At 62.9% G+C, this 44,158-nt stretch carries 35 protein-coding genes and 1 pseudogene; 18 read left to right on the top strand and 18 right to left on the bottom strand.

Annotation, left to right across the window (positions count from 1 at the left end):
* Positions 1 to 26: 26 nt before the first annotated feature.
* The 5 genes from GV819_RS31235 to choX all read right to left on the bottom strand — a co-directional run bounded on the left by GV819_RS31235 (position 27) and on the right by choX (position 4,791).
* Entirely contained in the window at positions 27 to 1,187 is a 1,161-nt protein-coding gene (locus GV819_RS31235) for a gamma-butyrobetaine dioxygenase (RefSeq protein ID WP_161759882.1), read from the bottom strand.
* A 26-nt stretch (positions 1,188 to 1,213) separates the two neighbouring features.
* The gene (locus tag GV819_RS31240; RefSeq protein ID WP_161759883.1) at positions 1,214 to 1,690 is read right to left on the bottom strand and encodes a thioesterase family protein; all 477 of its coding nucleotides are present in this window, start codon (positions 1,688 to 1,690) and stop codon (positions 1,214 to 1,216) included.
* Positions 1,691 to 1,808: 118 nt separating this feature from the next.
* The gene (locus tag GV819_RS31245; RefSeq protein WP_161759884.1) at positions 1,809 to 2,774 is read right to left on the bottom strand and encodes an L-carnitine dehydrogenase; all 966 of its coding nucleotides are present in this window, start codon (positions 2,772 to 2,774) and stop codon (positions 1,809 to 1,811) included.
* A gap of 112 nt (positions 2,775 to 2,886) precedes the next feature.
* Positions 2,887 to 3,774 carry a 3-keto-5-aminohexanoate cleavage protein gene (locus GV819_RS31250; RefSeq protein WP_161759885.1) on the bottom strand — a complete coding sequence of 296 codons (888 nt, stop codon included), beginning with the start codon at positions 3,772 to 3,774 and terminating at the stop codon, positions 2,887 to 2,889.
* 72 nt (positions 3,775 to 3,846) lie between these two features.
* Entirely contained in the window at positions 3,847 to 4,791 is a 945-nt protein-coding gene (choX, locus tag GV819_RS31255) for a choline ABC transporter substrate-binding protein (protein WP_161759886.1), read from the bottom strand.
* Between the two features lie 193 nt (positions 4,792 to 4,984).
* Here choX and GV819_RS31260 point away from each other — a divergent pair, with 193 nt between their 5' ends.
* Complete coding sequence (locus GV819_RS31260; RefSeq protein WP_161759887.1) at positions 4,985 to 5,944, top strand: GlxA family transcriptional regulator; 960 nt, start codon at positions 4,985 to 4,987, stop codon at positions 5,942 to 5,944.
* A 68-nt stretch (positions 5,945 to 6,012) separates the two neighbouring features.
* Positions 6,013 to 7,194, top strand: a complete 1,182-nt coding sequence (locus GV819_RS31265; RefSeq protein WP_161759888.1) for an AAA family ATPase — start codon at positions 6,013 to 6,015, stop codon at positions 7,192 to 7,194.
* 184 nt (positions 7,195 to 7,378) lie between these two features.
* Here the strand turns inward: GV819_RS31265 and GV819_RS31270 are convergent, their stop codons facing one another.
* From GV819_RS31270 to GV819_RS31300, 7 genes and pseudogenes are all read right to left on the bottom strand, one after another.
* The gene (locus tag GV819_RS31270) at positions 7,379 to 9,814 is read right to left on the bottom strand and encodes a TonB-dependent siderophore receptor (RefSeq protein ID WP_161759889.1); all 2,436 of its coding nucleotides are present in this window, start codon (positions 9,812 to 9,814) and stop codon (positions 7,379 to 7,381) included.
* A 98-nt stretch (positions 9,815 to 9,912) separates the two neighbouring features.
* A complete protein-coding gene (locus tag GV819_RS31275; protein WP_161759890.1) occupies positions 9,913 to 10,854 on the bottom strand; it encodes a FecR domain-containing protein in 942 nt (313 codons plus the stop codon).
* Positions 10,851 to 11,393 (bottom strand): sigma-70 family RNA polymerase sigma factor, encoded by a 543-nt coding sequence (locus GV819_RS31280; RefSeq protein WP_161759891.1) that lies wholly within the window; start codon positions 11,391 to 11,393, stop codon positions 10,851 to 10,853. Before GV819_RS31280 ends, GV819_RS31275 begins: the two co-directional genes overlap by 4 nt.
* A 140-nt stretch (positions 11,394 to 11,533) precedes the next feature.
* On the bottom strand, positions 11,534 to 11,950 hold the full coding sequence (locus GV819_RS31285) for a DUF3010 family protein (RefSeq protein ID WP_161759892.1): 417 nt from the start codon (positions 11,948 to 11,950) through the stop codon (positions 11,534 to 11,536).
* A 35-nt stretch (positions 11,951 to 11,985) separates the two neighbouring features.
* The gene (locus GV819_RS31290; RefSeq protein ID WP_161759893.1) at positions 11,986 to 12,309 is read right to left on the bottom strand and encodes a helix-turn-helix domain-containing protein; all 324 of its coding nucleotides are present in this window, start codon (positions 12,307 to 12,309) and stop codon (positions 11,986 to 11,988) included.
* A pseudogene (locus tag GV819_RS31295) lies at positions 12,293 to 12,503 on the bottom strand (type II toxin-antitoxin system RelE family toxin). The gene GV819_RS31290 and the pseudogene GV819_RS31295 overlap by 17 nt, the downstream one beginning before the upstream one ends.
* Before the next feature lie 140 nt (positions 12,504 to 12,643).
* The gene (locus GV819_RS31300; RefSeq protein WP_161759894.1) at positions 12,644 to 13,558 is read right to left on the bottom strand and encodes a LysR family transcriptional regulator; all 915 of its coding nucleotides are present in this window, start codon (positions 13,556 to 13,558) and stop codon (positions 12,644 to 12,646) included.
* Positions 13,559 to 13,736: 178 nt separating this feature from the next.
* On the opposite strand from GV819_RS31300, the gene GV819_RS31305 reads away from it, so the two are divergent.
* From GV819_RS31305 to GV819_RS31315, 3 genes are all read left to right on the top strand, one after another.
* Positions 13,737 to 15,068, top strand: coding sequence for a nucleobase:cation symporter-2 family protein (locus GV819_RS31305; protein WP_161759895.1), 1,332 nt, complete (start codon positions 13,737 to 13,739; stop codon positions 15,066 to 15,068).
* 63 nt (positions 15,069 to 15,131) lie between these two features.
* Entirely contained in the window at positions 15,132 to 15,641 is a 510-nt protein-coding gene (locus GV819_RS31310) for a nucleoside deaminase (protein WP_161759896.1), read from the top strand.
* Complete coding sequence (locus tag GV819_RS31315; RefSeq protein WP_161759897.1) at positions 15,638 to 15,988, top strand: hydroxyisourate hydrolase; 351 nt, start codon at positions 15,638 to 15,640, stop codon at positions 15,986 to 15,988. Before GV819_RS31310 ends, GV819_RS31315 begins: the two co-directional genes overlap by 4 nt.
* Before the next feature lie 79 nt (positions 15,989 to 16,067).
* Here the strand turns inward: GV819_RS31315 and GV819_RS31320 are convergent, their stop codons facing one another.
* Complete coding sequence (locus GV819_RS31320) at positions 16,068 to 16,469, bottom strand: lysozyme inhibitor LprI family protein (protein WP_161759898.1); 402 nt, start codon at positions 16,467 to 16,469, stop codon at positions 16,068 to 16,070.
* A gap of 236 nt (positions 16,470 to 16,705) precedes the next feature.
* Between GV819_RS31320 and GV819_RS31325 the strand changes: the two genes are divergently transcribed.
* From GV819_RS31325 to GV819_RS31365, 9 genes are all read left to right on the top strand, one after another.
* Positions 16,706 to 17,683, top strand: a complete 978-nt coding sequence (locus GV819_RS31325) for a dipeptidase (protein ID WP_161759899.1) — start codon at positions 16,706 to 16,708, stop codon at positions 17,681 to 17,683.
* A 79-nt stretch (positions 17,684 to 17,762) separates the two neighbouring features.
* Positions 17,763 to 18,293 (top strand): 4-vinyl reductase, encoded by a 531-nt coding sequence (locus GV819_RS31330; protein WP_161759900.1) that lies wholly within the window; start codon positions 17,763 to 17,765, stop codon positions 18,291 to 18,293.
* 15 nt (positions 18,294 to 18,308) lie between these two features.
* The gene (dgcA, locus tag GV819_RS31335) at positions 18,309 to 20,369 is read left to right on the top strand and encodes a dimethylglycine demethylation protein DgcA (RefSeq protein WP_161759901.1); all 2,061 of its coding nucleotides are present in this window, start codon (positions 18,309 to 18,311) and stop codon (positions 20,367 to 20,369) included.
* A 114-nt stretch (positions 20,370 to 20,483) separates the two neighbouring features.
* Positions 20,484 to 22,448, top strand: coding sequence for a dimethylglycine demethylation protein DgcB (gene dgcB / locus GV819_RS31340; protein ID WP_161759902.1), 1,965 nt, complete (start codon positions 20,484 to 20,486; stop codon positions 22,446 to 22,448).
* On the top strand, positions 22,448 to 23,668 hold the full coding sequence (locus GV819_RS31345) for an electron transfer flavoprotein subunit alpha/FixB family protein (protein WP_161759903.1): 1,221 nt from the start codon (positions 22,448 to 22,450) through the stop codon (positions 23,666 to 23,668). The genes dgcB and GV819_RS31345 overlap by 1 nt, the downstream gene beginning before the upstream one ends.
* Positions 23,669 to 23,680: 12 nt before the next feature.
* On the top strand, positions 23,681 to 24,451 hold the full coding sequence (locus GV819_RS31350; protein WP_161759904.1) for an electron transfer flavoprotein subunit beta: 771 nt from the start codon (positions 23,681 to 23,683) through the stop codon (positions 24,449 to 24,451).
* A gap of 1,457 nt (positions 24,452 to 25,908) precedes the next feature.
* Positions 25,909 to 29,361, top strand: a complete 3,453-nt coding sequence (locus GV819_RS31355) for a GMC oxidoreductase (protein WP_161759905.1) — start codon at positions 25,909 to 25,911, stop codon at positions 29,359 to 29,361.
* 52 nt (positions 29,362 to 29,413) lie between these two features.
* Entirely contained in the window at positions 29,414 to 31,282 is a 1,869-nt protein-coding gene (locus tag GV819_RS31360; RefSeq protein WP_161759906.1) for a cytochrome c, read from the top strand.
* Between the two features lie 47 nt (positions 31,283 to 31,329).
* Positions 31,330 to 32,583, top strand: coding sequence for a metallophosphoesterase family protein (locus GV819_RS31365; protein WP_161759907.1), 1,254 nt, complete (start codon positions 31,330 to 31,332; stop codon positions 32,581 to 32,583).
* Between the two features lie 63 nt (positions 32,584 to 32,646).
* On the opposite strand, the gene GV819_RS31370 is transcribed toward GV819_RS31365, so the two are convergent.
* Entirely contained in the window at positions 32,647 to 33,549 is a 903-nt protein-coding gene (locus tag GV819_RS31370) for a LysR family transcriptional regulator (protein ID WP_161759908.1), read from the bottom strand.
* 342 nt (positions 33,550 to 33,891) lie between these two features.
* Here GV819_RS31370 and GV819_RS31375 point away from each other — a divergent pair, with 342 nt between their 5' ends.
* Positions 33,892 to 35,127 carry a molybdopterin-dependent oxidoreductase gene (locus GV819_RS31375; protein ID WP_161759909.1) on the top strand — a complete coding sequence of 412 codons (1,236 nt, stop codon included), beginning with the start codon at positions 33,892 to 33,894 and terminating at the stop codon, positions 35,125 to 35,127.
* A gap of 14 nt (positions 35,128 to 35,141) precedes the next feature.
* Entirely contained in the window at positions 35,142 to 35,792 is a 651-nt protein-coding gene (locus tag GV819_RS31380; RefSeq protein ID WP_178126146.1) for a c-type cytochrome, read from the top strand.
* A gap of 138 nt (positions 35,793 to 35,930) precedes the next feature.
* Here the strand turns inward: GV819_RS31380 and gbcA are convergent, their stop codons facing one another.
* Entirely contained in the window at positions 35,931 to 37,226 is a 1,296-nt protein-coding gene (gene gbcA, locus GV819_RS31385; protein ID WP_161759910.1) for a glycine-betaine demethylase subunit GbcA, read from the bottom strand.
* 290 nt (positions 37,227 to 37,516) lie between these two features.
* On the opposite strand from gbcA, the gene gbcB reads away from it, so the two are divergent.
* A complete protein-coding gene (gene gbcB / locus GV819_RS31390) occupies positions 37,517 to 38,617 on the top strand; it encodes a glycine-betaine demethylase subunit GbcB (protein ID WP_161759911.1) in 1,101 nt (366 codons plus the stop codon).
* Between the two features lie 66 nt (positions 38,618 to 38,683).
* On the opposite strand, the gene GV819_RS31395 is transcribed toward gbcB, so the two are convergent.
* From GV819_RS31395 to GV819_RS31405, 3 genes are all read right to left on the bottom strand, one after another.
* Positions 38,684 to 39,511, bottom strand: coding sequence for a nitrilase-related carbon-nitrogen hydrolase (locus tag GV819_RS31395; RefSeq protein WP_161759912.1), 828 nt, complete (start codon positions 39,509 to 39,511; stop codon positions 38,684 to 38,686).
* Positions 39,508 to 40,953 (bottom strand): purine-cytosine permease family protein, encoded by a 1,446-nt coding sequence (locus GV819_RS31400; RefSeq protein ID WP_161759913.1) that lies wholly within the window; start codon positions 40,951 to 40,953, stop codon positions 39,508 to 39,510. Before GV819_RS31400 ends, GV819_RS31395 begins: the two co-directional genes overlap by 4 nt.
* A gap of 1,108 nt (positions 40,954 to 42,061) precedes the next feature.
* Complete coding sequence (locus GV819_RS31405) at positions 42,062 to 43,102, bottom strand: low specificity L-threonine aldolase (protein WP_161759914.1); 1,041 nt, start codon at positions 43,100 to 43,102, stop codon at positions 42,062 to 42,064.
* A gap of 100 nt (positions 43,103 to 43,202) precedes the next feature.
* On the opposite strand from GV819_RS31405, the gene GV819_RS31410 reads away from it, so the two are divergent.
* Positions 43,203 to 43,943, top strand: a complete 741-nt coding sequence (locus GV819_RS31410) for a TraX family protein (protein WP_161759915.1) — start codon at positions 43,203 to 43,205, stop codon at positions 43,941 to 43,943.
* Positions 43,944 to 44,158: the final 215 nt, after the last annotated feature.

Genomic DNA, 44,158 nt, shown 5'->3' on the forward strand with positions numbered 1-44,158 from the left:
GTATAAGAGACAGGGTGGGGTGAGGATCAGCGTTCCAGCACGAGGATTCTGGAGAGCAGTTCGTCACGGTCGATGTAGCAACCCTGGAAATGCCGGGCGCCGCTGGCCGGATCGAAGGCGTTGCGCGCGTGCAGGGTGCGGCGGTTGTCGAAGCACCAGAGCTGGCCTGGATCCAGGCGGCGAATCACCTGGAACCTGGCCTCACGGGTCATGGCGATAAAGCGCCGGTAGGCGCGATACAGCACGGGCATCTGTTCCACCGAGGTGTCGAACGGGCCGCGCAGGAAGTTGGCCATGCGGATTTCTGCAACCTGGCCCTGGGCGTCCAGGGCGATGATCGGCGCCAGGCAGCGATAGTCGCTGTGGCGGTCCTTGTTGCGAAATTCCACGGGGATCTCGCACAACGCGCGAAACGCCTCTGGATTCTCCCGGCGCAGGGCATCGGCAATGGCAAAGCCGTCGACGAAAATGCTTTCGCCGCCCACCGCGTCATTCACCAGGCAGTGTAGAAACTGCAATCCCGGTTGCAGCTCGCGGGTGGGCAGGTCGCTATGCAAGGGCAGGTTGAAGGCGGTGTAGGCATTGCTGTCGGCATCGGCCTTGGATTGCACGTTGAACAGCACGCCGAAATTGCTTTCACGGATGAACGAGATGCGCCGGGCGATCAGGGCCAGGGAGCCGGGCTCGGTAGGCGCGCCGCGGACCTGGGTCAGTCCGGTGTCGCGCAGGGCTCGCAGCCACGCCAGGAGTACCGTGGGATCGTCCATCAGTGCCTGATAGTCGAATACCGGTAGTTGCAGGTTGCTGTCCCACAGCCGACTTTGCGCCTTGTTGGCGCGGCGCTCCTCGCGGGACTGCTGGTCATAGGCGTGGGCCCGCAGCCAGCCGGGATCGAAGCGGCTGCGGTGGCCGTCCGACCAGGTGAGGCTCAGGCAGCCGTGATCATCGATACGCGCCTCGTGGCAGTCGATGTCCTCGGCTACGTCGACGATTTCCAGCACTTGTTCACGGGTCACGCTGTAGACGCATTCCGCGCAGGGGCAGTTGTCCCGCAGCCACTGATGATGAAAGGGGCTGAGGCGAGCATCAGCCCAGTGCACCTGAACCCGGTCCGGCAGTACCTGGGCGGCGGTCAACGCGCTGATCAACGGGTAACGGCGATAGTCGGCAAAGGCGGCGGTGTTCACGGTGGTCTCCTTTTTCGGGCGGGTGGTTATTTTTCCGCTGGCAGGCCAATGACTCGGCCGAGGTACGTCGGACGTGGCAGGTCTGTCTGCGTGGCCGCGATGGCCTGCAGGCGTTGCAGCACCGGTTCGCTGAACGGCGCCGAGCGAGGGCCGGCCAGGTCGACGTGGAGCAGCATCTGTTCATTGCCGGCCAGCTCCTGCGGGTCGCCGATCTTGTGCAGGCGGTGATACAGGTGCAGCCGTTTGTGGTCATGGCCGATGATCTGGGTGTGCACTTCGACCTCGGTGTCGAGCTTCACCTCGTGCAGGTAATTGAGGTGCAACTCCAGGGTGAACAGCGAGTGACCGCTGGCCTCGCGGTTGTCGCTGTCCAGGCCCAGTCGGTCCATCAGTGCATCAGTGGCATAGCTGAAGATCAGCAGGTAGAAGGCATCGCGCAGATGGCCGTTGTAGTCGACCCAGTCGTTGATGATGCGGGTGCTGTAGGTGGTCAGGGCAGGCATAGGCTCACCAGATGTATGTAGGAGCCGGCTTGCCGGCGAAGGCGTCCTTCAGGGCGCGGCAGGGCTTGGCCGCCTGTTCGCCTGTTCGCTGGCAAGCCAGCTCCTACAGTGATTGGGGTTAGTCGTGAAAGTGCATGCCGTGCTTGGCCTTGGTGGTTTGCACCGCCTCTAGCACCGCCAGCAGGCAGTCATCACGATAGCGCTCCAGGGCCGCAATGCTGTGGCTGCCCAGTTGCTCGGCGGTGCCTTCGACTACATCATCGATCAGCTTGTCGGTCAGCTCCGGTGCTGGCAGGTAGGTCCAGGGCAGTTGCAGCGCCGGGCCGAACTGGGCCATGAAGTGGCGCATGCCGGCGTCGCCCCCCGCCAGCGTATAGGTGAGGAAGGTGCCCATGAACGACCAGCGCAAACCGGCGCCGAAGCGGATCGCATCGTCGATTTCCCCGGTGGTCGCCACGCCGTCATTCACCAGATGCAGGGCTTCGCGCCACAGGGCTTCGAGCAGTCGGTCGGCGATGAACCCCGGGACTTCCTTGCGCACGTGCAGTGGCCGCATGCCCAGGGATTCATAGACCTTGATCGCAGCCTGCACCGCTTGTGGCGCAGTGCGCTTGCCGCCCACCACTTCCACCAGGGGCAACAGGTACACCGGGTTGAACGGATGACCAACCACGCAGCGTTCCGGGTGAGTCGAGCCTTCGTAGAATTCGCTGGGCAGCAGGCCCGAAGTGCTGGAGCCGATCAGGGCATCGGGCTTGGCCGCGGCGCTGATCTTGCTGTGCAGTTCAAGCTTCAGTTCCAGGCGTTCCGGAGCGCTTTCCTGGATGAAGTCGGCATCCTTCACGCATTCTTCGATGGTGCTGACAAAGCGCAGGCGCTGTTGCGAGGCGCCGGGGGCCAGCCCTTGTTGCTCCAGGGCGCCCCAGGCGTTGGCGACACGTTTGCGCAGGGCCACTTCGGCGCCGGGGGCCGGGTCCCAGGCCACTACGTCCAGGCCGTGGGCCAGGGCACGGGCTACCCAGCCGCTGCCGATCACGCCGCTGCCCAGAGCGGCGAAGGTTTTGATGTTGGTGATAAAAGTCATCGCGTCTTCCTGGAAAAAGAGTCTGTAGAAGCGGGCTTGCCAGCGAAGCGGTTGGCGGCCTTGCGGGCCTCTTCGCCGGCAAGCCGGCTCCTACGGGGAGGGTGGGTTCGGCTTAGCCGCGTTGCTTCAGGCCCATTTTCTGGCGGCCCTCGGCCGGGGTCAGAACCCGGGCCCCCAGGCGGCTGAGGATCTCCGTGGCTCGTTCCACCAGTTGCCCATTGGTGGCGAGCACGCCGCGATCCAGCCACAGGTTGTCTTCCAGGCCGACTCGCACGTTGCCCCCTAGCAGCACCGCTTGCGCGGCCATCGGCATCTGCATGCGACCGATACCGAAACCGGCCCAGACCGCACCATCCGGCAGGTTGTCGACCATGGCCTTCATGGTGGTGGTATCGGCCGGGGCGCCCCAGGGAATGCCCAGGCACAGCTGGAACAGCGGGTTGTCCAGCAGGCCTTCCTTGATCATCTGTTTGGCGAACCACAGGTGGCCGGTGTCGAAGATTTCCAGCTCGGCTTTCACTCCCAGTTCCTGGATGCGTTTGGCGCCGGCGCGTAACTGGGCCGGGGTGGACACGTAAATGGTGTCGCCATCACCGAAGTTCAGGGTGCCGCAGTCCAGGGTGCAGATCTCCGGCAGCAGCTCCTCGACGTGGGCCAGGCGGGTCAGCGGGCCCACCAGGTCGGTGTTGGGACCGAACTCCATGGGGTTTTCGCCGCCACCGATCTCCAGGTCGCCGCCCATCCCGGCGGTGAGGTTGACGATGATGTCGACGTCCGCCTCGCGGATGCGCTCCATCACCTCTCGGTACAGCGCCACGTCGCGGCTGAACTTGCCGGTCTGTGGGTCGCGCACATGGCAATGGACCACGGTGGCCCCGGCTTTGGCGGCTTCCACCGCGGCGGCGGCAATCTGTTTCGGAGTGACCGGCACGTGGGGGCTCCTGGCGGTCGTGTCGCCAGCACCGGTGAGTGCGCAGGTGATGATGACGTCGTGGTTCATGGTGCGGGTTCCTTACAGGCGTGGTGAGCCACTGCGCAGCCGGTTGGCGCTGCGCAGATGCGTTCGAGGTGGTTATTTGCTGGTCAGTTTCAGGTGTTCAGCGGCGGGCTTGCCGTCGAAGGTAGTCACCCCTTCGAGCCAGCGCTCCTGGTCTTGCGGATGGTCGGCAAGCCATTGCCTGGCGGACTCCAGGGCGTCCTTGTGGTCGAGCAGCGGTTGCATCATGCGGCTCTCGTCCTCGGCGCTGAAGGTCATGTTGCTCAGCAGCCGGCTCACATTCGGGCACTGTTCGGCATAGTTCGGAGCGGTGACGGTCCACACCGTGGCCATGCCTTCATTCGGCCCCAGGGCGTCATCGCTGCCGGTGAGGTAGCTCATCTGTACGTTGACGTTCATCGGGTGCGGCGCCCAGCCGAAGAACACCACGGCCTCCTTGCGGCGCACGGCGCGATCCACCGCGGCGAGCATGCCGGCTTCACTGGATTCCACCAGCTGGAATTTGCCCAGGCCGAACTGGTTCTTGGCGATCATCGCCTTGATCTGGGTATTGGCGCCCGAACCGGGTTCGATGCCGTAGATCTTGCCGCCCAGCTCTTTCTCGAACTTGGCGATGTCGGCAAAGGTTTTCAGGCCCTTGTCGGCCAGGTAGGTCGGCACGGCGAGGGTCGCTCGGGCGTCCTTGAGGCTCGGCTCGGCCAGCACCTTGACCTGCTTGGCATTGATGAACGGGGTGATGGTCTGGGTCATCAACGGATTCCAGTAGCCGAGGAACAGGTCCAGGCGCTGATCACGGATGCCGGCGAAAATGATCTGCTGCGAGGCGCTGGTCTGCTTGGTCTTGTAGCCGAGGCCGTCGAGCAGTACTTGGGCCATGGCACTGGTGGCGATCACATCGGTCCAGTTGACCACGCCCAGACGCACGTTCTGGCAACTGGCGGCGTCGGCGGCCATGGCTGCGGGGGTGAGCAAGACGATACCGCTGAGTGCAAGAACACAGCTGCTGATCAGTCGTTTCATGGGGGTTCCTCGGCAGGTCGTTATTGTCGGTCCCGGCGTCTTTGTGCGTCGGTGATGCCAAGGTACGCAGGCATCGCGCCAGGCAAACGCACAGCGGCGACCGACTCTTGCACTGCAGCGACCCCGACCCTTGTGAGGACCGGGCATTTGGCGTATCAAAGGCCCCACGCTGGCCGTCATGCGAGTGCGTTCCATGTCCCAGGATTTCTACTTTCTGCTGATGCCGGGGTTCTCGGCCATCGGCTTCATTTCCGCTATCGAGCCGCTGCGAGTGGCCAATCGCTTTCGCGGTGAGCTGTACCGCTGGCACGTGCTGAGTGCCGACGGCGGTCCGGTACTGGCCAGTAATGGCATGTCGGTCAATGTCGATGCGGCTCTGGAGCCGTTGAAGAAGGGCGCGACCCTGTGGGTGGTCGCCGGCTTCGAACCGTTGAAACTCCTCACTCCGGCCCTGGAGCACTGGTTGCGCCGGCTGGACCATGAGGGCGTGACGTTGGGCGCGATTGATACCGGCAGTGTGCTGCTGGCCGAGACCGGTTTGCTGGAGGGGCACCGGGTGACCCTGCACTGGGAAGCCATCGACGCCTTCAAGGAGTCTTATCCACAGCTGGGCGTGACCCAGGAGCTGTTCGAGATCGATCGGCGGCGCATTACCTGTGCCGGCGGCACAGCGTCCATCGACATGATGCTCGACCTGATCGCCCAGGCCCACGGCCCGGAGCTGGCGATCCAGGTCAGCGAGCAGTTTGTGCTGGGGCGCATCCGTCCGCGCAAGGACCACCAGCGCATGGAAGTCGCCAGTCGCTATGGCATCAGCAACAAGAAGCTGGTGCAGGTGATCGGCGAGATGGAGCAGCACAGCGAGCCACCCCTGAGCACCCTGGCCCTGGCCGAATCGATCAAGGTCACTCGGCGCCAACTGGAGCGGTTGTTCCGTCTGCACCTCAATGACACGCCGAGCAACTTCTACCTGGGGCTGCGCCTGGAGAAGGCCCGACAGTTGCTGCGCCAGACCGACATGAGCGTGCTGGAGGTGAGCATTGCCTGTGGATTCGAGTCGCCGTCCTACTTCACCCGCAGCTATCGAGCACGATTCGTGCACTGCCCACGGCAAGACCGGCGCCTTCTGGGAGGCGGCCGGGAGCTGGTTTGACAGGGTTTTACAGTCAATTATACTCGCCGCTATAAATTATAGTCCTGGCAATAATTGAGTATAAAACCATGTCGAAAAACACCGGCTTCGTGTTTCGTCGTCCTGCACTGGCGCTCAATATTGCCGATGGCCTGGTGGGCTCGGGGATTCAGGACTACAGCTCGGGGCTGTTCCTGGCGGCGCCACGGCGCACGGGTAAAAGTACCTTTCTGCGCGAAGACCTGCTGCCCGAGTGCCAGCGTCGCGGTTGGCTGGCGGTGTATGTCGACCTGTGGGCCAGTCGCGAAAAAGACCCTGCCGAGTTGATCGCCGGTGCCATCGCCGGTGCCCTGGTGCCCTTCGAGAAGGGCATTCGCAAACTGGCAAAATCCCTGGGGGTGGAGAAGCTCAGCTTCCTGCGCACCTTGTCCTGGGATTTCAGCAAGTCCCAGTTGCCCGAAGGCGCGACCCTGACCCAAGCCCTGGAGTTGCTGCACAGCGCGGCCGGCAAGACCGTGGTGCTGGTGATCGACGAAGCCCAGCATGCCTTGAGTTCCGAGGCCGGGTTGAATGCCATGTTTGCCCTCAAGGCCGCCCGGGACCAGCTCAACCAGGGGCGCGACATGGACACCCACGGCCTGCGCCTGGTGTTCACCGGGTCCAATCGCGACAAGCTGGCGCACCTGGTGTTGAACCGCAACCAACCTTTTTTCGGTTCGAGCATCACGCCTTTCCCGCTGCTGGGACGCGATTTCACCAAGGCCTATACCGCCCATCTGAACGCCCACCTGGCGTCCACCAACCAGTTCGACGCCGACGACCTCGACCAGGCGTTCGAATGGGTTGGCCGGCGCCCGGAAATGCTCCGCAGCATCATCGGCCAGGTGGCCCTGGAGTTGGGTGAGGCGAGCCAGCTCAACGAACTGCTGCGCAGCAGCGCCGAGATTCTTCGGGCCGGGGTCTGGAGCGAGTTCGAAAGCGCCTGGAATGGTTTGACCGCAGCGCAGCGGGCGGTGCTGGAAGTGATGGTGGCGCGCTCCAACAACAACCTGCCCTTCGCGCCCTTTACCGATGACACCCTGGCGGCGGTCGGCGAAGCGCTGAAGGCCTCCGGCAGCCATTCGACGCCCGGCACCCAGACCATCCAGGCCTGTATCGACGCCTTGCGGGAAAAGGAGTTGGTGTGGAAATCCAGCCGTGGCGCCTATGCCCTGGAAGACAACTCGTTCGCCGACTGGCTCCAGCACTACCGGCGTAAAGCCGCTGAATAGCGCTGGTCGGTAGCGGTTCGCAGGCTCCGATCACGGGCGGACAACAGGTCGGCAGGACCTTGCCCGTGACCCGCTAGCGGGGTCAAGGCAGGTGCCTCCAGCAGAGGAGGGATGTGGGGCAAGCGCAAGTTGCAATCTCTCGATGGGCCAGTGGTGACACCGGTCCATCGAGGGGCTTGGCGCCTTACCAGCTGTAGGCGACCGTCGCGGTCAGTGCCCGTGGGTTGCCATAGTTGCAGCGGAACTCGCCGTTCTGGCAGGTGGCGTAGCTGTTGTTGAGCAGGTTGCTGCCGTTGAGTTGCAGGCGCCAGCTTTCCAGGTCATAGCGGGCCATCGCATCGAACAAGGTGTAGCCGGGAACCCGCAGGGTGTTGGCGTCATCGCCGAAGCTGGAACCGACATAACGCGCACCGGCGCCGAACCCCAGTCCTTTCAATTCACCGCTCTTGAAGCTGTAGTCGGCCCAGAGGGAGGCGGTGTGTTCCGGCACGTTGAAGGGCCGGTTGCCTTCAAAGTTGGTATCCCTGGTGACCTTGACCCGGGTGTAAGCGAAGTTGGCGATCAGGTTCAGTTCTTCGCTGAGGCCGGCGATGCCTTCCAGTTCGATGCCCCGCGAGCGTACCTCGCCGATCTGGATCTGGTTGACGCCGCTCGGGTCGTTCGGGTCGGTGGTGGGAACGTTCTGCTTGCGCAGGTCGAACGCCGACAGGGTCACTGAACTGTTGCTGCCGGGTGGCTGGTACTTGAGGCCGACCTCATGCTGCTTACCGGTGGACGGCTGCATGATCTTGCTGGTCAGGGCGACGGTCGGCACGAAGGATTCGGAGTAGCTGTAGTAGGGCGCCAGGCCGTTGTCGGCCAGGTACACCACGCCCGCGCGCCAGGTTGGCTTGCGATCACTGCGCTGGCTGTTGCCCGCCGGATTGCCGGCTGCGTAGACGCCACTGCCGCCATCATTGTTCTGATTGATCCGTGCCCAGTCGACCCGGCCACCCAGGGTGAATGCCCAGTGCTCGTATTTCATCTGGTCCTGAACATAAGCCCCTAGCTGACGCACCTTGCTGACCACCTCGTTGGTGGTTTGCAGGTCGCTCGGCACCCAGCCGTAATTCGGGGTGAAGTAGTTGAAGGCATTCGGATCACCGTTCGGGCTGCCCTGGTTGAAGATGTCATAGGTGGTGTATTGCAGGTCGCCGCCCAGCAGGACTTTGTGTTCGATGGCGCCGGTGTTGAAGTCGGCCTGCACCTGGTTGTCCAGCGCCCAGCCGGTGAGGGTGGTGGCCGAGGTCAGCGCACCGCGAAAGCCTTCAGCGTAGTCCGAGGGTTTCGATGGATAAGGGTAGGCCGAGTAGCCCAGGCCGTAGACGGTTTCGTAGTCGAGCTTGAGGTGCCGATAGCGGAAATTCTGGCGTGCGCTCCAGGTGTCGTCGAATCGATGTTCGAACTGATAGCCGACGCTGTCCTGATCGCGGTTGAAATGATCGAAGTCCGGCTCGCCGGCAAACAGGCTGCCCTGGTAACGCCCCAGCGGGTTGCTTTTTACCGTGCCGTAATACGGCAGGTACTGGAACACCGAGCCGTAGCGCTCACGCTGGGTCTGCGCCAGGAGCGTCAGGGAGGTGTCGTCGTCGATGTTCCAGGTCAGGGACGGGGCAATGAACCAGCTGCTTTCGTCGACGTGGTCGATCTGCGTGGAGCCGTCCTTGACCTGTGCGGTCAGGCGACCCAGCCACTGGCCTTGCTCATCCAGCTTGCCGCCGACGTCGATGGCCGCGATCTTGCGATCGTAGCTGCCGTATTGCAGTTTCACTTCCTGGCGCATGTCCGCAGCCGGACGCTTGCTCACCTGGTTGACCAGGCCGCCGGGCGAACTCTGGCCGAACAGCACCGAACTTGGGCCGCGGATCACGTCGACCTGTTCCAGGCTGTAGGGGTCGACACGCCACATGGCGTAGTTGCGGTTGAGCAGGTTCAGGCCGTCGAGAAACAGGCCGTCGTTGGATTGATCGAAACCTCGGATATAGATGTAGTCGTTGCGGTTGTCGGCACCGAACGGCTCGGAGTTGACGCCGGCGGTGTAGCGCAGCGCTTCGCTGAGGTTCTGCACGTTCTGCGTGTCGAGTTGCTCGCGGGTGACCACGGAGATCGACTGCGGGACCTCATGGATCGCGGTGTCGGTCTTGGTGGCGGTATTGCTGTGGCTGGCGAGATAACCCACGGGCTGGCTGGTGTTGCTGCCCTGGGACCGGCCATTGATGGTGGTGGTGTCGAGGTTCAGCACATCGGCGGGCAGTTGTTCCAGGGTCAGGGTGCCTTGTGGCGTGACCCGGGCTACCAGGCCGGTGCCCGCCAAAGCCCGCTGCAGGGCCTGCTCGGTGCTCAGCTCGCCATGGATCTCGGGGGCTGTCAGGCCTTTGACCAGGCTCGGTACGTAGATGATCTCGCGTCCGCCCTGACGGGCAATACCGCTGAGCGTGGTCGCGAGGCTGGCGGCGGGCAGGTTGAATGTCCGGGGCGCCTGGTTGGCGTTGCCTGGCGCGGCCTGGGCCGCGACGGGCAGCGAACCGAGTAGCAGAGCGAGGCACAAAGGCGTGAGTTCAAAGCACGAGCGACGGGGCATGAGGGGCTCCAGTGGTCTTGGCAAGGCCGCATTTGCGAGCGGTTCATGGGCTATGTGCGATGAAGTCGGAAAAGCGATACAGGGCCGCGAAAATAAATTCAGCGCAGCTCGATGCGGGTCCACCAATCCAGGTAGCGAGTCACGCGCAGTGGCAGGGTCTGCTCCAGCGCCTGCAACGCCCGGTTGCTGTCATCTAGTGAAATCAACGCGGAAACCCGCAGTTCGGCGGCTTGTGGGCTGAGCCGCAGAATGCCCTGGCGATAGGGCCGCAGGGCATTGATCACGTCACCCAGGGGCCAGTCCTCGACATTCAGCCAGCCGTCGGCCCAGGAGCTTTCGCCTTGGCGGTTGGCGGCGAGCCGTTCGATCGCATGGGCGAAACGCGCGCCCTGGCCGGTTTGCAGCACGCGCTGGCTGCCGCTCAGGGTGTCGACGCGCACGCTCGATTCCAGCACCCAGACATGGCTGGCCGCGGGCTGCTGAGCCACCATGAAGCGCGTGCCCAGGGCGCGCACGCTGCCGAATGGGGTGTGCACCGTCAGCGGGCGCGGATCGTGACTGACCTGTACCAGCAGCTTGCCGGCACGCAAGGTGATGCGGCGTTCGTTGCCGCTGAAGTCGATGTCCACTGCGCTTTGCGCATCGAGGGTCAACTGGCTGCCGTCTGCCAGCCTGCGCTGCAGGCGCTGGCCAGTGCCGCTGCGCAGGTCCGCACCGAGTTGCGCCAGGGGCAGGCCCGGCTGGCTCAGCAAGGTGGCACCCACGCCGGCACCGGCCAGTAGCAAGGCTCCCCGCAAAACCTGTCGACGCCCGGGGTGCGCCGCCTGCAGAGCATGACGTGCCGGGAGGCTGGAGCGATCGGCCAGGGGCGCCAGGGTCCGCTGCAAGTGATGCTGGACTGTGTCCCAGGCCTGTCGATTGGCCGGGTCAGCTTCCAGCCAGGCTTCGAATGCCTGCCATTCCTGATCATCGGATGAGGTGTCGCGCAGGTTGGCGGTCCACTCGATGGCCTGTTCGAGGCGCTGGCGTTCGATGTTCATTCGCTCAGCAGTTCCTGGCAGCAAAGCTTCAGGCCCTTGGCGACGTACTGTCGGACTCGGATCGTCGAGACGCCGAGCAACGCGGCGATGTCGGCGTACTTCATGCCGTCCAGTTGGCTGCACAGAAAGGCCGTGCGTGCTCGTGGCGACAAGCCGTCGAGCAAGGCGTCGATGGCCAGCAGGCTCTCCATCACCAATGCCCGTTCTTCCGGCGAAGGTTCCAGGGGCACGGGTTGTTGCGCCAGGGCCTGAAGGTAGGCTTGTTCCAGATCACGCCGGCGCCAACCGTCGTACATCAAGCGCTTGGCGATCGTGGTCAACAGCGCACGGGGTTCGCGAATGCCCTGCGGGGAGGGCAGGGCAACCACCTGGACAAAGGTTTCGGCGGCCAGGTCGGCGGCGTTGTGCCGGCAACCCAGGCGCGCCCGCAAACGGTCCAGCAGCCAGCCATGATGCTCGCCAAACAACTGGCTCAACACCTGTTGGCGCAACTCGAAGCTGGCTGGCGCGGAGTCCATGACGGCATTGGCTGAGGGCATGATCGAAGGAACTAGTAAGGTTAATGAAAACCATTATCAATAATTCGCTCGACCGAAACAACTCCTGACAGTTGCCCCAGAGGCACTCCCGGGCTTGTTTCATCTACCGAGGATTGAGTGCTTGCCGCGCGTGGGTCGGCTTACTTCTTCATCAGCGCCGAGCACGCTGCTTTGAACGCCTCATGCTGATACTTGTTCAGCGTCGCCGGCAGGGCGAAGTTGTGCTTCTTGTTCTGCGCATTGATGGTTTGCGGCGACAGCAAGGTCACCTCGCAATGCTCCAGCAACTGCAATACACCTTCGATCTTGAAGGTGGTCGGTCCGCCGGCAAATTCACCTTTCTTGCTGCGCTTCTTGATTGCGATGCGCTGGATGCCGTTGGCCTGGACAAAAGCGCCGACCTGAGCGGCAAAGGCCTTGACGTTGGCGGCCTCGTCGTCCTCTTCAAGGGCGATTTTCTTGGTGGTGATAGCCCGGTGCTGGGGCGTGCCGTCTTCCAGGGTGGCGATGGCGAAGATGGCTTCGCTGCCTTTGATTTCGATACCGCAGATGCTCATGTGCAGGCCTTTTCAATCAGTGAATGAAGCGCAGCTTACAGCTCCAGTTGGTCGGCGCGAATACCAAAGGCGGCGGCGATCTTTTCCCGAGTGGCCTTGCGCGGTTTGGCCACGCTTTCCTGCTGGGCGAAGGCCGGCTGGGAAACTCCCAGGCGCCGGGCGACTTCGTCCTGGGTCAGGTGCAGGTGCTCGCGCCAGGCGCGGATAGGGGTGGCCCCATCGACGATGCGGCTGACCACGGCATGGGGGATCAGGTCAGGCGCCTTCTGCTGCGCAAGGTACTGCGCGTAGGGAATCACCACGAACGCCGGCTTGCCGTCCGGGCCATGGATGATCTGGATGTCAGTAGGTGCGTTCATCACGTTTCTTGACCTCTTGAACACTGGCGATGTGGATAACGCCGTCCCAGTCGAACAGCACGCGGTACTGGCCAACCCGCAGGCTAGGCATAGGTGTGGCCGGACAGGGCTTTGACGTTGCCCCTGGCGGGCATGTCGGCCAGCAGGGAGATCGCGTCGCGAACCTGGATCTGGTGTTCGCTGTGCAATCGCAGCCGTTGCTTGACCGCTTTTCTACTTCAGAGGATCTCGTTCATGGCTGGCTGTATAAGTCTTTTATAAGGAACTCCAATCCTTGCTTATATTTTTCCCGCCGCCAACGCAAAAACCTTATCCCTTTGTTGCCTGAATACGGCTACCAGGTGGTGGATTGCCCGCGTCGGTCCACTTCATGCACCTTGTGCTGCAGCAGGCGTTCCTTGAGCCAGCGTTCGGCCTTGCCCATCACCCGCTGCCGCGCCCAGAGCAGGTCCACGCCCACCAGCCAGTCGGTGTGCGGGTAGGCATCCAGTTGCAGTTCCACCAGTTCGCCGCTGGCCAGTTCGCGCTGGATCAGTTGCCTGGGCAGGGTTGCCCAGCCCAGGCCCGCGCGGACCATCTCCAGCAGCGCCAGGTAGTTTTCCGCCTGCCACAACTGCGTGGCCCGCAGGTACTCGCTGCTGGGCAGTTTTTCCGCGTGGGCGCTGAAGGCCAGGCGCCGGTGCACATGCAGGTCGTCGAAGGTCACAGTGTCCAGGCGGGCCAGTGGATGGTCCGGATGACACACGTGCAACATGATCAGCTTGCCCAGTTGGCGGAACTCCAGTTCCTGGGGATAGCCCGGCTGGGAAAAGGCGATCCCCAGCACCGCCTCGCCCCGGGCCACCAGCTCGCTGGCGTCCCCCGAAAACGGGTGGCGGATTATCAGGTCGACGTAGGGAAAGGCCTGTTCGAACTCGCGCAACACCGGCACCAGTGGGCCGTAGGGCGTCTCGATGACCAACGACAGGCGCGGCTCGACAACTTCTGACAGGCACTCGGCATGGGCCTGCAAGGTCAGGCAGCGCTCCATCACTGCTTCGGCCTGCAGCAGCATCTTCTGCCCGGCGGCGGTCAGCACCGGAGTACGCGCCGAGCGGTCGAACAACTCCACCCCGAGGTCGGTTTCCAGGTTGCCGATGGCCACGCTGACCGTGGATTGGGTCTTGCCCAGCTTGCGTGCGGCCGCCGAGAACGAGCCGCTTTGCGCCGCTTGTACGAACATCTGCAGTTGATCCAGTGAAAAGCGCATCGGTTCGTCATCCCTGGGCGGCGGATTTATCCATCGCTAAAAACGATGGCTGCTCATTTGTTTCATCGTATTCAAGCACAGATTATCCGCTCCAGCGTCCGTACTTCCTGCCTTGGGGCTGATCCCCCGATACCTGCCAGAACAACAACAAAAGCTGCGCCTTCAGGAGACACACGACATGAGCCATAAGCGCGTTCACCCGGTGGACGAAATCCTGCCCTTGCGGCAACTCTTCACCTTTGGCCTGCAGCACGTGCTGGTGATGTACGCCGGCGCGGTGGCGGTGCCGTTGATCCTCGGCAGTGCCTTGGGGCTGACCTCGGCCCAGGTGGTGATGTTGATCAACGCCAACCTGCTGACCTCCGGTATTGCCACTCTGATCCAGACCCTGGGTTTCTGGCGCTTCGGCGCTCGCTTGCCGATGATCCAGGGCTGCTCGTTCATTGCCCTGGCGCCGATGATCATGATCGGCAAAGAGTTCGGCCTGACTGAAGTGTTTGGCGCGGTGATCGCCGCCGGGGCCATCACCATCGCCCTGGCGCCGGTGTTCAGTCGCCTGTTGCGTTTCTTTCCACCGGTGGTGATCGGCAGCCTGATCACCATCATCGGCATCTCGCTGATGCCCGCCGCAGCGATCTGGCTGGGAGGCGGGAATCCCTCGGCAGAAAATTTCGGCGCTCCGGCCAACCTGTTGCTGGGGCTGGCCACGGTGACGGTGACCCTGGTGATCTACGCCAAGTTCTCCGGTTTCATCGGCAACCTCAGCGTGCTCATCGGCCTGTTCGTCGGCAGCCTGATCGCCGCGGCCTTCGGCATGACCCACTTTGCCCAGGTGGGCAGTGCTGCCTGGTTTGAGCTGAGCCCGCCGATGGCCTTCGGTGCGCCGCAGTTCTCGTTGATGCCGATCCTGGTGATGACCCTGGCGATGCTGGTGATCATGGCCGAGACCACCGGCAACTGCCTGGCGATCGGCAAGCTCACCGGTAAACCCACCACCCAGTGCACCCTGGGCGATGCGTTTCGCGCCGACGGCCTGTCCACCATGCTCGGCGGCCTGTTCAACAGTTTTCCCTACAACGCCTTCACCCAGAACACCGGGCTGATTGCACTTTCCAACGTACGCAGCCGCTTCGTGGTGGCGGCTGCGGGGGCGATCATGGTGCTCATGGGCTTGTTTCCCAAGCTCGGGGCGTTGATTGCCGCGGTGCCGACACCGGTGCTCGGCGGCTGCGCCATCGTCATGTTCGGCATGACCACCGTGGCCGGGATCCAGGAGCTGTCGCGGGTGACTTTCGAAGGCACCCGCAACGGCATCATCGTCGCGGTGTCGGTGAGTGTCGGGGTCTTGCCGATGTCCTATCCGGCATTGTTCGAGCATGCCGGCGGGGCGCTGAAGCTGGTGCTCGAAAGCGGCATCTTCCTCGGCGCGATCACCGCCATCGTGCTCAATGTTCTGCTCAACCCCCAAGCCCGGGGCCCGCTTGCGGCTGCCGCGGAACTCAACGACTGAAAACTTTTATCTGCGGCCCTGATCGGGGGCGGGATTGTTGTGCAAACCCATAAGGAGGTCGACATGACCCGTTTCACTTCCCTTGTACCTGCCGGTGTCACCGAACTGGACTTGCAACTGCTGCGCCAGAGCATCGAACTGGCCGAAGCGGCCAAGGCCCGGGGCCGCCACCCGTTCGCCGCACTGGTGGCCGACCGTGATGGCCAGATCATCGCCAGCGCCGGCAACAACTCGATGCCTCCGGAAGGCGATCCCACCCAGCATGCCGAGCTTTCTGCGGCGGCCATGGCGGCCCAGGTCCTCAGCCCCGAGGCCCTGGGCCAATGCACCCTCTACACCAGTGCCGAACCCTGCTGCATGTGTTCCGGAGCGATCTACTGGACCGGCATTGGCCGGGTGGTCTATGCGCTATCGGAACATGCCTTGCTGGGCCTGACCGGTGATCACCCGGAGAACCCGACCTTTTCCCTGCCGTGCCGCGAAGTGTTCGCTCGTGGTCAACGGCAGATCCCGGTTTTCGGCCCGATGCTCGAAGAGGAGGCGGCCAAGGCCCATGTGGGGTTCTGGCAGTGAGCGGGGGGATTTCCATCCACGTGGTGGACGTAGCCAGTGGCAAAGTGGCCGAAGGCATGCGGGTGCAGGTACGTCGTCTGGGCGGGGAGGTGCTCTGTGCAGGACGCATCGCCGGCAATGGCTTGCTGACCGAGTTGAGCGGGTTGCTGGCGAGCTTCAGCCAGGACGTCTACGAGGTAGAGCTGGAAGTGGCGGCATTCTATCGAGAGCAGGGGCAGGCTACGGTGCAGGTGCCCTTTCTCGATGTGCTGGTGTACCGCTTTGGCCTGGATGATCCGCACCAGCATTACCACCTGCCGTTCAAGCTCACCGCCTGGGGCGTTTCCTGTTTCCGTGGCGGTGCCTGACCTGGCTCTGTAGGCGTGGGATTGTTGGCGAAGACGTGAGAGCGTCTTCGCAGACAAAACCGCTCCTGCAAGAGCTGGGTTATTGCTGGGCAATCGACTCGATGAACTCCGACCGTTCGTCGCTCATCCGTGCCAGGCAATCATGGGTGGCGATGGTGTAGGCCTTGCTGCCGGGCTTGGCCGGGAAGGACTCCACCGCGCAGTCGGCGTCACGTTGCTTCTGCCACAACTGCTGGGCGTTCTTGACCTTGGCGGTGATGTCACTCAACTGCGCCTTGTCGTTGCCATACAGAGTGCCCAGGCGCTCCAGCAGGCTCTGCACGTTGTCGCTCAGCAACTGTTCGGCGGTGGTCTTGTTGAAGGTTGCACACTCCAGGGTCTGCACGTCGTTCTCGACCGCATCGCAGGGGGAGCTGTCGGCCTGTTCGGCGGCTTGTACGCCAGCCGTCAGCAGTAGCAAGGCCAGGAAGATCGGTTTCATTGCGGCGCCGCCCTCAATCCAGTGAAGCATCCAGTAAAGCGGCGAATTCTGGCGTAAGCCTCGGGTTCTGAACAGAGGCCCCGGTTGCCCTTCATCGGGCCCTTTGTCGTCGCTTGACGCTTTCGGCAAACCCCCTGTCGTTTTTGCACCGAGGCGCCCTGGCCCTCAGGCATATGCTGGCCCCAAAGCGCCGGCAGACGATTCGGCGCATGAATCGCCAATAAGGGGACAGCCTGATGAGCCCAGCCGAATTACACGCCGACAGCATCGTTATCGACGGGCTGATCATTGCCAAGTGGAACCGCGAGCTGTTCGAGGACATGCGCAAGGGCGGCCTGACCGCTGCCAACTGCACCGTGTCGGTGTGGGAAGGGTTTCAGGCCACGGTCAACAACATTGCCACCAGCCAGAAACTGATCCGTGAAAACAGCGACCTGGTGATGCCGGTGCGGACCACCGCCGACATTCGCAAGGCCAAGGAAGTGGGCAAGACCGGCATCCTCTTCGGCTTCCAGAATGCCCACGCCTTCGAGGACCAGATCGGCTATGTCGAGGTCTTCAAGCAGCTGGGCGTAGGCATCGTACAGATGTGCTACAACACCCAGAATCTGGTGGGCACCGGCTGCTACGAGCGCGATGGCGGCCTGTCGGGGTTCGGTCGCGAGATCGTCGCCGAGATGAACCGCGTCGGGGTGATGTGCGACCTGTCCCATGTCGGTTCAAAAACCTCGGAAGAGGTGATCCTCGAATCGAAGAAGCCGGTCTGCTATTCCCACTGCCTGCCTTCGGGCCTCAAGGAACACCCACGTAACAAGTCCGATGCCGAGCTGAAGTTCATCGCCGACCACGGCGGTTTCGTCGGCGTGACCATGTTCGCGCCGTTCCTGGCCAAAGGCATCGACTCGACCATCGACGACTACGCCGAAGCCATCGAATACACCATGAATATCGTGGGTGAGGACTCCATCGGCATCGGTACCGACTTCACTCAGGGTCATGGCCAGGACTTCTTCGAATACCTGACCCACGACAAGGGCTACGCCCGGCGCCTGACCAGCTTCGGCAAGATCATCAACCCTTTGGGGATCCGCACCGTCGGCGAGTTCCCCAACCTCACCGAGACCCTGCTCAAGCGCGGCCACCCCGAGCGTGTGGTGCGCAAGATCATGGGCGAGAACTGGGTCAATGTCCTGAAGGATGTCTGGGGCGAATAAGCCTGCTTATCACACCTTATCCGATACCCCCTGCCGTCCTCGCAGGGGCACTCAACGTGTTTTCCGGAGTTAAGTTTCCATGGCCAAGATCGCCCCGCAATTGCCTATCGAAGTCGACAGCGAAACCGGTGTCTGGACCTCCGACGCCTTGCCGATGCTCTATGTGCCACGGCACTTTTTCGTCAACAACCACATGGGCATCGAGGAAGTACTGGGCGCTGAGGCTTATGCCGAGATCCTCTACAAGGCCGGCTACAAGTCCGCCTGGCACTGGTGCGAGAAGGAAGCCGAATGCCACGGCCTGGAAGGCGTGGCGGTGTTCGAACACTACATGAAGCGCCTGTCCCAGCGTGGCTGGGGCCTGTTCAAGATCCAGGACATCGACCTGGATAAAGGCACCGCCAGCGTCAAGCTCGAGCACTCGGCGTTCGTCTACGTGTACGGCAAGGTCGGGCGCAAGGTCGACTACATGTTCACCGGCTGGTTCGCCGGCGCCATGGACCAGATCCTGGGCGCCCGTGGCAGCAAGGTCCGCACCGTGGCAGAGCAGGTTTACGGTGGTTCCGAAGAAGGCCACGACGATGGCCTGTTCGTCGTCAAACCGTTGTAAGCGGAGTTAAGAAAAATGGCTTTCGAAGCGATGTTCCAGCCGATCCAGATCGGCAAACTGACCATCCGCAACCGTGTGCTCAGTACCGCGCACGCCGAGGTCTACGCCACCGACGGCGGCATGACGACTGAACGGTATGTGAAGTACTACGAAGAAAAGGCCAAGGGCGGCATCGGCCTGGCGATCTGCGGCGGCTCCTCGGTGGTGGCCATCGACAGCCCCCAGGAATGGTGGAGCTCGGTGAACCTGTCCACCGACCGCATCATCCCGCACTTCCAGAACCTGGCCGACGCCATGCACAAGCATGGCGCCAAGATCATGATCCAGATTACCCACATGGGCCGGCGCTCGCGCTGGGACGGTTTCAACTGGCCGACCCTGATGTCGCCGTCGGGTGTGCGCGAGCCAGTGCACCGCGCCACCTGCAAGACCATCGAGCCGGAAGAGATCTGGCGAGTGATCGGCAACTACGCCCAGGCTGCGCGCCGGGCCAAGGCCGGTGGCCTGGACGGGGTGGAACTGTCGGCGGTGCACCAGCACATGATCGACCAGTTCTGGAGCCCGCGGGTCAACAAGCGCACCGACGAATGGGGCGGCACCTTCGAGAAGCGCATGCGTTTCGGCCTGGAAGTGCTCAAGGCGGTGCGTGCCGAAGTGGGTGACGATTTCTGCGTGGGCATGCGCCTGTGCGGCGACGAATTTCACCCGGACGGCCTGTCCCACGAGGACATGAAGCAGATCGCCAAGTACTACGACGACACCGGCATGCTGGACTTCATCGGTGTGGTGGGCTCGGGTTGCGACACCCACAACACCCTGGCCAACGTGATCCCCAACATGAGCTTCCCGCCGGAGCCGTTCCTGCACCTGGCGGCGGGCATCAAGGAAGTGGTCAAGGTCCCGGTGCTGCACGCGCAGAACATCAAGGACCCGAACCAGGCCACGCGGATTCTCGAAGGCGGTTACGTCGACATGGTCGGCATGACCCGTGCGCACATGGCCGACCCGCACCTGATCGCCAAGATCAAGATGGGCCAGATCGACCAGATCAAGCAGTGCGTCGGCGCCAACTACTGCATCGACCGCCAGTACCAGGGCCTGGACGTGCTGTGCATCCAGAACGCCGCCACTTCCCGTGAGTACATGGGGGTGCCGCACATCATCGAGAAAACCACCGGCAGCAAGCGCAAGGTGGTGGTGGTCGGTGCCGGCCCTGCCGGCATGGAAGCCGCCCGCGTAGCCGCCGAACGTGGCCACGAGGTGACCCTGTTCGAGAAAAAAGAAGCCATTGGCGGGCAGATCACCACGGCTTCCAAAGCCCCGCAACGGGACCAGATTGCCGGTATCACCCGCTGGTACCAGCTGGAGCTGGCGCGGCTGAAAGTCGACCTGCGCCTGGGCACCGCAGCGGACACCGCGACCATTCTCGATCTGCGCCCCGACGTGGTGGTGCTGGCGGTGGGCGGTCATCCGTTCATCGAGCAGAACGAACACTGGGGCGCCGCCGAAGGCTTGGTGGTCAGCAGTTGGGACATCCTCGACGGCAAGGTCGCGCCGGGCAAGAACGTGCTGGTCTACGACACCATCTGTGAGTTCCCCGGCATGTCGGTCGCCGACTTTATCGCCGACAAGGGTTCGCAAGTCGAGATCGTCACCGACGACATCAAGCCGGGCATCGCTGTAGGTGGTACGTCGTTCCCCACCTACTACCGCAGCCTGTATCCGAAGGAAGTGATCATGACCGGGGACCTGACCCTGGAGAAGGTCTACCGCGAAGGCGACAAGCTGGTGGCGGTGCTGGAGAACGAATACACCGGCGCCCGGGAAGAGCGGGTGGTGGACCAGGTGGTGGTGGAGAACGGCGTGCGTCCTGACGAGGAACTCTATTACGGGCTCAAGGAAGGTTCGCGCAACAAGGGCCAGATGGACATCGAGGCGTTGTTCGCGATCAAGCCGCAGCCGTGCCTGAGCGAGGCCGGGGAGGGCTACCTGTTGTTCCGCATCGGCGACTGCGTGTCCCAGCGCAACACCCATGCCGCGATCTATGACGCACTGCGCCTGTGCAAGGATTTCTAAGCCACTTCCTGTAGGAGCCGGCTTGCCGGCGATCGGCACTGGCGAGATACCGCGTCCTGCCTGATCGCTGGCAAGCCAGCTCCTACAAGGCCCCAGGTCTTTGGGAGCTCCACCATGTTGAACACCCTTCTTCCCATTCTGTTGTTCGCCGCCGTCGGCCTTGCGGTCCTCGGCGCGCTGCGACGCGTGGCCATGTGGCGCCGCGGACGAGCCTCCAAGGTCGACCTGATCGGCGGCCTGCTGGCCATGCCCAAGCGCTACATGGTGGACCTGCACCATGTGGTGGCCCGGGACAAGTACATGGCCAACACCCACGTGGCCACGGCGGGCGGTTTCGTCCTGGCCGCGGTGCTGGCGATCCTGGTGCACGGCTTCGGCCTGCATAACCGCATCCTCGGCTACGCCCTGCTGCTGGCCACCACGCTGATGTTCGTCGGCGCGCTGTTCGTCGCCCTGCGTCGGCGCAATCCTCCTGCGCGGCTCTCGAAAGGCCCGTGGATGCGCCTGCCGAAAAGCTTGCTGGCGTTCTCCGTGAGCTTCTTCCTGGTGACCTTGCCGGTGGCCGGGATCCTTCCGGAAAACTTCGGTGGCTGGCTGCTGGCGACGATCCTTGCGGTCGGTGTGCTGTGGGGTGTGTCCGAGTTGTTCTTCGGCATGACTTGGGGCGGGCCGATGAAGCACGCCTTCGCTGGCGCCTTGCACCTGGCCTGGCACCGCCGTGCCGAACGTTTTGGTGGTGGCCGTTCCACCGGCCTCAAACCCCTGGACCTGGAAGACCCGAGCGCGCCCCTGGGGGTGGAAAAGCCCAAGGACTTCACTTGGAACCAGCTGCTGGGCTTTGATGCTTGCGTGCAGTGCGGCAAGTGCGAAGCCGTGTGCCCGGCGTTTGCCGCCGGGCAACCGTTGAACCCGAAAAAGCTGATTCAGGACATGGTGGTTGGCCTGGCCGGCGGCACCGACGCGCAGTTCGCCGGCAGCCCTTACCCATCCCTTGACGGCGGGGGCAAGGCCATCGGCGAACACGGCGGCAACCCGCACCAGCCTATCGTCAATGGCCTGGTGGATGCCGAGACCCTGTGGTCCTGCACCACCTGCCGTGCGTGTGTCGAGGAGTGCCCGATGATGATCGAGCACGTCGATGCCATCGTCGACATGCGCCGTTACCTGACCCTGGAAAAAGGCGCCACGCCGAACAAGGGCGCGGAAGTCCTGGAGAACCTGATTGCCACCGACAACCCCGGCGGTTTCAACCCGGGCGGGCGGATGAACTGGGCGGCGGACCTGAACCTGTCCCTGCTCAGCGAGAAGCAAACCACCGACGTGCTGTTCTGGGTCGGCGACGGCGCCTTCGACATGCGCAACCAGCGCACCTTGCGGGCCATGGTCAAAGTGCTCAAGGCGGCCAAGGTCGACTTCGCCGTACTCGGCCTGGAAGAACGCGACAGTGGCGATGTGGCTCGGCGGCTGGGTGACGAAGCAACCTTCCAACTGTTGGCCAAGCGCAATATCCAGACCCTGGCCAAGTACAGTTTCAAGCGCATCGTCACCTGCGATCCCCACAGCTTCCACGTCCTGAAAAACGAATACGGCGCCTTCGACGGCAACTATCAGGTACAGCACCACAGCACCTACCTGGCTGAACTGATCGGCGCCGGCGCGCTGAATCTTGGCCAGCACAAGGGCAGCAGCGTGACCTATCACGACCCGTGCTACCTCGGCCGCTACAACGGTGAATACGAGGCTCCTCGAGACGTACTGCGAGCCTTGGGTATCGAGATCAAGGAAATGCAGCGCTCGGGCTTTCGCTCCCGTTGCTGCGGCGGTGGCGGCGGGGCACCGATCACCGACATCCCGGGCAAGCAGCGGATTCCCGACATGCGCATGGAAGACATCCGCGAGACCGGCGCCGAGCTGGTGGCCGTGGGTTGTCCTCAGTGCACGGCGATGCTCGAAGGGGTCGTGGAGCCGCGGCCGATGATCAAGGACATCGCTGAACTGGTGGCCGACGCGCTGCTCGAAGACGCAACGCCGGACAAAGCGCCAGCGTCGGTGAAACCTGAACCTGCGGAGGTGCACTGATGAGCGAAATTATCCGCCGCGATCCTCGCGCCGAATGGATCGCCCGTAACCGCCTGCACCCGTTGCATGCCGCCATGCAGCCGGCGCAACACAGCTGGATGGGCCCCAATGGCCTGATCCGCAAGAATCCCCATGGCGTCGGTTTCATCGGTCCCAACGGCCTCAAGCGCATCGACCGCAGTGGCGCCCAGCAGGGCGGCAGCGCCAAGCGCACGGCGGCGGCCGAGGTGCAATTGCCGCTGCATCAAGTGGCGCAGCCGGCGTTCTACATCAGCGTGGTGCCGGACATGGTCGGCGGTCGCCTGAGTAGCCACGACCGCGACCTGCTGGGCCTGGCCCACCAGTTGGCGGGCGAGGACGGTGCGGTACTGGCGGTGGTGTTTGGCGAACACAAGGAATCGGCCTTTGCCACGGCTGGCGTCGATCGCTTGCTGGTGCTGCAAGGTGTGGAGTTCGACGGTTATGCACCGGAACAACGGGTGCAGGGCCTGCGGGCTGTGGATAACCAGTTCAGCCCACGCCACTGGCTGCTGCCTGACAGCCGCACCGGTGGTGGCGAACTGGGCCGGCGCTTTGCCGCGGCCCTGGGCGAACGCCCGGCGACGCGGGTCTGGCAGGTCAAGGACGGGCAGTGCATTGGCCGTGCCGGTGCCGGTTTGCAGGACCTGGCGCGGCCGGTGGCACGCTTGATCCTGGCCGCCGCTGAATGCGCCGAGCCGGTCAGCGACACCCGCCATGAAGCCTTGTCGGTGGAGTTATCCACAAGCATGGCGCGTAGCCTGGCGCGGATCGAGGATTTGGGTGCGGTGGCGGTGGACCCTGCGGCAATTCCCATGGCCGAGGCGGAGTTCATCTTTTCCGGGGGCAACGGGGTCAAGGACTGGCCACTGTTTCACCAGGCCGCCGTGGCCTTGGGCGCGACTGAAGGTGCCTCGCGAGTGGCGGTGGATGATGGCTTCATGGCCCGTGACCGGCAAGTGGGGGCTAGCGGTATCTGGGTCACTGCGCGGGTCTATGTGGCCGTGGGGATTTCCGGGGCGATCCAGCACCTGCAGGGCATTGGTGCCTGCGACAAGGTGGTGGCGATCAACCTCGATCCGGGTTGCGACATGATCAAACGGGCCGACCTGTCGGTGATTGGCGACAGCGCCGAGATTCTCAAGGCCTTGATCGCGGCGGTAGCGGCTTACCGTGACGGCGCCAAGCGCGATGCGGCTTAAGGAACACGTGTTATGAACAGCAATGTGATCAGCCTGGTATCGATTGGTGCACACCCCACTTCCGGCCGCCCGCGACGGGCCGAGCAGGATGCCCGGGCCGTGGAACTGGGCCTGCAACTGGCCGGTGAACAGCTGCAGGTGCTGCATGCCGGCGACGTCGCCGAACCGGCCTTGCGCGCCTACCTGGGCATGGGCCTGGAACAGTTGCACGTGCTCGAGCAACCGGCGGGCGCCGATGCGCTGCCGGCCTTGACCCAGTACCTGCGGCAGGCCGGCGCCCAAGTGGTGCTCACTGGCAGTCAGGCGGAAACCGGCGAAGGTTCGGGCATGCTGCCGTTCCTGCTGGCGGAGAACCTGGGCTGGCCATTGGTGGTGGGGCTGGCACAAGTGGAGTCCCTGGCCGATGGCGTGGCCCTGGTCCTGCAGGCCTTGCCCCGGGGGCAACGGCGTCGGCTGAAGGTGCGCCTGCCGTTCCTCGCCACTGTGGATAACGCCGCGCCCAAGCCGCGCCAAAGTGCCTATGGCCCGGCACGTCGCGGGGAGTTGCAGGCAGACCAGGTCGTGGTGGTGGAAGACGAGTTATTCACAGCCAGCAGCCTGCAACCGGCCAAGCCCCGGCCCAAGCGCCTGAAAGTGATCAAGGCCAAGAGCGGTGCGGATCGCATGAAGGCCGCCACCGCCAAGGCCAGCGGCGGCACCGGCCAGGTACTCAAGGGCGTCAGCCCGGAAGCCGGCGCCGAAGCCATTCTCAAATTGCTCATCGAAGAAGGCGTCGTTCGCTGAACTCAGGTTCATGCAAAGACCTCGAGCCGCGCACCCAGCGTAGGAGCCGGCTTGCCGGCGAAGGGGACGCCAAGGTTTTGCACCGCTCGGCGGCGCTGTTCGCTGGCAAGCCAGCTCCTACAAGGGAAATCGCGCTTGCACCCAGCGTAGGAGCCGGCTTGCCGGCGAAGGGGCCGCCAAGGTTTTGCACCGCTCGGCGGCGCTGTTCGCTGGCAAGCCAGCTCCTACAAGGGAAATCGCGCTTGCACCCAGCGTAGGAGCCGGCTTGCCGGCGAAGGGGCCGCCAAGGTTTTGCACAGCTCGGTAGCGCTGTTCGCTGGCAAGCCAGCTCCTACAAGGGAAATCGCGCTTGCACCCAGCGTAGGAGCCGGCTTGCCGGCGAAGGGGCCGCCAAGGTTTTGCACAGCTCGGTAGCGCTGTTCGCTGGCAAGCCCGCTTTCGCAAGAGTAGCGCTGGGGTTACTCACAATCCCTGTGTGCGTACCTGTGGATAAGGTGTTCGCGCCTTGCTCAAGCCCATGTGGAACAAGCCCTGCAGCCATCTGTACGAAATTTGAACAGCCTAAGCTGGCGATTTTTATGGCTTTTTTTCCAGGGTAGAGAAATATCCGAAAGGACTTTTGCACAACACTTGCCCCCAAAGTCTGTTGGTGCTTCTGTGGATAAGATGTTCGCTTAGCGCTGCAGGCCTTGCAGATCGGGTGTTTCATAGGGTTGATCAAAAAACACTCAAACACCCTCTTTTCTGTCGATAATCCAGGTAAAGCCCCGACGATTCGTGGCTTTCAGGGGTTTTCCACAGTGCTTGCCGTTCTCGGCTGCAGTTGCCCCCAAAGTCTGTTGGCCGTTCTGTGGATAAGGTGTTCGCCTTCCGCTGGGCGCCTTTAAAGACGTGGCTTGCAGATGATTGTTCAAATATTGATCAAGTGCGGCGAAAACTGCTGTTTTCCTATAAGTCACGGATTTTCTTGGGGTTGTCCGATGAAATATCCCTAAGCGTCGGGCACTTGCCCACAGTTGCTGTGGGTCAAGCTGTGGATAACATGTTTGCTGAAGGCTGCATCCCTTGTAATCCATAGCGTGTGCGGCAATAGATCAAATTTCATACAGTTCTAATGGCTTTCTTGACAGCGCCAAGTGGCCTGTCTTCACTGACTCCACAAGGACTTAGCAGTTACTTATCCACATCCGGATCAGGGGGCGCAGGCAATGGACTGTCGTGTATCGCAGGTTTCCCCGGCTTGGACTTCCCTTCCTAGACGCACCCGTCGTCGTACCACCAACCAGCGCGCACGCTCATAACCCTATCGGCGGATTGTTGGCTGCACCCTCACCATTGACTCCACCTCCTATGTTTCTGGCGCACAGGCTTGCCTGTTCGGCTGCCTGGCGCCTGATCGGCTTTACCCATTAGAGGCAACCCCAGAGTTGCCCCGCCTGCCTGAGAGGAACCCCGTCATGACTCGGATCGCGACCCCCATCAGCGAGATCCAGGAACACTACGACGTTATCGTTATTGGCTCGGGTTATGGCGGTGGTATCGCTGCCTCCCGCTTGTCCCGTGCCGGGCGGCGGGTGTGCCTGCTGGAACGGGGGCGGGAGATGCAGCCCGGCGAGTACCCCAACACCCTGGCGACTGCCACCGAGGAGTTGCAGGTGCATGACCCCGAGGGCCACATCGGCTCACGCACCGGGCTCTTCGACCTGCACGTCAATGCCCAGCAGAACGTAGTGGTCGGCTGCGGCCTGGGAGGCACCTCGCTGATCAATGCCAACGTCGCCCTGGAACCCGAACCCGGGGTGTTCGACGATCCGCGTTGGCCGCAAGCGGTACGTGAACACCGTGACACCCTGCTCAAGGAGGGTTATGCCCGGGCCCGGGAAATGCTCAAGCCCACGCCTTATCCCGATTCAGCGCCGACCTTGGCCAAGCTCCAGGCCCACCGCAAGTCTGCGGAGTTTCTCCAGCAGGGCGCGCACTTCTACAAGCCACCGATCAACGTGAACTTCGCCAAACTGGCGAACAACCTCAACCATGTCGGGGTCGAGCAACTGCCCTGCAACCAATGCGGTGACTGCGTCTCGGGTTGTAACAACAAGGCCAAGAACACCACCCTGATGAACTACCTGCCGGACGCCAGCAATCATGGGGCAGAAATTTTCTGCCAGGCCGAGGTGCGTTACCTGGAGCGCGACGGCGACGGCTGGATCGTGCACTTCCAGTACCTGGACAGCGGCCGCGAAAAGTTCTCGGCGCCGACCCTGTTCGTCAAGGCCGATATCGTCGTGTTGTCCGCCGGCACCCTGGGCTCTACCGAAATCCTCCTGCGTTCCCGGGCCAAGGGCCTGGCCACTTCGGCGCAGTTGGGCGAGCACATGAGTGGCAATGGCGACATCCTCGGCTTTGGCCACAACTGTGAGCAGACCATCAACGGCATTGGCTTTGGCACTCACTCGGCCAGCGAGTTGGAGCCTGTGGGGCCGTGTATCACCTCGATTATCGACATGCGCACCGAAGGCGACTGGCGCAGTCGCATGGTCATCGAGGAAGGCTCGATTCCCGGTGCACTGGGGCGGGCCATGGTACCGAGCATGGCGTTGTTCGCCGGCACCCTGGGCAAGGCCACTGACGATAGCTTCGGCGCCAAGCTGGGGTACAAGGAGCGCGAGGCCGAAAGCTTTCTGCGCGGGCCGTATCACGGCGCGCTGCACAACATGCAGACCTACCTGATCATGAGTCATGACAATGGCCGCGGGCGCATGGTGCTCGACGCTCAGGATCAACTGCGCATCGACTGGCCGGGCGTCGGCGAACAGCCCAACGTGATCCTCGGCAACGAGCGCCTGTACCAGAGCACCAAGGCCCTGGGCGGAATCTGGGTGGAGAACCCGATCTGGACCCAACTGCTCAAGCACAGCATTGTCTCGGTGCATCCGCTGGGCGGCTGCGTGATGGGCGAGGACGCTGGACAGGGCGTGGTCAATCACAAGGGACAGGTGTTCAGCGCCAGCAGCGGCAGCGAGGTTTATCCCGGGTTGTACGTGGCCGACGGCGCAGTGATTCCTACCTCGCTGGCGGTCAACCCGCTGCTGACCATTTCCGCGGTGAGCGAGCGCAACATGCGCCTGCTGGCAGAGGATCGCGGCTGGCAGATCGACTATCGACTGCCATCGGCCCCCAGCAAGGCGGTGCCGGCGCCGACCCTGGGCGTGCAGTTCACTGAAACCATGAAGGGCTATTTCTCCAGCGCCTTCACTCAGCCCCAGGGCACCGACCTCAATCTGTACCAGGAAGCGGCCAAGCGTGGCGAAACGGAAAACTCGCCGATCGAATTCACCCTGACCATCACCGCCGATGACCTCAACCGCATGATCAAGGAGCCGGAGCACGCCGCGACCCTGGTGGGCACCCTCAACGCTCCGGGATTATCGGCGCAGCCGTTGGTGGCCAGCCATGGTGTGTTCAATCTGTTCGAGGAGTATCAGCAGCAGGTTGGCGTGCGCCACATGAACTACGACATGCGCCTGACTGCCGAAGACGGCAACGACTATTACTTCAGCGCCTTCAAGACCGTGCCCGAAGACCACGGCGTGCTGAACATCTGGCCCGACACCAGCACCCTCTACGTGACCCTTTACCGGGGGACGGACAAGAACGGTCCCGTGTTGGGGTCCGGGGTGATGCACATCCTGCCGGCGGACTTCGCCAAGCAGATGACCACCATGAAAGTGCTCAATGCACGCAACGAGCGTGAGCGCATCGAAGGCCTGGCGCGCTTCGGCAAGTTCTTCGCCGGGATCCTCTGGGAGAGCTACGGCGGGGTGTTCGCCGGGGACATCTACTTCAACCCCGACGCGCCACCGCGGATCAGGCGGCCCCTGGATGCGCCGGTGCCGACCGTGCATTTCTTCGAAACCGAAGACCAGGTGCAACTGCGCCTGACCCGCTACCAAGCCGGCAGCAAAGGCCCGGTGATGCTGGTCCATGGTTTGGGCGTGGGGTCCAACATCTTTTCCACCGATACCATCCAGAGCAACCTGCTGGAGTACCTGTGCAAGCACGACTATGACGTCTGGCTCCTGGATTTCCGGGTCAGCATCCTGCTGCCGGCGAGCAAGCAGGAGTGCAATGGCGACCAGATTGCCGCCTATGACTTCAAGGCCGCCATCAGCCAGGTCAAGCAAGCCACTGGGGCGCGGGATGTGCAATGCGTGGTGCATTGCTATGGCGCCACCACCTTCTTCATGTCGCTGCTGGCGGGCCTGCAGGACGTGCGTTCGGTAGTCTGCTCGCAGATCGCCGCCGACACCGTGGTCGCCACTGCAACCGGGATCAAGGCCGGGTTGCATCTGCCCGGCGTGCTCGATGCCATTGGCATCAAGTCGTTGACGGCCTATGCCGACAGTAAGGAGAGCTGGTTCAACAAGCTCTACGACAAGGCCCTCAATGGTTACGCGCGGATCGAGGCCCAGGGTTACTGCACCAACCCAGTGTGTCACCGCGTGACCTTCATGTACGCCTCGCTGTACCGCCACGACACCCTCAACCAGACCCTGCACGACAACCTGCACGAGCTGTTCGGCGAGTCGAACATCCAGACCCTGGAGCACCTGGCACTGATCTGCCGCAAGGGCCACCTGGTGGATTTCAAGGGGCGCGACGTCTACATGCCGCATTTCGACCGGCTGAAGTTGCCGATCTGCTTTATCAGCGGCGCCGACAACCAGTGCTACTTGCCGCAAAGCACCCAGAAGACCTATGAGCGCCTGTGCCAGCTGCATGGCCCGGAACTGTTCAGCCGCCATGTGGTGCCGGGTTATGGGCATATCGACTGCATCTTCGGCAAGGACGCGGTGGTCGACGTGTACCCGCTGATCCTCGCGCACCTGGAGAAGACCGCCCAGGGCTGACGGCTGCTGGAGCGAACGTCGCGGCGCACAGGGATGCTTAGGGAAGGCTGACATGAATACTTATATTCGTTGGTTCCAACGCTTTATCTGGCTGGGCATTGCCATGAACATGGTGTTTGCCCTGCCAGCGTTGTTTGCCCCGGCACTGCTGACCGCGGTGGTCGGCCTGCCACCGGTGCTTTCCAATCCCTGGCTGGAAAACGCCGGGATGTTGCTGGTGGGCATCAGCCTGTTCTACATGCCTTCGGGGTTCAACGCGCCGCGATTCGTGGTGCATTCCTGGCTGTGCGTGTTGTCCCGGTTGATCGCCGTGGCGTTCTGGATCTACCTGATCGACACCAGCAATCAATCCCAGGTGTTTGTGCCCATGCTGATGGGCGACCTGAGCATGTTGCTGATCCTGGGCATCCTGCTGTACCTGGGTTGCGATCCGGCCAATCGGCCCTGGGCCTTGCTCAGTGCCGGCCTGCACGCCTGGTGCGAGTGCTGGGCGGCGTGTTGGCGCCGGCACAGCTTTCGCGTGGGGGCGCTGCTGGTCCTCCTGGTGCTGGGCTTTGTCGGATACGAGACCTGGGTCAACATGCTCCGTGAAGTGCCGCAGCCGGTGGAAGCTTCCGATGAGGATCACTTCAAGTACGCGGCCATCGGCCTTGGCATCGAGGCGCGCATCCCTTACTACCTGTTCGCCGTGTTGCCGCAGATGTGCCCGGAAAAACTCCCCCGTCCCGGCGGCTATGAGGTCTTTGGCTTTCTCTACGAGAATGGCAGGGACCTGCCCGTGGGCATGGCCAAGCGGCAATTGGGCTATCCCACCGTGGAGCCCAACTGCGCCCTGTGCCACACCGGTGCCTACCGAGCCAGTGCCAATGACGTGTCGCAGATCGTGCCCACCGCGCCGGCCAATCTCATGCAACTCCAGGCGTTCCAGTGGTTCGCCTACGATTGCGCCAGCGATCCGAAATTCACCGTGGATGCGGTGATGAATGCGATCAACGCCAAGTTCCAGCTGGGCTTTATCGAGCGCCTGTACAACCGTTACCTGATCATCCCCATGGCCAAGAGCGCATTGCTCAAGCAGAAGCAGGACTATGCCTGGCAGAAGCTGCGGCCGCAGCAAGGGCCGGGGCGCACCGACACCTTCAATCCGACCAAGATGGTGGTGTTCGGTTTCCCCGACGACTCCACCATCGGCACCGTGGACTTGCCGCAGATCTGGAACCAGAAGCCCCGGGAGTCGATGTACCTGCACTGGGATGGCAACAACAACCAGATCCGCGAGCGTAACTACGCGGCGGCGATGGCGGTGGGGGCGACACCGGAGTCGGTGCTGCCGCAGAGTTTCAACCGGGTCACCCAATGGTTGCTGGGGCACCAGCCGCCGGCCTGGCCGTTCCCCATCGATCAGGCCAAGGCTGCACAAGGCAAGCCACTGTGGGAGGCCAATTGCGCCGGTTGCCATGATTTCGGCAAGGCCGACACCGGTCAGGTCACCACCCATATCCAGGAACTGGGCACTGACTCCCATCGCCTGGATTCCTTCACCACCGGGCTGGTACAGGCTTTCCACGGCTTCAAGAAACCGCCGTTCGACTTCAGCGCCTATCGCAAGACCCAGAGCTACAGCAATACCCCCACCGACGGTGTCTGGCTGCGGGCCCCTTACCTGCACAACGGCTCGGTACCGAGCCTCTGGGACTTGTTGCAGGTACCGGAACTGCGACCCCAGGTGTTCTTCACCGGCTCGGACGTCTATGACCCGCAAAAGGTCGGCTTCATCACCAGCGGTCCGACGCTGCAGGGGCCGGGCTACTTCAAGTACGACACCCACCTGGAAGGCAACAGCAACAGCGGCCATCGGTATGGCACGCAACTGTCCGACCAGCAGAAATGGCAGTTGATCGAATACATGAAAACCCTGTGACGCCCGTAGGACGTCAGCGCCAATGGACCATCAAGAGGGATGCCAATATGTCATTAGTAAGCGATGTGGAGCATGAGTTCGACCAGGTCAAGGCCCGGGTCGACGGCCTGTTCGCCAGGCTTGACCTGGCCTGGAAAAAGCTCCGCAACCAGCTCCAGCCCAAAGAGCTGGAGGCCATTGTCAGCCTGCTGCAACGGGCCCACGACCAGGCGCAATACGCGATCATCCATGGCGACCTGCCCCCCGGCCAGCCCCCGGTACCCTGGGAGCTGGCCCACGGTCTGTCGGTGCTGCACCTGGGCAACGCCTCACCGTTGCCGCAGAGCGTGGCCGAGTTGCAGACCCAGGTGATGAAGGACGGCACCCTGCTGGGCTGTCGCCAATGGGAGTTGCTGGACCTGCGCTGGAGCGAAGCCCTGCTCAAGTGGATCGAGAACCTGCGCGATCACGCCCCGTTCGGCAGCACTCCGGCGCTGATCGAGATGGCTGACGACGTGCTGCTGGACATGGCCGGGGACTGGGGCACCGGGTACTTCGATAGCCAATCGGCGGCGCAGCGGGTGGCGAACCTGATCACCCAGGACCGGCCGGACTTCACCATCCACCTGGGAGATGTGTATTACGCCGGGACCGGCACCGAGGAAAAAGCCGACCTCACGGGCTGGCCCCAGGGCACCCAGGGCTCATTCAGCCTCAACTCCAATCACGAAATGTACAGCGGCGCCCATGGCTACTTCGCCGAGATCGCAGAGTTGTTTCCCAAGCAGCAAGGCACGAGCTATTTCGCCCTGTTCAATAGCCACTGGCTGATCATCGGCCTGGACAGCGCCTATGCCTCTGATGCGATGAACCTCTACATGGATGGCAACCTGGGCCCGGCGCAGCAGCAATGGCTCAAGGACCTGGTCGCCAGCAAGGGGCAGGGGCGCAAGATCATGCTGCTCAGTCATCATCAGGGGCTGGATATCAGCGGGCAGCAGCAGACGGTGCTGTACGGGCAAGTATTGGCGGCCCTGGGGCGTGCACCGGATTACTGGTATTGGGGGCACCTGCACAATGCCATCTGCTATGCGCCCATCGGCGGCATGTACGGGCGCTGCATCGGCCATGGGGCGATTCCCTACGGCCCCACTCGCGAATTGCAAGGCAACCCCCTGGTGCAATGGTCGGAAGTGCTGTCGGCGGATGACCCGAACTACCCCCTGCGGGTGCGCAATGGCTACTTGAAGGCGAAGCTGCAGGGCGCAACGATCACCGAAACGTTTGTTGGCGAGAACGGAGTGGTGAGTTGGACGCGTTGATCGGACTGGCGAGAACCGCGTCCAGCCTGCTGCAACAGCCATGATCCAGGGGCCATCAACCGCTCAGGGGAGGGCTCGAGGGCTGGAGAAGGACTGGCAACAGTTCCAGAAACGTTCGAGAGCGGGTGAGACGAACTTGTCGCGATGACGCAGAAGATAAAAGTGCCGCGTCAACCGGGGCAAGTCACTGCTGAGGGCGATCAGCGAGCCAGAGCCCAGTTGCTCTTCGACCACCCAACGTGACAGGCAGCTGATTCCCAGGCCTGCGGCCACGCTGTGCTTGATCGCCTCGGAGCCGCCCATCACCAGGGTGTCCGGCAAATAGTGCAGATGCGGCAGCAGTAGGTGGTTGACCTCCTCACGCGTGCCGGAGCCGTCTTCGCGCAGCAACCAGCGAGTCTGGCGCAGTGCTTCGAGTGACACTCGGCCTTGGCTGGCCAATGGATGGAGGGGGGCCGCCACCAGGACCAGGTCATCCTCAAGCCAGGGCTCCACCAGCAGGTGGGATGCACGGCACGGTCCTTCGATCAGGCCTGCGTCGGCCTCGAATCCCTGGACCTGCTCGATCGCCGTGCTGGTGTTGGCAATGGTGATATTGACCTGAGTGTTCGGATTGGCCTGCTGGAATGAGGCCAGCAGCCGCGGCAGTACGTAGTTGCCAATGGTACTGCTGGCCGCCACTGCAAGATGGGCCGGCATGCTGGCAGCGCTGCCGAACTGCTGTTGCAACTGATGCACGTCATCCAACAAGCGCAGCGCCTGCGGCAGCAGGGCCCGGCCTACTTCGTTGAGGTGCAGGCGCTTGCCTACTCGTTCGAATAGCCGGCTGCCAAGTTGCGCTTCCAGCTCGTTGACGGCGGCGCTGGTAGCGGACTGCGACAGTGAGATGGACTCTGCCGCGGTGGTCGTGCTGCCGGTACGGGCGACCGCACAGAATATCTGTAGCTGACGGAAGCTGATGGCCATGAGCGTTACCTGTTTTTCAGGTATTTGATACTGGAATTATCCATTTAACAAATTTACTGCGTCGGACTAAGGTTTCTACGTGATCTCACCAGAGAAACATTCCATGGATAGCCTCTGCATCAAGACCGGGAACGGACAACCGGACCATTGTCTCCTGCCTCTTTTCTTGCCTGCTGCCGGGCCTTGTCTGGGCCGACTTGGCCTTTCATTGACCTGCGTCCCGTTGTTGCGCCGTCTGCCGGTGCGGCGTGCTGTGCATTGACCCGCAGGCTGTTTTGTTGATCGTCCTTTGCCCGCCTCTGATCCTGGCATGAGCCGGGGTCGCCCATCCGGAGACACACCATGAATCCCTTCGACAAGCGCGGCGGTCTTGACCGCCGACACTTCCTGCAGGCGAGCTTTCTCGCAGGCCTTGGTCTGGCCACTCAACCCTTGCAAGCGCTAGCCGCGAGTCTGGAGCAACAGCCTTTTGCCAACGGCGAACGTGAGCTGATCAGCTACCCGCAGAAACGCCCACTGATGCGCATCACCACCCGTCCACCGCACCTGGAGACCCCGTTCGAGGTTTTCAATCAGGGGCTGTTGACCCCCAATGATGCTTTTTTCGTGCGCTACCACCTGGCCAATATTCCAACCCGAATCGATTCGCAGACCTATCGCTTGAAGGTGTCTGGTTGTGTGCGCCAGCCGCTGGACCTGAGCCTGCAAGCCCTTAAGGCACTGGGCGAGCCGGTGGAGGTGGTTGCAGTGAACCAGTGTTCCGGCAACAGCCGCGGTTACTTCGAACCCCGGGTTTTTGGCGCGCAGCTGGGGCATGGCTCGATGGGTAACGCGCGCTGGGTAGGCATGCCGCTGCGCAAGGTGCTGGAGCATGCGGGGGTTGAGGACAATGCTCGTCAGGTAACGGTTCGTGGCCTCGACCAGCCGATCCTGCCTGCGACGCCGGCGGTGATCAAGGCGCTGGATATCGGCCATGCACTGGCCCCGGAGCCGTTGATTGCCTGGAGCATGAACGGTGAGGATCTGCCCTTCCTCAATGGCTATCCGATCCGTCTGATCGTGCCGGGTTACTACGGCACCTACTGGATCAAGCACCTGAGTGAAATCGAAGTCATTGACCATGATTTCGAGGGCTTTTTCATGAGTAAGGCCTATCGAGTGCCAGACAACGACTGCCAGTGTGTACCGCCGGGTAGCGAACTGACGGCCAGTCGCCCCATCGGCGTACTGCCGGTACGCTCGTTCGTCACCAGTGTGCACAGTGGACAATCCCTGCCGTTGGGGCAGCCCCAAGCCTTGCGTGGCATTGCCTTCGACGGCGCCGGTGCCGGTATCCAGAGCGTGGAGTTCTCCGACGACAACGGCCGGACCTGGCAGGCCACCCGCCTGGGTGAAAATCTGGGGGTCTATTCGTTTCGCGAATGGCTGGCGGACTGGAGGCCGCGCCAGCGCGGTATCGTCCAGCTGCTGGTACGAGCGCGCAATGTCCAAGGTCAGACCCAGCCAGCGACGCCGACCTGGAACCCCGGTGGTTATGCCCGGCACTCCATCGAATCGCTGCCATTGCACATCATCTGAAAGGGTCTGATTCCATGAATAGAGTTCGTTACGTCGTGGTCATCGCCCTATTGGCCGCGGCTGTTTTGCTGTCGCGCTCACAGATGAGCTGGGCTGAATCACTGAGCATCGAGTTGCCACCAGAAACAGCTCGCTTCGAGCCTTCATCCTTACCGGGTTATGCCATTGCCAATGCCAAATGCAGCATTTGCCATTCAGCGGACTATATCCAGTTGCAGCCCCCTGGCATGAGCCAGCAACAGTGGCACAACGAGGTTGCCAAAATGCAGCATGCGTTCGGTGCGCCGATCGATGATCAAGAAGGGGATGCGATTGCCGCCTACCTGGCGGATACCTACTCGGGAAAACCCCGTGCCAAGGTCGCTGAGCCGCCAGTGGCAGGAGTGCAGGGCGGAGCCCAGCAGGGCGCCATGGGCCTGCTCAATGCCAACGGTTGCCTCGGTTGTCATGCCATTGATCGCCAGGTGGTCGGCCCGGCCTATCAGGCAGTCGCCGAACGTTACCGTAACGATCCCAAGGGCGTGCAGACACTCGTCGAGCATATTCGTGAGGGCGGCGTGGGGCGCTGGGGGGCGATCCCGATGCCGCCTTTCTCGACCCTGAGTGAGGTGCAGCTCAAGACCTTGAGCGAATTTATCCTCGGGCAACCTGAGGCGGCGCCTTAGCAGCACTGTCCGTATGCCGGGATGCTCGTGTGGACGATTTCAACCGCTCGCAGCCGAGTTGTGGCGAGGTCCACCCGATCACATTTCATGGTGCAAGTCCCCTGCAGGAGCGAGCAGCCTCGCTCCTGCAGGAAAGCCTCAGCCGTGAACCGGCACGCCCTTGAGATAAGGCGCCGGTTCTGCACCGAGGTTGTTCAACAAGCGCTCGCTGTACCAGTCGACGAAGTTGACCACGCCGAACTCATAGGTCTTGGAGTAGGGCCCGGGCTGGTAGGCGGTGGAGTTGATGCCGCGCTGGTTTTCTTCCGCCAGGCGCCGGTCCTGCTGGTTGGTGGCGTCCCACACCTGGCGCATGCGCTCGACGTCGTAGTCCACGCCTTCCACCGCGTCCTTGTGCACGATCCACTTGGTGGTGACGATGGTTTCCTGGGCGCTGATGGGCCACACGGTGAACACGATAATGTGATCGCCCATGCAGTGGTTCCACGAGTGCGGCAGGTGCAGGATGCGCATCGAGCCCAGGTCCGGGTTCTTGATCCGGCCCATCAGCTTGGCGCAGCCCTGCTTGCCGTCCAGGGTCATGGACACGGTGCCCTTGAGCAGCGGCATGCGCACGATACGGTTGCGCAGGCCGAAACTGGCATGGGCGTAAGGGATCTTCTCGGCTTCCCAGGCGGCAGCGGAAGCGGCCACGTGGTCCTTGAACGCCTGGTCGGCGCGCGGGTCGGTGACGTCGTCCCACTCCAGCAGGGTTTTCAGCAGTTCCGGGTGCGAGCCGCCGCAGTGGTAGCACTCGCGGTTGTTCTCCAGCACCAGCTTCCAGTTGGCCTTTTCGTGCAAGGTGGTCTGCACCGCCACCTTGGTGTTCTCCATGTCGTAAGGCTCCATGTAATGGGCCAGGGTCGCCAGGAAGTCATCGATGGCCGGCGGGTTCTCGGCCAGGGAGATGAAGATGTAGCCGCCGGCGGTCTTCACGTTCACCGGTTTCAGGCCGTACTGCTTCATGTCGAAGTCGGCGCCCATCTCGGTGCCGGCGAACAGCAGGCGCCCGTCCAGCTCGTAGGTCCACTGGTGGTAGTGGCAGACCAGCTTGGCCACCTTGCCCTTGTCGCTGGTGCACAGGCGCGAGCCGCGGTGGCGGCAGACGTTGTGGAAGGCATGGACCACGCCGTCGGCGCCGCGGATGACGATGATCGGGTTCTTGCCGATCTGCAGGGTGATGTAGTTGCCCTTGGTGGGAATCTCGCAGGTCATGCCGGCAATCAACCATTCTTTCTGGAAGATCTCCTGCATATCGATATCGAACAGCCTTTCATCGCAGTAGAACGGTTGCGGCAGGGAGTAGGTCCGCTCGCGTTCCTGCAGCATCTGTGCAGTGGCCTTGCGTGCAGGTTCCAGTGGATCGCCCAAGCTCAGGGTTGCGGTGACGTCCATCGTTAAAGTCCTCATGGCCGTTCGGTGCGGCCGGCGAATTGAATAGTGGCTACGGTGGGTGCTACGCAAGTCACGAAAAATCGGCTGTCGTGGTTGAGGCGAGTGTGGGTCCGCAGGCGTCTTTAACCTTATCCATGGGCGACATGGCCCAATCTGTTCCCGACGCTTGCGCCCCTGTAAACGGGGGCTGGTCGCGATAAGCATGTGAATGTCGCAGATAGATAAATGGGCGCCAGGCGCCTTACGCAGAATCGCTGACAAGACGCCGACCGTCGGCCGTGGAGAACAGCATGTCCAACACCTTCCTCAACCCGGTAACCACCCAGACCTGGGCCAACGGCCGTCACATCGTCCGTTGCGTCAAAGTCATCCAGGAAACCTGGGATGTGCGGACCTTCTGCTTCATGGCCGACCAGCCGATCATGTTCTTCTTCAAACCGGGGCAGTTCGTCACCCTGGAACTGGAGATCGAAGGCCTGCCGGTGATGCGCTCCTACACCATCTCCAGCTCGCCGTCGGTGCCCTACAGCTTTTCGGTGACCATCAAGCGGGTGCCCGGGGGCAAGGTTTCCAACTGGCTGCACGACACCCTGCATGAAGGCCAGGAGCTGGCGGTACACGGGCCGGTGGGGCTGTTCAACGCGATCGACTTTCCCGCGCCGAAGATCCTCTACCTCAGTGGCGGCGTCGGCATCACCCCGGTGATGTCCATGGCGCGCTGGTTCTACGACACCAACGGCAATGTCGATATGGTGTTCATCCACAGCGCCCGCTCACCCAAGGACATCATTTACCACCGCGAGCTGGAGCACATGGCGTCGCGGATCGATAACTTCAGCCTGCACCTGATCTGCGAGAAACACGGCCTGGGCGAGCCCTGGGCCGGTTACCGCGGTTACTTGAACCACAAGATGCTGGAGCTGATGGCTCCCGACTTCCTTGAGCGTGAAGTGTTCTGCTGTGGGCCTACGCCCTACATGAGTGCGGTCAAGCGCCTGCTGGAAGCCGCCGGTTTCGACATGACGCGCTACCACGAGGAATCCTTCGGCGCGACCCCGGCCGAAGCCCGGGCCGACGCCGTGGAGCATGCCGAACAGGCCGCCGAAGCGCCGGAAGTGGATGTTGCCGACCTGCATCAGGTGGAGTTCACCACCTCCGGCAAGAGCATTCGCGTGGCCCCGGGGGAAACCGTGCACGCCGCGGCGGCCAAGCTCGGCCTGATGATCCCCAAGGCCTGTGGCATGGGCATCTGTGGCACTTGCAAGGTGCTCAAGCTGGGAGGCGAGGTGGAAATGGAGCACAACGGCGGGATCACCGAGGAAGACGAAGCCGAAGGCTACATCCTGTCCTGCTGCAGCGTGCCCAAGGGCGACGTGCGGGTGGAGTTCTGATCGCTGGCCGGCCGGCTCCGGTATCGGAGCCGGCTGGCCGGTGAACAACGACCATGCGGTTCCCGGCTACTGATACAACGCCGGCCGGCGGTCCAGGTGCACGTGGTTATGTTCGCTGATGGACTTGTGCCAGGCATCGGCCAGGGGCAGGTCCGCCAGCAGCAGCTGCTCGGTGGTTTGCCGATCCTTGCCGGCCAGGGGGTAACCGTCGGCATCGACAATGGTCGAGCCACCGACCCAACTCACTCCCCGTTCCTCGCCACAGCGATCGCAAGCGGCAATGAACATCCGGTTGACCGCTGCGTTGGCTTGCACCCGGACCATCTCCGCCGGGCGCTCGCCGGCCGGGCGCGGGCCATCCGGCCAGTTCACCGGCGCACACAGCAGGGCGGCTCCGGCCAGCGCCGGCAGGCGCACCCACTCGGGAAACTCGAGGTCGTAGCAGATCATCATCGCAATCGGCCCGAAGCGAGTGGCCACCACCGGCGGCGGTTCTTCACCGGCGGTGAAGATCAGGTTCTCCCGGTCCCACAGGTGCGCCTTGCGATACACCGTCAGCGTTCCTTCCGGTTCGACCAGCGCGGCACTGTTGGCCACCTGGCCTTCGTCCAGGCGCTCGCAGAAGCCACCGACGATCACCACCTGCAGTTCCTCGGCAAGGGTTTTCCACAGGCTCAGGGTTGGCCCGTCGAGGGTTTCCGAGAGCGCCAGGGCCTCCGCCAGGTCGTTGAACACATAGCCGCTTTGCACCAGTTCCGGCAGCACCACTACCTGGGCGCCGCGGGCGGCGGCCTGACGGATCGCTGCAGCGCTCAAGCTGCGGTTGTAGTCCAGGTCGCCGACCCGTGGCGCCAACTGCTGGCAGGCCACTTTCAGGGATGGCTGAGGGATCATTGCGTGCCTCCTTCAAGCTGTTGTTCGCTGGCCTTGATGGCCAGGCGTTCCGCTTCCAGGTCGAGGTTGCGGGTCAGCACCCAGTAAACCAGGCAGGCCACCAGCAGGCCAATCACAAAGGCAATGTCGGCGCCGCCCAGGGCCACGGACATCGGGCCCTGATAGAAGCTCAGGGACATGAACGGCACCATTGCCAGCAACCCGAGGAAGTAAGCCAGCAGACCGGCCTTGGACCAGCGGCCGTAGATCCCGGCGGAGTTGAAGATGTCGCTGATGGCGTATTTGCCTTTGCGCACCAGGTAGAAGTCCGCGAGGTTGACGGCGGTCCAGGGCACGAGGAAATACAGCATCAGCAGCACGAAGGTATTGAAGCTGCCCAGGTAGCTCTCGGGAATGTTCATCGCGATCAGGAAGATCACCACCGCCACCAGCAGGATGCCGACCACCCGGCTCTTGAGGTTGGGCTTGATCGACTTGAAGCCGTCGATGGCGCTGATGCCGGTGAGCATCGCGCCGTAGCAGTTGACCGCCATGATGCCCACCAGCGCCGGCACCGCGATCAGCACGGTGAAGGTGCCGAAGCCTGGAATCACCTGGTTGCCGACTTCACGCACACTGGCGATGGCGTCGGGCGAAGGCAAGGCCGAGGCCAGGAAGGCGCCGAGGGACATCAGCCACAGGGCCGAACCGGCGGCGCCCAGGTAGGTCCAGAAAATCACCTGGCGCGATGGGGTCTGGTGCGGCAGATAGCGCGAGTAGTCGGAGACATACACCGAATAGCTGATCTGGTAGCCGGCGGCGGCCGACAGCTGGATCAGGAATGCCGACCAGGAGAAATGCGCGTTGGCCACGGCGGCGTCGGCCTGCAGGGTCAGCAGGGCACTGACGGTGAGCACCGCAAACACGCTGATCATCACGTAGGTCAGCCAGCGCTGCACGGTGTGCAGCAGGTCATGGCCGATCACCGCGATCAGTACCGCCACGGCGATCATCAAGGTGTACCAGGGCGCGCGAGCGCCGGGAATCACCGTGTTGATGGCATCGGTGGCGAGAATCACGTTGAACACGTTGAAGCCGATGTAGACGAACACCACCGCAGTGAAGGGCACGATGGCGCCGCGCAGGCCGAACTGGGCGCGGGACTGGATCATCTGCGGTAGGCCCATGCGTGGGCCCTGGTTGGCGTGGAAGGCCATGCAGAAGGTGCCCAGGCAGACGCCGATGACGATCGCCAGGATCGCGTATTGCAGGCTCAGGCCCAGGGCGGCACCGGTGAAGCCGGTGACCATGGTGGTGAGTACAAAGTTGCCGGTGAACCAGAAGGGTCCCTGGTGCCAGACCTTGCCGTGACGCTCGTTGCGCGGCACGTAGTCGATGGAGCGGGTTTCGATCTTGAGGGTCGCAGGCGAGGCTCTCTCGGTGACGCAAGACTGGATCGTCATGGGGTCATTGCCTTGTTTTTATAGGTCGACCCGGGAGTCTCGGACATACGCCGCGGTTGTTGAATCAGTGGAGGCAAATAATCAGTTCAGGAATCTGTGAACTGATGGCGGCCGGAGGAGGCGTCGCTGGGATCGACGCCGGGCTTGCGGGCCTCTTCGCTGGCAAGCCAGCTCCTACGGGAGGGGAGAGGGTACGGCCCCTTGTAGGAGCCGGCTTGCCGGCGAAGGCGTCGGCGGGATCGACGCCTGGCTTGCGGGCCTCCTCGCTGGCAAGCCAGCTCCTACGGGAGGGGAGAGGGTACAGCCCTTGTAGGAGCCGGCTTGCCGGCGAAGGCGTCGGCGGGATCGACGCCTGGCTTGCGGGCCTCCTCGCTGGCAAGCCAGCTCCTACGGGAGGGGAGAGGGTACGGCCCTTGTAGGAGCCGGCTTGCCGGCGAAGGCGTCGGCGAGATCGACGCCTGGCTTGCGGGCCTCCTCGCTGGCAAGCCAGCTCCTACGGGAGAGGAGAGGGTGCTGCCCTTGTAGGAGCCGGCTTGCCGGCGAAGGCGTCGGCGAGATCGGTGCCTGGCTTGCGGGCCTCTTCGCTGGCAAGCCAGCTCCTACGGGAGAGGAGCTGGCGCGGGCTCTTGTAGGAGCCGGCTTGCCGGCGAAGGCGTCGGCGAGATCGGTGCCTGGCTTGCGGGCCTCTTCGCTGGCAAGCCAGCTCCTACGGGAGGGGAGAGGGTGCGGCCCTTGTAGGAGCCGGCTTGCCGGCGAAGGTGTCGGCGAGATCGACGCCTGGCTTGCGGGCCTCTTCGCTGGCAAGCCAGCTCCTACGGGAGGGGAGAGGGTACGGCCCTTGTAGGAGCCGGCTTGCCGGCGAAGGCGTCGGCGAGATCGACGCCTGGCTTGCGGGCCTCTTCGCTGGCAAGCCAGCTCCTACGGGAGAGGAGAGGGTACGGCCCTTGTAGGAGCCGGCTTGCCGGCGAAGGCGTCGGCGAGATCGACGCCTGGCTTGCGGGCCTCTTCGCTGGCAAGCCAGCTCCTACGGGAGAGGAGAGAGTACGGCCCCTTGTAGGAGCCGGCTTGCCGGCGAAGGCGTCGGCGGGATCGATGCCTGGCTTGCGGGTCAGGCGCTCATCACGGTGCGGATGTCCGCTGCCAGTTCGCGCACGCGCTCTTCCTCGGTGTCCCAGGAGCACATGAAGCGCGCACCACCCTTGCCGATGAAGGTGTAGAAGCGCCAGCCCTTGGCGGTCAGCGCGGCAATCGCCGGTTCCGAGAGTTGCAGGAATACGCCGTTGGCCTGCACCGGGAACATCAACTCGACACCCGGGATGTCTTCCACCAGCTTGGCCAGCAGTTGCGCGCAGTGGTTGGCATGGCGGGCGTACTTGAGCCAGGCGTCATGTTCCAGCAAGCCAACCCAGGGCGCCGAGAGAAAGCGCATTTTCGAGGCAAGTTGCCCGGCCTGCTTGCAGCGGTAGTCGAAGTCTTCCGCCAGCTTGTGGTTGAAGAACAGGATCGCTTCACCGACCGCCATGCCGTTCTTGGTACCGCCAAAGCACAGCACGTCGACCCCGGCTTTCCAGGTCAGCTCTGCTGGCGTGCAGCCAAGGAACGCGCAGGCGTTGGAGAAGCGCGCGCCGTCCATGTGCAGGTTCAGCCCTAGTTCCTTGCAGGTGGCGCTGATGGCGCGGACTTCTTCCGGGGTATACACGCTGCCCACTTCGGTGGCCTGGGTCAGGGTCACCACCCGTGGCTTGGGGTAGTGGATGTCCTGGCGCTTGAGAGCGACCTCGCGGATCGATTCCGGGGTCAGCTTGCCGTTGTGGGTGCCGGCGATCAGCAGCTTGGAGCCGTTGGAGAAAAACTCCGGGGCGCCGCATTCGTCGGTTTCGACGTGGGCGGTTTCCGAGCAGATCACGCTGTGGTAACTCTGGCACAGCGACGACAGGGCCAGGGAGTTGGCGGCCGTGCCGTTGAAGGCGAAGAACACTTCGCAGTCGGTTTCGAACAGTTTGCGGAAATGATCCGAGGCGCGAGCGGTCCACTGATCGTCGCCGTAAGCGCGCTCGTGGCCGTGATTGGCCTGCTCCATGGCGGCCCAGGCTTCGGGGCAGATGCCGGAGTAGTTGTCGCTGGCGAATTGTTGGCTCTTGTCGGTCATGGCCGGCTCCGTGGTCGATGATGGTGCGCACTTTACCCAAGAATAATGGCCGAGCACACGTCCTGTTTATGCGGGAATAATGCATGGCCCATAAGGATTTATGCGTGATGCGATGCTGAAACCCAATACCCGCCAGCGCGATGGGGCGCTGGATGCGCTGAAGTGGTTGGCGCTGCTGAGCATGGTCCTCGACCACCTGCGGTATGTGGGCCTGAACCTGGATGGACTGTATGTGCCAGGGCGCCTGGCGTTTCCCTGGTTCTGTCTGGCGATGGCAGTAAACCTGACGCGGGTTGGCGATAAAACCGACCCTCAGGCCGGACAATGGCGTTACCTGGGCTGGCTGCTGTTATTCAGTGGGCTCAGTGAGATCCCCTATCGCTTGTTCATTCCCGACCCCGACACGCTGAATGTCCTGCCGACTCTTGCCCTGGGTTTACTGGTCGCCCGGGGCTGGCAACGGCGCGACGGCCTGGCAATCGGGCTGGGGCTCCTGTCGTTGCTGCTGGCGCTGGTGTTTTCCCAGCACCTGATGTTCGGTGCATTCGGTGTCTTGCTGCCGCTGGCCTTGGTGCTGGTGATTCGTCGTCCCTGGTATTACAGCCTACTGCCCGGGGTACTGTGCCTGGCGGCTAACCAGTGGCAAACCTTGTTCCCAGCGGTGCGCCTGGGCAATCAGGTAGCGACTTACGGTATTGCCGCCTGTCTGCTGGCGCCGCTGCTGGGCGTGCTGCTATTGCGCGCACTGCGCGGTTGTACGGTGCCGGCGATGCGCCGTTGGGCGTATGGGCTGTACCCCCTGCATTTTCTTTTTCTGCTGGCCCTGCGTGCATCCCTGTAGGAGCCGGCTTGCCGGCGAAGGGGGCGCTGGGAATTGCGCAGGGCTTGAGGGCCTCTTCGCTGGCAAGCCAGCTCCTACGGAGGGGGGGAGGTGCGCGGCTTTTGTAGGAGCCGGCTTGCCGGCGAAGGGGGCGGCGGGAATTGCGCAGGGCTTGAGGGCCTCTTCGCTGGCAAGCCAGCTCCTACGGAGGGGGGAAGGGGCGCGGTGTTTGTAGG

Source organism: Pseudomonas sp. Fl5BN2 (assembly GCF_009908205.1).
Taxonomy (GTDB): domain Bacteria; phylum Pseudomonadota; class Gammaproteobacteria; order Pseudomonadales; family Pseudomonadaceae; genus Aquipseudomonas.

Bases quoted from the DNA above. Each gene is read 5' to 3' on its own strand.
- GV819_RS31240 (WP_161759883.1), bottom strand. From the start codon at position 1,690: ATGCCTGCCCTGACCACCTACAGCACCCGCATCATCAACGACTGGGTC.
- GV819_RS31245 (WP_161759884.1), bottom strand. From the start codon at position 2,774: ATGACTTTTATCACCAACATCAAAACCTTCGCCGCTCTGGGCAGCGGC.
- GV819_RS31250 (WP_161759885.1), bottom strand. From the start codon at position 3,774: ATGAACCACGACGTCATCATCACCTGCGCACTCACCGGTGCTGGCGAC.
- choX (WP_161759886.1), bottom strand. From the start codon at position 4,791: ATGAAACGACTGATCAGCAGCTGTGTTCTTGCACTCAGCGGTATCGTC.
- GV819_RS31260 (WP_161759887.1), top strand. From the start codon at position 4,985: ATGTCCCAGGATTTCTACTTTCTGCTGATGCCGGGGTTCTCGGCCATC.
- GV819_RS31265 (WP_161759888.1), top strand. From the start codon at position 6,013: ATGTCGAAAAACACCGGCTTCGTGTTTCGTCGTCCTGCACTGGCGCTC.
- GV819_RS31270 (WP_161759889.1), bottom strand. From the start codon at position 9,814: ATGCCCCGTCGCTCGTGCTTTGAACTCACGCCTTTGTGCCTCGCTCTG.
- GV819_RS31275 (WP_161759890.1), bottom strand. From the start codon at position 10,854: ATGAACATCGAACGCCAGCGCCTCGAACAGGCCATCGAGTGGACCGCC.
- GV819_RS31280 (WP_161759891.1), bottom strand. From the start codon at position 11,393: ATGCCCTCAGCCAATGCCGTCATGGACTCCGCGCCAGCCAGCTTCGAG.
- GV819_RS31285 (WP_161759892.1), bottom strand. From the start codon at position 11,950: ATGAGCATCTGCGGTATCGAAATCAAAGGCAGCGAAGCCATCTTCGCC.
- GV819_RS31290 (WP_161759893.1), bottom strand. From the start codon at position 12,309: ATGAACGCACCTACTGACATCCAGATCATCCATGGCCCGGACGGCAAG.
- GV819_RS31300 (WP_161759894.1), bottom strand. From the start codon at position 13,558: ATGCGCTTTTCACTGGATCAACTGCAGATGTTCGTACAAGCGGCGCAA.
- GV819_RS31305 (WP_161759895.1), top strand. From the start codon at position 13,737: ATGAGCCATAAGCGCGTTCACCCGGTGGACGAAATCCTGCCCTTGCGG.
- GV819_RS31310 (WP_161759896.1), top strand. From the start codon at position 15,132: ATGACCCGTTTCACTTCCCTTGTACCTGCCGGTGTCACCGAACTGGAC.
- GV819_RS31320 (WP_161759898.1), bottom strand. From the start codon at position 16,469: ATGAAACCGATCTTCCTGGCCTTGCTACTGCTGACGGCTGGCGTACAA.
- GV819_RS31325 (WP_161759899.1), top strand. From the start codon at position 16,706: ATGAGCCCAGCCGAATTACACGCCGACAGCATCGTTATCGACGGGCTG.
- GV819_RS31330 (WP_161759900.1), top strand. From the start codon at position 17,763: ATGGCCAAGATCGCCCCGCAATTGCCTATCGAAGTCGACAGCGAAACC.
- dgcA (WP_161759901.1), top strand. From the start codon at position 18,309: ATGGCTTTCGAAGCGATGTTCCAGCCGATCCAGATCGGCAAACTGACC.
- dgcB (WP_161759902.1), top strand. From the start codon at position 20,484: ATGTTGAACACCCTTCTTCCCATTCTGTTGTTCGCCGCCGTCGGCCTT.
- GV819_RS31345 (WP_161759903.1), top strand. From the start codon at position 22,448: ATGAGCGAAATTATCCGCCGCGATCCTCGCGCCGAATGGATCGCCCGT.
- GV819_RS31350 (WP_161759904.1), top strand. From the start codon at position 23,681: ATGAACAGCAATGTGATCAGCCTGGTATCGATTGGTGCACACCCCACT.
- GV819_RS31355 (WP_161759905.1), top strand. From the start codon at position 25,909: ATGACTCGGATCGCGACCCCCATCAGCGAGATCCAGGAACACTACGAC.
- GV819_RS31360 (WP_161759906.1), top strand. From the start codon at position 29,414: ATGAATACTTATATTCGTTGGTTCCAACGCTTTATCTGGCTGGGCATT.
- GV819_RS31365 (WP_161759907.1), top strand. From the start codon at position 31,330: ATGTCATTAGTAAGCGATGTGGAGCATGAGTTCGACCAGGTCAAGGCC.
- GV819_RS31370 (WP_161759908.1), bottom strand. From the start codon at position 33,549: ATGGCCATCAGCTTCCGTCAGCTACAGATATTCTGTGCGGTCGCCCGT.
- GV819_RS31375 (WP_161759909.1), top strand. From the start codon at position 33,892: ATGAATCCCTTCGACAAGCGCGGCGGTCTTGACCGCCGACACTTCCTG.
- GV819_RS31380 (WP_178126146.1), top strand. From the start codon at position 35,142: ATGAATAGAGTTCGTTACGTCGTGGTCATCGCCCTATTGGCCGCGGCT.
- gbcA (WP_161759910.1), bottom strand. From the start codon at position 37,226: ATGGACGTCACCGCAACCCTGAGCTTGGGCGATCCACTGGAACCTGCA.
- gbcB (WP_161759911.1), top strand. From the start codon at position 37,517: ATGTCCAACACCTTCCTCAACCCGGTAACCACCCAGACCTGGGCCAAC.
- GV819_RS31395 (WP_161759912.1), bottom strand. From the start codon at position 39,511: ATGATCCCTCAGCCATCCCTGAAAGTGGCCTGCCAGCAGTTGGCGCCA.
- GV819_RS31400 (WP_161759913.1), bottom strand. From the start codon at position 40,953: ATGACGATCCAGTCTTGCGTCACCGAGAGAGCCTCGCCTGCGACCCTC.
- GV819_RS31405 (WP_161759914.1), bottom strand. From the start codon at position 43,102: ATGACCGACAAGAGCCAACAATTCGCCAGCGACAACTACTCCGGCATC.
- GV819_RS31410 (WP_161759915.1), top strand. From the start codon at position 43,203: ATGCGTGATGCGATGCTGAAACCCAATACCCGCCAGCGCGATGGGGCG.